This window comes from Streptomyces sp. NPDC001502 (assembly GCF_042894785.1).
GTDB lineage: Bacteria > Actinomycetota > Actinomycetes > Streptomycetales > Streptomycetaceae > Streptomyces > Streptomyces kutzneri.
In genome coordinates, this window is the sequence record NZ_JBIAVW010000006.1 from 343,365 (window position 1) to 401,035 (window position 57,671).

A 57,671-nucleotide genomic window follows, 5' to 3' on the forward strand; every position below is an offset into this window, starting at 1 on the left:
TCCACCCCGGCGGTACCCGGTCCGGCCGACTCCGCCCGGGCGGTCTCCGGTCCGGCCGACTCCGCCCCGGCGGGTGCCGGTGCGCGGCCCGCCGCGGCGGACGCCGTCCTGCGCGCCGTCTCCGCGCACTGGGAGGCCGTTCTCGGCAGCGCCGTCGGCCCGGACACCGACTTCTTCACCGCCGGCGGCGACTCCCTGTCCGCGCTGGCGATCCTCGCCCGCCTCGAACGCGACCAGGGCGCGGCCCTGACCATCGCCGACCTGTTCACCACCCCGACGATCCGCGCCCTGGCCGCCCGCGTGGCCACCGCCACCGCCACCGCCCCCGCCCCCGCCCCCGCCCCGGCGGTACCGCCCGGGCCCGACTCCGCCGCCGACCCCGGCCGGCTGCCGCTGTCGCCGGCCCAGGAGGGCATCTGGTTCGAGCAGGAGGCCACCGGCAGCACCGACCGGTACGTCATCGGACGCGGCTACTTCGTCGACGGCCCCTTCGACCTGGCCCGGCTGCGGAACGCACTGCGCCTGCTGGGCCGCCGCCAGGCCGCCCTGCGGACCGTCGTACACAACGACGCCGACGGCCGGCGGCAGAGCCTGACCGCCGACCCGGGCGCGGCGCTGCGCCACATCGACCTCACCGGCGTTCCGGCCGGCGAACGCCAGGCCCTGGCCCGCGCCCTGGCCGCCGAGCACCGCACGGCGGAGCCGGACGCCGACGGCACCCGGCTGCTGCGCACCCTGGTGCTCACCCTGGACACCCGGAGCACACTGCTCCACTTCGCCGTCCACCATGCCATCGCCGACGACTGGTCGCTGGACCTCTTCACCTCCGAGCTGTCCGCCCTGTACGCGGACCCGGCCGCGGACCTGCCACCCCTGGACCCGGGCTACCCCGAGCACCTGCGCGGCGCCCTCGCGCCCCGACCCGAACGGCTCACCGCCGCGACCCGGTTCTGGCAGGGCGCGCTCGACGGCGGCGCCGCCGCACTCGACCTGGTCACCGACCGCCCCCGCCCCGCCGTCCTCAGCGGATCCGGCGACCGGGTGCGGCTGCGGATCGGCGCCGCGCGGCACGCCCGCCACGCCGGGGCCGCCCGCCGGCACGGCGTCAGCCCGTACATGTTCTGCCTGGCCGGCGTGTACACGGTCCTGGCCGCCCACACCGAACGCGACACCCTCACCCTGGGCGCCCTGGCCGCCGGGCGGAACCGGGCCGGGGCACAGGACCTCGTGGGCTGCTTCGTCAACCTGCTGCCCGTCCGCGTCGAGGCGGACGCGGACACCACGGCCGGTGCCCTGCTCGCCCGCGTCCGCGCCGCCTGCACCGAGGCCCTGCACCACGAGGCCGTCCCCTTCCAGGCCGTGGGCCGGGAACTCGCCCCGGCCACCCCCGGCCGGGCGGCCGTCCCCTTCCAGGCCGTGGTCAACCACCGGCAGCGCCGCCCGCACCCGCTGGAGCTGCCCGGCGCGCGGACCGCACCCTGGGACGCCGGCGACCGCGACACCGCCACCTTCGAGCTTTCCTTCACCTTCCAGGAGGAGGGCGACGGCCTCGGCATCGAGGTCGAGTTCAGCACCGACCTCTACGACCGTGCCACCGCACAGCGGCTGGCCGGCCAGCTCGCCGCCGTGCTCGACCGCCTCGCGGACGGCGACCCGCCGCTGCGCGACGTCACCCTGTACGAACCGGGGGAGTACGAGCGGCTGAGCCGTACCCCGGAGCCGGGCCCCCGGGCGGCGGAGACCACCCTGCCCGCCCTCGTCGCCCGGCAGGTCGCCGCCCGCCCGCACAAGACCGCCGTCGTCGGCGCCGACACCAGCCTCACCTACGCCGAACTCGACCGGCTCTCCGACACCGTGGCCGCCCACCTCGCCACCCGCGGGATCCGGCCCGGCGACCGCGTCGCCGTGTGCCTGGAGCGCTCCCCGCTCCTCGTCACGACCCTCCTCGGCGTGCTCAAGGCCGGGGCCGCGTACGTGCCGCTCGACCCGGCGTACCCGGCGCAGCGGCTGCGCCACTGCATCGCCGACGCCGATGCCGGCGCGCTGGTCTGCGCCAAGGACACCGCCGACACGCTGTTCGGGCCGGGTACGGACGGCTCCGGCCCGCCCGTCCTGGACATCGAGGCCCTCACCGCCCCCGGCGAGCGGACCCCGCCCGCCCCGCACCCCGGCGATCCCGCCGCCCCCGCGTACGTCATCTACACCTCCGGCAGCACCGGGCGCCCGCGCGGCGTCGCCGTCCCCCACCGCGCGGTCGCCAACACCCTCCTCGCCTGCCTCGACCGGCACCCCTTCACCGCGGACGACGTCTGGCTCCAGCTGACCTCGCCCGGCTTCGACGTGGCCGCCTTCGAGCAGTTCATGCCGCTCGTCTGCGGCGCCACCCTGGTCTACGCGGACGACGCCACCCGCGCCGACGGCCCGGCCCTCACCCGCACCCTGCGCACCGCCGGGGTCACCGTGATGGTGACCGTGCCCTCCCTGCTGCGCGCCCTGGACCGTCCCGACCTGGCCGGCGTACGCGTGCTGCTCGTCGCCGGCGAACCCGCGGACGTCCACGACACCCGTCACTTCGCCGCGGACCGGGTCGTCGTCAACGGCTACGGCCCGACCGAGGCGGCGATCCTGGCCACCACCCACCGGGCCGACCCCGCGGACCACCGGGCCCGCGTCCCCGTGGGCACCGCCCTGTCCGGCACCGCGGCGCACGTCGTGGACCGCCACGGACGGCTCGCGGCCACCGGCGTCCCCGGCGAACTGTGGCTCTCCGGCGCCGGACTCGGCGACGGCTACCTGGGCGACCCCGAACGGACGGCCGCGTCGTTCACCACCCGTCCCGCACTCGCCGGCGCCGGCCGCAGCTACCGCACCGGGGACCGGGTGCGCCGGCTGTCCGACGGATCGATCGACTACCTCGGCCGGCTCGACCACCAGATCAAGCTGCGCGGCTTCCGCATCGAGCCCGGCGAGATCGAGGCCGCGCTCGCGGAACACCCCGGTGTCCGGGAAGCCGTCGCCGTCCTCCTCGGCACCGGAACCGACGCCGAACTCGCCGTCGGCTACGTCGGCACGGCCGCCCCCCGGGACGCCCGCGCCCACCTGGCCCGGCTGCTCCCGGCCCACATGGTGCCCCGGCTGGCCATACCCGTCACCGCCATCCCCACCGGCAGCCACGGCAAGGCCGACCGCCCGGCGCTCGCCGCCCACCTGGCCGCCCGCCGGCAGCGGCCAAACCCGGCCGACGGCGCCGCCGACGGCCCCGTGAACGGGACCGAGCGGCGGCTGCTCGCCCTGTGGGAGGACGTACTGGGCGGGCCGGTGGGCTCCCCGGACGAGGACTTCTTCGCACAGGGCGGCCACTCCCTGCGCGTCATCCGGCTCCTGGGCCGCATCGAGCGGGAGCACGGCGTCCGGATCGCCGTGGCCGACTTCCTCGCCGCGCCGACCGTACGGGAGGTGGCCCGCCTGCTGGAGGGGTCCGCCCCGGCCGACGCGCCCGCGCGGAGCCTGTCCGGCGGCCGGCCGGCCGGTCCGGCGGCGCGGCCCGTGGGACCGGACGACGCGCGGCTCGACCCCGGCACCGTCTTCCCCGAGCGCCCCGGCCCCTTCGACCCGCACGACACCGTCCTGCTCACCGGCGCCACCGGATACGTGGGCTCCCACGTCCTGGCCGCGTTGCTGGACCGCACCACGGGCCCGGTCCTGTGCCTGGTCCGGGCCGCGGACACCGGCGCCGCCCGCCGGCGGCTGTCCGCCGCCCTGCGCCGCCACGGACTGCGCCCCGACGCCTCGGACCCGCGGATCGTGCCCGTCCCCGGCGACCTGACCCGGCCCGGCCTGGGTCTCGACGGCGCCCACCGGGAGCACGTCCTGCGCGCGACGACCGTCCTGCACCTCGGCGCCGAGGTCCACCACGTGTCCGGCTTCCACCACCTGGCGGCCGCCAACGTGGGCGGCACCGCCGAACTCCTGCGCATCTGCGCCCAGGGCCGCCCGGCCCGCCTCCACCACGTCTCCACCCTCGGCGTGTTCCGCGACGGACCCGGCGGCGCCCGCCCGCGCACCATCACCGAGGCCACCCCGGCCACCGAGGAACGCCACCCCCGCGGCCGCGGCTACGCGGCCGCCAAGTGGGCCGCGGAGCACCTCGTCGCCCAGGCCCTCGAACGCGGCGCCGACGCCCGGATCTACCGGCTCGGCCGGGCCGGCGGCAGCACGACCGGCGCCGTCAGCGAGGACGACTTCCTCAGCCGGCTCCTCGTCACCTCCACCGCCCTCGGCTGTCACCCCGACGACCCGCGGCTCGCCACCGACGCACTGCCCGTGGACACCATGGCCCGGGCCCTGGTCGCCCTCGCCCTCGCCGACGGAGCCGCGGGCACCGTCCACCACCTGCACCACCCCCGGCGGACGCCACTGGCCGAACTGCTCGCCGTACACGACCGCCGCACGGGCCGGACCACCCCCGCGGTCCCGCTGGACACCTGGCTCGGCCGCCTGGCCGACGCCGAGGCCGGCGGCACCGCGCTGCCCGCCCTCGCCTACCGCGAGTACTTCCGGGACCTGCGCGACCACCCGGACGGCCGCCTCCCCGACCACCGCAACGATGCCACCCTCGCCGCCCTGCGGGCCCACGGCATCTCCCCGCCCGCCCTGGACGACGACCTCGTCGGCCGCTGGTGGCAGAACCTCGACCGGAGCACCCGCGCATGACCGACCCGACGACCGACCCGACGACCGACCCGCAGACCGCCCCGAACACCGACCTGCACTACCCCATGGACCGGCAGTGCCCGTTCGCCCCGCCGCGCGAAGCCACCGACATCCGCAACGCGGGCACCGTGCCCCGCGTCACGCTGTGGAACGGGGTCCGGCCCTGGCTGTTCACCCGCTTCGACGACGCCCGCACCGTCCTCGCCGACCCCCGGTTCAGCGCCGACAAGAGCCGCCCCGGCTACCCGCTGTCCAGCGCCGTCGCCCTCGCCGAGACCGCCGTCGAACCGACCCTGCTCGTCATGGACAACCCGCAGCACGACGCCGTACGGCGCCTGGTGCTCGGCGAGTTCACCGTGAAACGCGCCGAGGGATGGCGCCCGGCCGTGCACGCCGTCGTCGACGGCTGTCTGGACCGCATGCTCCGCGGCACCGAGGCCGACCTCGTGGCCGACCTGGCCCTTCCCGTCGCGCTCACCGTCATCTGCGAGTTCCTCGGCGTCCCCTTCGAGGACCGCGAGCTCTTCCGCGGCCTGACCCACACCATGAACGTCGTCGCCGGCACCACCGAGAGCGCCGCCGCCGCCCGACAGGCCCTCCAGGACTACCTGGAGGAGCTCGTCGCAGCGGGCGAACGGGAACCGCGGGACGGATTCATCGGCCGCATGGCCGCCCGGCACCTGCCCGACGGGACCATGACCCCGCGCCAACTCGCCGCGATGGCGCTCCTGCTGCTCACCGCCGGCCACGACACCACCGCCAACATGATCTCCCTCGGGGTGCTGACCCTGCTGCGCCACCCCGGCCACTTCGCGGCCCTCGGCGCGGACGACGACCCCGAACTCCTCGCCGGCACCGTCGAGGAGATGCTGCGCCACCTCACCGTGGTCCAGCGCGGCATCCGCCGGATCGCCGTCGAGGACGTGACGGTCGGCGACCGGCTCGTCCGGGCCGGTGAGGGCGTCGTCGCCGCGATCAACGTCGCCAACCGGGACCCCGAACGCTTCCCCGCCGGCGAGGAGTTCGACCCCGCCTCCCGCGCCCACGGCCACCTCGCCTTCGGCTACGGGCCCCACCAGTGCATGGGCCAGGCGCTGGCCCGGGTGGAGCTCCAGGAGGTCTACGCCGCGGTGGCCCGCCGGATCCCGACCCTGCGCACCGCCGTGCCCGTCGAGGAGATCCGCTTCAAGTCCGACATGGCCGTGTACGGGGTGCACGCCCTGCCCGTGACCTGGTGACCCCACCACCGCACACGGGCCGCCGCCCCGCCCTGTCCCGGCCTGATCGGCAAGACACCCCGTGGGCCCCCGTCCCGGACGGCAGCCCCGTCCCGCCCGGCCGCCGTCCCTCCCCTGCCCCGAAGGAGCCGACCCCGTGAAGGTCACCCTCGATCCCGAGCGCTGTGTCGGCGCCGGCCACTGCGTCCTGTCCGCCGGCACGGTCTTCGACCAGGACGAGGCCGACGGCGTCGTCCTGCTGCTGGTCCCGGAACCGGCCGAGGACCTCGCCGACGCCGTCCTGGAAGCCGCCGATCTGTGCCCCGCCCAGGCGATCCTCGTCACCGGGGCCGACGGGCGGACCGTATGACCGCCGCCCTCCTGGACGCCCTCCGCGCCGCCCTCGACGGCGACGGCGCCCTGGTCACCGACCCGGACGCCACCACCGGTCACGCCCATGACATGATGCCGCTCGCCCCGTACGGCCGGCCGCTCGCCGTGGTCCTGCCCGCCTCCGCCGAGCAGGTGCAGGCATGCGTACGGGCCTGCGCGGCGGCCGGCGTCCCCCTCGTTCCCCGGGGCGCCGGAACGGGCCTGACCGGCGCCGCCAACGCCGTCGACGGCTGCGTCGTCCTGGCCACGACGCGGATGAACCGGATCCTCGAACTCGACCCGGACAACAGGCTCGCCGTCGTGGAGCCCGGCGTGGTCAACCAGGACCTGAAGACGGCCGCCGCCGCCCACGGCCTGTACTACCCGCCCGACCCCTCCAGCCTCGACACGTGCACCCTCGGCGGCAACCTGGCCACCAACGCCGGCGGCCTGTGCTGCGGCAAGTACGGGGTCACCGGCGACTACGTCCTCGGCCTGGAGGCGGTCCTCGCCGACGGCTCCCTCCTGCGCACCGGCCGCCGCACCGTCAAGGGCGTCGCGGGCTACGACCTCACCCGCCTCCTCGTCGGCAGCGAGGGCACCCTCGGCGTCATCACGCGGGCCACCCTCGCCCTGCGCCCGCTGCCCGCCGCACCCGGCACCGTCATCGCGGCCTTCGACTCGGTGGCCCAGGCCGGCGCCAGCGTCAACCGGATCGTCCGGGCCGGCCTCGTGCCCTCGCTCATGGAGATCATGGACGCGACCTCGCTGCGCGCCTCCTCCGCCTACCTGGGCACCGAGCTCGTCGGCGAAGGGGACCAGGCCCTGCTGCTGTGCCAGTCCGACGCGCCCGGAGCCGCCCGCGAGGCCGAACTCGACCACATGGAACGGGTGTTCCGGCAGGCGGGCGCGGTGTACACGCACGCCACGCAGGACGCGGCGGAGGGCGCCCTGCTGCTGCGCGCCCGCCGGGTGAGCCTCGCCGCCCTCGAAGCCCGGGGCGCCTGCATGACCGAGGACGTCGCGGTGCCCCGTACCCGCATCGCCGAGCTGATCGAGGGCTGCACGCGGATCGGCGCCGGCGCGGGGCTCACCGTCGCGGTCGTCGGCCACGCGGGCGACGGCAACATGCACCCCACGGTCCTCTACGACGACGCCGACACCGAGCAGTACGCCCGCGCCCGGACGGCGTTCGACGCGATCCTGGCCCTCGCCCTGTCCCTGGGCGGCACCATCACCGGCGAGCACGGAGTCGGCAAGCTCAAGCAGGACTGGCTGGAACGCGAACTGGGACCCGTGGCGCTGCGCGTGCACCGCGCTCTCAAGGACGCCCTCGACCCGGCGGGCCTGTTCAACCCCGGCGCCGTCCTCGCCCGCCGGCCGGCCGGGACCCACCGTGCCGGTTGAGACCCTGCGGACCGTGGCCGGGCTCGCCCCGCCCCTGCGCACCCTGTTCCTCACCACCCTGCTCTTCCGCACCGGCACCATGGCCTACCCCTTCCTCACCCCCCACCTGCTGGGCGGCGGCGGCCTGGACGCGGCCGGGGCGGGCCTGGTCGTCACCGCTTTCGGGGTCGGCGCCCTCGCCGCGGACCTGGCCGCCGGCCGGCTCCTCGGCCGGCTGCACCCGTACGCGCTGATGCGGGGCGGCTTCCTGCTGGGCGCCGCCGCGGTCACGGTGGTGCCGCTGCTGCACGGCCTGCCCGCGCTCACCGCGGGGGTGCTGGTCTGGGGGTTCGCGTACGAGATCGTCACCCCAGCGGCCTACGCGGCCACGATCGCCGGGTCACGGCCCGAGCAGCGCAAGGTCGCGTTCTCCTGCTACCGGCTCGCCATCAACCTCGGCCTGTCCGCGGGCCCGCTCCTGGGGGCCCTGCTCTACGCGTTCGACCCGTACTCCGTGTTCTGGGCCAACGCCGCGTGCGTCCTGGCGGCCGCGGCGTTCCTGCACCTGCGCCGCGCACACCGGCCGGCCGGTGCGGGACCGTACGCGGAGCCACACACGGGCGGGGGCGGTCCGGGGAAGGAGGCCGCCGCGCGCGGCACCGTCCGCCCCACGGCGGCCGAACGCATCCGGTTCTGGACCGTGTTCGGCCTCTCGCTGCCCATCCAGCTGGCCTACGCGCTGCCCTCGGTCTTCGTCGGCGCCTACGTCATCGTGGGCCTCGGCCTGCCCGGCTACTGGGCCGGCGTCGTCTTCACGGTCAACGCCGTCGGGATCGTCCTGTTCGAGGTCCCGCTCAACATCCGCATGGCACGCGTCGGACACCTGGCGACACTGCTGAGCGGCTACGCCCTCGCGGGCGCCGGTTTCCTGCTCATGGCCCTGGCCGACACCGGTCCGGAGCTGGTGCTCGCCACCCTCGTGTGGACGGCCGGGGAGATCGTCGTCTTCCCCGGACTGCTCGACTACGTGAGCCGGCTCTCCGGCCCGGCCGCCGACCGCACCATGGGCCTGTTCTCCGGCGGCGTCAACCTGGCCTTCATCGCGGCCCCGCAACTCGCCCTGCACCTCTCGGCCCCCGGCCACCCGGGCACCCCGTGGGCGGCCGCCGGAGCGGCGGTCTGCGCCGCCTGCCTGCTGCTGCTCGCCGCCCGCACCCACCCGTACACCTGGCACAAGGAGGAACCGTGCACAAGCGTGACCTGACCCCCTTCATCGGCGTCGAGTACACCGGACTCACCCACACCGAACTCACCCGCCCCGAGGTCTTCGCCGACGTCGTCGAATCCCTGCACCAACGCGACCTCGTCGTCGTCCGCGGCATCGATCTCACCCCCCAGCAGCAGATCGGCCTCGCCGCCCGCATCGGCCGGCCCGTTCCCTTCCTGCTGGCCGACTGGCGCCACCCCGAGTTCGCCGAGATCCTCGTCTCGTCCAACGAGCGCAAGGCCGGCCGGCCGATCGGGATCGAGCGGGTCGGTCACTTCTGGCACCAGGACTCCTCCTTCGACGCCGACCCCTGCGCCTACACCGTGCTGCACGGCGTCCGTGTGCCCGAGGGGCACGGGCACACCGTCTTCGCGAGCGCCGCCGACGTCTACGACCGGCTGCCCGACGAGTGGCGCGACCTGCTGTGGGACCGCATCGGGCTGCACACCCTCACCAAGCAGCAGCGCATCGCCCCCGAGCACGTGGGCCTGTCCATCGCCGAGGTGCGCGCCCTCGTCGCCCGCCAGTACCCGGCCGTCGAACACCCCGTCGTCCGCCGCGACCCGCACACCGGCCGCCGCTTCCTGTACGCCGCCCGCGCCTACATGGACCGGGTCGTCGGCCTCGACGCCAACGAGAACGAGGAGTTCTTCGACCTCGTGGACACCCTCCTGGCCGACCCCGACCGGACGTACACCCACCAGTGGACCCCGCACGACCTGCTGCTGTGGAAGACCGCCACCACCTACCACGTCGCCACCGACCTGCCGCCCGGCGTCTCCCGGACCGTCCACCGCGTCAGCGTCGCCGCCGCGTGAGCAGGCCCGCGAAGAAGGGATCCGCAATGCCCTCCACCTCGGCCTCCGCCGCCGACCGCCGGGGCGCCGCGCCCGTCGGCGTGATCGTCGACGGCTACTCGGTCGGCAAGTACCTGCCCGCGGCCTTCCGCAGGCTCGGCGCGGACGTCGTGCACCTCCAGAGCACGCCCGAGTTCCTGGACTGCGTACCCCCGCCGGACCTGCGCCCGTACCTGGCCAACGTGGTCCAGGACGCGGCCGACCCCGCCCGCACGGTGCGGGAACTGGCCTCCTACCACCCCTGCGGGGTGCTGCCCGGCCAGGAGACCGGGGTCCCGCCGGCCGACCGGACCGCCGAACTGCTGGGCCTGCCCGGCAACCCGTCGGCCACCTCCGCGCTGCGCCGCGACAAGTACCGCATGATCGAGGCGTTGCGCGCCGCCGGCATCCGCTGCGCCGACCAGCTGAAGTCCGGCGACGTCGAGGAGGTGCTCGCCTGGGCACGGACCACCGGCTACCCGGTCGTCGTCAAACCGCTCAGCTCGGCCTCCACGGACAAGGTCTCGATCTGCGCCGGCCCGGACGAAGTCCGCGCCGCCGCCGCCGAGATCCTCGGCAGCCAGGACATCTTCGGCCGGCACAACGACGAGCTGCTCGCCCAGTCCTTCCTGGACGGCACCGAGTACATCGTGGACGTCATCAGGGGCCCCGGCGGCGCACGGCACGTGTGCGGCGTCTGGCGCTACGACAAGACCCTCGTCGGGACCCGGCCGGTCTACGACCGGGACGTCCTGATCGACCCCGGCGCGCCGGTGGTCGAACCCCTCGTCACCTACCTGGACACCGTCCTCGACGCCCTGGACATCCGGTTCGGCGCCGCCCACGCGGAGATCATGACGACCGCCGCCGGGCCGGTCCTCGTCGAGGTGGGTGCACGGCTCGACGGCATCATGGACCCGGGCCACCACGACACGTGCCTCGACGGGAACCAGGCCGACCTGCTCGCACTCGCCTGCGTACGCCCCGAGGAGTACCGGCGGGGGCACCCCGGCGACACCCTGTACCGAAAGCACCACGAGGGGATCGTCGTCCACGTACGGACCACCCGCGGCGGTCTCGTCGAGGCCGTGGACGAGGACGCCCTGGCCCGGATCCGCGCCCTGGACACCGTGCACCTGGCGGTGCCCCGGCTGGCCCCGGGCGACCGGATGCGGCCCACCACCGACCTGCTGTCCAGCCCGCTGCGGGTCTTCCTGACCGGGGACAGCCCGGAGCGGCTCCTCGCCGACCACCGCCGCATCCGGCTGCTGGCCGACGACGTGTTCCGCCTCGCCCCGAACTGACCGCGCCCGCACACGCCGAGGAGCCCCATGGGTGTCGCCATCAGAGCCGATCTGGCCACCGTCCCCGACTACAACATTCCCGGCACGGCGCCCGACGCCGTCCTGCTCAACTCCAACGAGGGGCCGCTGCCGCCACCGCCCGCCGTGGTCGAGGCCATCACCCGCGCCGCCGTCGAGGGCCACCGCTACCCGCAGTGGTTCTCCGACACCCTGGTCGCCCGGCTGGCCGCCGACCTGGCGGTCCCGGGGGAGCGGATCGTGGTGGGCTGCGGGTCGGTGAGCCTGTGCCGCGACCTGATCCAGGCCTTCTGCGGCCCCGGCGACGAAGTCCTGTGCGCCTGGCGGTCCTTCGACGCGTATCCGGTCTTCGCCAGGGTCGCCGGAGTACGCGCCCGCACCGTCCCCCTGGACGCCGGCCACCGGCACGACCTGGAGGCGATGCTCGCGGCGGTCACCCCCGCCACCCGCGTCGTCTTCGTCTGCAACCCCAACAACCCCACCGGGACGGCGGTCCGGGGCCGCGAGCTGCGCGCGTTCCTCGACCGCCTCCCCGACCGGATCCTGGTCGTACTGGACGAGGCGTACCGGGAGTTCGTCGACGATCCCGACGTGCCGGACGGCGTCGAGCTCGCCCGGAACCGCCCGAACGTGGCGGTGCTGCGCACCTTCTCGAAGGCGTACGGGCTCGCCGGCGTGCGCATCGGGTACTGCGTGGCGGCGCCGGCCGTGGTGTCCGCCGTCCACAAGGTGTCCGTCCCCTTCGCGGTCAGCCGGCTCGCCCAGGCCGCGGCCCTCGCCGCACTCGACCGCCCCGAGGAGGTGCGCTCGCGCTCCGCGGCGATCGTCCGCGAACGGCAGCGGCTGCAGACCCGGTTGACGCGCCACGGCCACCCGGTGACCCCCTCGCAGGCCAACTTCGTCTGGCTGCCCCTGGGGGAGGAGGCCGCCGATTTCGCCGACTTCTGCGCCCGCCACGGAGTGCTCGTGCGGACCTTCCCCGGGGACGGCGTCCGCGTCACCGTCGGTCTGCCGGAGGAGAACGACGCCTTCCTCTCGGCAGCCGACCGCTACCGGTCCGGCGCCCGCAAGGCTCGGCCATGAACGCCAGGTGGGGCCACGGCGCGGGGGCGGCCGGCGGGGGCGAGCGGGCCGGGGCCGGGAGGGACCTCAGCCCGTGACGGCCTTGGCCCAGTTGCGGTTGACGGTCTCGCGCGCCTTCTCCCGCTGCTCCTCCGTCGGAAACGTCGGCGTGCCCTCGACCGTCGGCAGATTCTCCGCGGCAGCCTTGTCGAGGGTGCCGTCCTCCTTCATGGCGTCCATGAGGACGGGGCGTGCATAGGCGCCGAGCCGGAGGTTCTGGCCCTCCGGGCTGAAGACGTACTCCTGCCACAGACGGGCCGCCGCGGGGTGCGGGGCATCCTTGTTCACCCCGTTGGCGTAGTACTCGGCGAAGCTGCCGTCGAAGGGGATGGCGGTCCGCCAGTCGACGTCCACGCCCTTCTCGCGGAACTGGTCGGCGTATCCGAGGTTGAGGAAGTCCCAGTCGATGCTGATCGGGGTCTGGCCCTTCGCGATCGTGTCCGGTGAGGACTGGACCGGGATGAAGTTGCCGTTCTTGCTGAGCTCGGCGAAGAAGTCGATTCCCGGCTGGATGTTGTCGAAGGACCCCCCGTTCGCCAGGGCCGCCGCGTACACGCCGGCGAAGGCGGACCCGGACTTGGTGGGGTCGCCGTTGAGCGAGACCTGGCCCTTGTACTCGGGCTTGCGCAGATCGGCGAAGGTCGACGGGCAGGTCTTCACCCGCTTGGCGTCACAGCCGATCGAGACGTAGCCGCCGTAGTTGTTGTACCAGCGGGCGTGCTTGTCCTTCTGCTCCTCGGGGATCTGGTCGAACGGGGCGACCTCGTACGGAGCGAGCAGGCCCTGCCGGGCCGCCGACTGGGCGAACGAGCCCCCCACGTCGATCACGTCGGGGGCGCTGCCGTCGCGCCGGTGCTCCTTCAGGGCGTCGATCTCGTCCTGGCTGGTGCCTTCCGGGTTCTCCACCCTGACCTTGATCCCGTACTTCTTCTCGAAGCCGTCGATCAGCGCGCCGTAATTGGCCCAGTCGCGGGGAAGGGCGATCGCATTGAGCGAGCCCTCCTTCTTCGCCGCCGCGGTCAGTGCCGCCATACCGCCGGCGTCCGCTGCGGAGGTGGCCACCGCGGGTTCCCTCGGTGCGGCGACGGGCTTGTCCCCGCAGGCGCCGAGGGGCGCCGCCGCGAGGGCCAGGAGGGCGGCGACGAAGGCTGTCCGGAGACGGGGTGCGGGCACAAAGGCTCCATAACGGGCGGTCGCGTACCGATCGAGGCCAGCGTACGGTCGGCAGCCCCGGCGGCGCAGTCCCGGGCCGTGGTGTCCGCCGTCTTCCCTGCGGCTGCCGTAGCGGCGCGTCCTCAGAACCCCTCGTCGTCCCACGCGGCCAGGAGCGCCTCCCCGAGGTCCGGCGAGGCCGCTGCCTCCCCCTCGTGGAGCGCCTGCTCGCTCCAGATGATCTTGCCGCGATCGGTGTAGCGGGTGCCCCAGCGCTCGGCGAACTGCGCGACGAGGAACAGGCCGCGGCCACCCTCGTCGGTGTCCGCGGCCCGGCGCAGGTGCGGGGAGGTGCTGGACCCGTCGGAGACCTCGCAGACCAGGCAGCGGTCGTACAGCAGCCTCACCCGGATGGGCTCGGTGCCGTAGCGGACGGCGTTGGTCATCAGCTCGCTGAGGATGAGTTCCGTGGTGAACGAGATGTCCTCCAGGCCCCACTCCGCCAGTCGCCGGGCGCAGGCGTTGCGCACCGGGGACACGGCCGCGGGGTCGGGGGCCACGTCCCATTCGGCGATCCGCGCCGGATCCAGCAGGCGGGTGCGGGCCACCAGCAGCGCGACGTCGTCGCTGGGCCTGGAGGGCAGCATCGCGTCGATCACCGCGGTGCAGGTCTCCTCCGGGGTGCGGGCGGGCCCGGACAGGGCGGCGCGCAGCGCTGCCAGGCCGGCGTCCGGATCATGGTCGCGGCTCTCGATCAGCCCGTCGGTGAAGAGCGCCAGCCGGGAGCCCTCGGGCAGGGTGAGCGCCATGGTCTCCATGGGCAGACCCGCGCCCAGGCCCAGCGGCGGGGAGACCGGCACCTCGGGGAAGGACACGGTCCCGTCGGGGCCGACGAGAGCGGGCCCGGGGTGCCCGGCGGAGGCGGCGGTCACCTGCCCCGAGACGGGATCGTAGATGGCGCACAGGCAGGTGGCTCCGGTGATCCCCTGCCACTCCTGGCCGTCGGTGTCGATGTGCGTGACCAGCTCGTCCAGGTGGCTCAGGAGCTCGTCCGGGGGCAGGTCGAGGGTGGAGAAGTTGTACACAGCGGTGCGCAGGCGGCCCATGGTGGCGGCGGCGTGGAGACCGTGGCCGACGACGTCGCCGACCACCAGGGCCACCCGGGTGCCCGGCAGCGGGATGACATCGAACCAGTCACCACCCACCCCGGCCTGGGCGGCCAGGTAGCGGTGCGCGACCTCGACGGCGGACTGCTCCGGCACGCCCCGGGGCAGCAGGCTGCGCTGCAGGGTCACGGCCATGTCGTGCTCGCGCGTGTAGCGGCGGGCATTGTCGACGGACAGCGCCGCCCGGGCGGTCAGCTCTTCGACGAAGGACACGTCCTCCACGTCGAACGGCGGGGAGTCCTGCCCCCGCCAGTAGCCGACCATGCCCAGCACCACGCCCCGGGCGCGCAGGGGTACGACGATCAGGGAGTGGATGCCGCGGTCCAGGATCTCCGGGGCGTTGGCCTGGTGCTGGGCCCGCCAGCGGTGGGTGGCGCGCAGGTCCGCCTCCAGGACCGCACGGCCTTCGGCCAGCCCGGCGGCCATGGGTCCGGTGGGCCCGAACCGGATCAGCTCGCCGACGGGCGAGAGCGGGTGGTCGTCCCGAAGACCGACGACGGCGGTGCGGCGCATCTCGGTGATCACTTCGGGCGGCTCCTCGCCGCGCAGCACCGGGTCCAGCAGGTCGACCGTGACCACATCGGCGAACCGCGGGACCGCCACCTCCGCCAGTTCCTCCGCGGTGCGCTCCACGTTCAGCGTCGTGCCGACCTGCACCCCCGCGTCGTACAGCAGCTTCAGCCGCTCGCGAGCCACCTCGGCCCGGCCGGCGAGTGCCCGCAGCTCGGTGGTGTCGCGCAGCGTGACGACGGTCCCGGCCTTCCCGAAGGGGGCGGTGGGCCGGATGTTCACCGCCAGCAGCCGATCGGCCGCCATGTGCAGCTCGTCGGTCGCGGAACGGCCCGACGCGATCGGACCGGCGATCGCCTCCTCCAGACCCAGGTCCGTGACGGGGAGCCCCTCCGCGTCCGCCGGCAGATCCAGCAGCCGCCGCGCCTCGTCATTGGCCAGCAGCAGCCGTCCCCCGCCGCCGATGATCAGTACGCCCTCGCGCACCGCGTGCAGCACCGCGTCGTGGTGCTCGTACATGCTGGTCATCTCGGCCGGTCCCAGGCCGTGGGTCCGGCGCAGCAGCCGGCGGCTCACCAGAGCCGTCCCGCCCGCCGACAGGGCGAGCACGCCGGCCGCGGTGCCGAGGACGACCGGCAGCTGCCCGTTCACCATGCTCTGGACGTTCTGGACCGTGACCGGGGAGGAGACGATGGCGATGACCTTCCCGTCGGCGTCCTTGACGGGGACCACCGAGACCACGGACTTGCCCAGGGACCCGGTGAACGTCTCGGTGAAGGACTTGCCGGCCGCCGCCTCGGCGAAGGGGCCGACGACGCGCTTGCCGATCTGCCGCGGGTCACTGTGGGCGAGGGTGACCCCGTCGAGCGTGTACACGTTGATGCCGTCGACCCCGGCGATCTCCGCGGCCTCCCGGGCGCTCGGCTGGAGCACCGCGCTGGGATCGGGGCCGCGCACGGCGGCGACGATCCCCGGAGACTCCGCGAACGTTCCGGCGGCGGCGAGGGTACGGTGCCGGGCGTCCAGCATGGCGGAGCTCTGGGCCTGCACGACGAGCGCCACGACCGCGGCGGCGACGAGAAGGATCACGACGGCCAGCTGGAGGAGGAACACCTCGCCGGCCACGCTGCGCACGCTCAGCAGGGACGAAAGACGCTGCGGCCGCTGCGCCCTTCCCTTGGGGGATGGGGCGTGATCCTGGCGCTCTTGGCGGTGCCCTGAACGAGGAGGCCGAGGGCGAGCGGAGGAGCTCATGGCCGAACCGAGCGGCCGGCGCCGGAGTGCTCCCGGATTTTGCTCATATTCCATCTTCCAACCTCTGCGGGCCGTCGGCAGCGGGGCGGACCGGGGGACGGCGGGCCGGGGGACGGCCGACCGCGAGACGGCCTTACGCAGGGTCACCGGTCGGCCGTGGCCGGCGGCCGTCCGTGTGCACCTGTCCGGACCAGCCGGTAACGTCGGTTACGTGCGTTCCGCCCATACCGCCGCTGCGTCGCCCGGTGGCCGGCCGTCGATCGGCAGAGGAACGGGATCACATGGCAGAGCACAGCTACCGCGACGGGATGGCAGTCGCCGGGGCCGGTCTGGCCCTCCTGGCGGCACTCGGCCCGACCTCGGCGGGCGCCGCCCCACGGAACGCCGATACCGGCCCCGCCAGGGTCGTCGCGTCACGCTTCGTGGCGGGTCCTTGCCCAAGGACGCCTGAGCCGATCGAGGCGCTGGCCACCGCCCGGTGCGGATTCCTGGAGGTCCCGGAGAACCGGGCCCGTCCCGGCGGCCGGACCATCAGGCTGGCCGTCGCGGTCATCCCGGCCGCCTCGGCGAAGCCCGCCCAGGACCCCGTGGTGTTCATGTCGGGCGGCCCCGGTGGCGAGACCTTCGACGACATCCCGTTCCTCGTCTCCTCCGGCCTGAACCGGGACCGCGACCTGATCGTCATGGCCCAGCGCGGCAATCTCTACGACGAGCCCAACCTCGCCTGCCCGGAGCTGGACCACTTCTACGCCGCGTCCGTCGGCCTCCCCTCCTACGCACCGCGGACGGAGCAGCTCATGCTCGACGCGGTGAAGCAGTGCCGGGCCCGCCTGACGGCCGACGGAACCGACCTCAGTGCCTACAACAGCACGGAGAACGCCGCCGACTTCGCCGACCTGCGCACCGCGCTCGGCATCAAGCAGTGGAACGTCTACGGCCACTCCTACGGCAGCAACCTGGCCCTGACCTACCTGCGCCTGCACCCCCAGGGGATCCGCGCGGTGGCGTTCGACTCCATCGCCCCTGCGCAGGACGTCTCCCTGCCCTTCGCCTGGGCCGGAGCCCGCGAAGGCCTCGAAAACCTCTACAAAGCCTGCGCGGCGGAGCCGGCTTGCAAGAGCCGCTACCCGGACCTCCAGCGCACCCTGAACGAGCAGGTGCGCAAACTGCAAGCCCATCCGCTGACGCTGAACGTCAAGCCGCCGCAGGGCGGCGACCCCGTGAAGGTCGTCCTCGACGGCGGCGCGCTGGTGAACCTGCTGGTGGCCAAGGCGATCCCGTTCGCCGAGGTCCCGGCGGCGATCGACGAACTCGCCCGCGGACGACCGGAGCGCTTCGCCCGGGCCCGCGCCGCCGGCTCGGTCCCGGTCGTCGGCCAGAGCGCCCACGGTCTGACGAACTCGGTGGTGTGCAGCGAGTGGGTGCCGGACCACTCGGCGTCCGACGTGCTGAACGCGGGCCGCCGGGCCTTCCCCGACTGGCCGGACCCGGTCCTGGCCCAGGCACCTCAACTGGCCTTCCAGGACCAGGTGTGCCGGGTATGGAACGTCCCGGACCGCACCGCCGCCATGCGAGTGGCCCCCGTCAGCACGGCGGCGACCCTCTTCATCAACGGGACGGGCGACATGAAGACCGGGGCGAGCTGGGCGCGGAAGACCGCCCGTACGCTGCCCCACTCGACCACCGTGCAGATCCCCGGCATCGGCCACTGGGTGGTCCCGCAGTCGCCCTGCGCCCAGAAGGTGCTGGCGTCCTTCCTCACCCGCCCGACCGCGCCCGACACCGGGTGCGTGGCGGGCCTCGGGTGGAAGCCGTTCACGATCACCCCGAAGTGACCGGGAGGGCAGATGCCACGCCCACACGTACGACGGTTGCGCCCCAGGTCGGCCGCGGCGGCGACCGGAATCCTCGTCGCCGGGGGGACGACCGCTACGAGCCGGGCCCCTGCCCGAAGACGCCGGAGCCGATCCCCGAACCGGAGGGGGCATCCGATCGGACTGCGAGACCAGGAACGTCCCGGCCGCCCCCGGCTCGGTCCGGGACGTCACCCGCGGCGGCCCCCGACACCGCCTGCCTCAACGACGTCAAGCCCCCGAAGTTCGAGATCGCCCCGTGAAAGAAGGTGGTGTCCGTGAATCGGACGGTGTCGTTGCGCACCGCCGGGGGCGCCGTGATCGCCGTGGTGATGCTGTCCGGTGCCGCACACCCGCAGGCGTACGCGACCGGCGACGACCGCGAGAGGCGCAGCGCGGAGGTGCTCCAGGAGTTGGTGCCTTCTCCCGACGGCCCCGGCTGTGCGGCAGCCGTCGGCGAACGGGGAAGTGTGGTCTGGGAGGCGGGGAGAGGGAAGGCCGATCTGACGACCGGGCGCACCATCACCCCGAAGACGGTCTTCGACATGGCGTCCAACTCCAAGCAATTCACCGCGGACGCCGTCCTTCTGCTGGCAGGACGGCACCGACTCGCGCTGGACGACCCCCTGTCCGCCTACCTCGACGACCCGCCGGCCTGGACGCGGGACGTCACGCTGGGCGACCTGATGCGTCACACCAGCGGCATCCCCGACTACCAGGACCTGCTGGAGGCCAAGGGCATCGAGCTGACGGATCCGGCCGGCCAGAAGGAAGCGATCGCGGCCATCCTCGCCTCGCGGCCGGAAGACCCGCCGGGCAAGCGCTTCTCCTACTCCAACTCCAACTACGTCCTCCTGGCCCACGTCGTCGAGCGGGTCACCGGCAAGCCGTTCCCGGCCTTCCTCCAGCAGGAGTTCTTCACCCCACTGCACCTGCGCATGGCGTTGTCCCCGGCGGTGGACGTTCCCGGCAAGGCGAAGTCGTACGACGAGAAGGACGGCTCCTTCAGTCCCAATTCCTCGCCCTGGAAGCAGTACGGAGACGGTTCCGTCCACACCACCCCGGGAGAGTTCGTCCGCTGGGCCGACAACTACCGCACCGGTCGCATAGGCGGAACGCCACTGCTCACCGGAGTCACCGAGGGAGCGGTGAGTGTGGGCGACGTCCTGCGTCAGCGCGGCATCGAGGAAGGCCGGTACGGGGCCGGAATCCTCCTCCTCCCGGACAAGAGCCTGGTGCATCGCGGCGACTGGGAGGGATTCCACAGCACCTTCAAGGTGAGCCCGGACCGCAACACTGCCGTCACCGTCGTGTGCAACGTGGATTCACCCGACAACTTCCGTGCGGCGAATCAACTGATGGACATATGGGCCAAATGAACGGCGGCTCCTGTCCACCGACCTGCCCGACGGGGGCCCTGGCGGTTGCCGCCGGCGACGACCGGGGAAGGGCTGGGGGAGCTGACCGGAGAAGCGAACCGTTGTAGGCTCCGAGCACTGCCCTTGACCTGCGTAAAGCAGGCAGGGAGCCGACAATCCGGGAGTTTCTCCATGCTTCGTACCATGTTCAAGTCCAAGATCCACCGGGCTACCGTCACCCAGGCCGACCTGCACTACGTCGGCTCCGTGACCGTCGACGCCGACCTGCTGGACGCGGCCGATCTGCTGCCCGGGGAGCTCGTCCACATCGTGGACATCACCAACGGGGCGCGGCTGGAGACCTACGTCATCGAGGGGGAGCGCGGGTCCGGGGTCATCGGGATCAACGGCGCCGCCGCGCACCTGGTGCACCCCGGGGACCTGGTCATCCTCATCAGCTACGCGCAGGTCGAGGACGCCGAGGCCCGGGTGTTCGAGCCCCGCGTGGTGCACGTGGACGGCGACAACCGGATCGTCGAGCTGGGTGCGGATCCCTCCGCCCCGGTGCCGGGTACGGACCAGCGGCGCAGCCCGCACGCCGTGGCCGTCTGAGGGGAGTCGGGGATCATGCCGATCGAGTTCCAGGACGACCGTGAGGCCGGACGGCTGCTCGCCGTCGAGGACGAGGCGGTGGTCGGCCACATCGCGTACTTCGTGCTCGCCGACGCGCCCCACGCCCTGGTCGCGGTGCACACCATCGTCGAGCAGGGGCATGAGGGCCGCGGTATCGCAGGCGGGCTGGTGAAGACCTTCTACGGGATCGCCGCCGCCGAAGGGGTGCCCGTGGTGCCGCTCTGCCCCTACGCGGCGAGCTGGGCCGCCAAACACCCCGACGAGGCGCCCCAGCCGGCCGCCGAGGTCGTCCTGGCGGCCAAGGCGCAGCTCGCCGCGGACCCCGACCTCTGGTGACCGATCTGCTCCTGCTGCACACCTCGCCCGTGCACGTCCCGGTCTTCGACGCCCTGCGCGACCGGAACCATCCGGGGGCCGTACTACGGCACCTGGTGGTCCCGCAGCTGCTGGACCGGGCCCGCGCCGAAGGGCCGGAGTCGGTGGCTCCGGCCCTTCGGGGGCTGCTGCTCGCGCACGCGGGGCCGCCCGTGCTGGTCACCTGCTCGACCATCGGGGCGACCGCGGAGTCGCTGGCTGCGGAGCTCGGCGCCCCGGTGCTCCGGGTGGACCGGCCGATGGCGGCCGCCGCGGTACGGGCGGGGGCGCGGATCGCGGTACTGGCCGCCCTGGAGTCCACCCTCGCCCCGACCGGGGAGCTGCTGGCCGAGGAGGCCGGTGACCGGCCCGTGTCGATCGACATGCACCTGGTCGCCGGTGCCTGGGAGCGCTTCGAGGCCGGGGACACCGCCGGCTACCTCGCCCGCGTCGCCGCGGCCGCCGACTCCGTCGCCGGCGCGGACGTCATCGTGCTGGCCCAGGCCTCCATGGCCGGGGCCGCGGACCTGGCCACGGGCCCGGTCCCGGTGCTTTCAAGCCCGGCTCCGGGCCTGGCCGCCGGCCTGGCGCTGCGCTAGGGGAGGCATATCAGACGGAATCGCGGGAAGGTGGGCCATATGGTGCGAAAGCGAGATGCAGAAGAGACGCAGCCGCCCGTGCCCGGGCCGGGCCCCTTCCCCGATCCCGAGCCCATTCCGCGGCCCGTGCCGCCCGTGCCCGCCCCGGTGCCCGAGCCGGACCCGGTCCCCGCACCGCCGGGGCCCGCGCCGATCCCGCAGCCCGGGCCCCTGAGCTAGGCCGCTGAGCCAGGCCGCGTCGCCTACGACGTGCGGACCTCGGAGCGGTCGCCGCTCCAGAGGGTGTGGAACGAGCCCTCGCGGTCCGTCCGCCGGTAGGTGTGCGCCCCGAAGAAGTCCCGCTGCCCCTGAGTGAGGGCCGCGGGCAGCCGCTCCGCGCGCAGCGCGTCGTAGTAGGCGAGTGATGCCGCGAAGGCCGGAACCGGGATGCCCTGGCGCACCGCCGCCACCAGGACGGACCGCCAGCCGTCCTGGGCGGCCGCGATCTCCTCGGCGAAGTGCGCGTCCGCCAGCAGGCTCGGCAGCTCCGGCCGCGCGTCGTACGCCGCCCGGATCCGGTCCAGGAACGCGGCCCGGATGATGCAGCCGCCGCGCCACAGCGAGGCCACGGCGCCCAGGTCCACGTTCCAGCCGTACTCCTCGCTGCCGGCCCGGATCTGGTGGAAGCCCTGGGTGTACGAGACGATCTTCGATGCGTACAGCGCCTGCTCCACCTCGGCGGCGAAGGCCTCCGCGGCCTCGGGCGCGAGCGCGGCGGCCCTCGGGCCCGCGAGCCCGCGCGCGGCCGTCCGCAGGTCCGTGTGGCCGGAGACCGCGCGGGCGAAGACCGCCTCGGCGATCCCCGACACCGGTACCCCGAGGTCGAGGGCGATCTGCACGGTCCAGCGGCCGGTGCCCTTCTGCTCGGCGGCGTCGGCCACGACGTCGACGAACGCCCGCCCGGTCGCGGCGTCCGTGTGCGCGAGCACCTCCGCGGTGATCTCGATCAGGTACGAATCCAGGCGCCCCCGGTTCCACGCCCGGAAGGTCTCCGCGATCTTCGCGGGGGAGTAGCCCGCCACCTCGCGCAGCAGGTGGTAGGCCTCCGCGATGAGCTGCATGTCGGCGTACTCGATGCCGTTGTGCACCATCTTGACGAAGTGTCCGGCGCCGTCGGGCCCCACGTGTGAGGTGCACGGCGTGCCGTCGGCGGCCTTCGCGGAGATCTTCTCCAGCAGCGGTCCGAGCGAGGCGTACGACGTGGTCGAGCCGCCCGGCATGATGCTCGGGCCCAGCAGCGCTCCCTCCTCGCCGCCGGAGATGCCCACACCCACGAAGTGGAGGCCCTGCTCGCGCAGTTCCCGCTCGCGGCGCCGGGTGTCCTCGAAGTGCGCGTTGCCGCCGTCGATGATGACGTCGCCCTCCTCCAGGAGCGGCGCGAACTCGCGGATCACGGCATCGGTCGGCTCCCCGGCCTTCACCATGATGACGATGCGCCGGGGGCGCTCCAGCGCGTCGACGAACTCCTTCGCCGACCCGGCCGCCACGAAGGCGCCCTCGTGCCCGAACTCCTCGACCAGCGCCGTGGTCTTGGCGGCCGTCCGGTTGTGGACGGCCACGGTGAATCCGTTGCGGGCGAAGTTGCGGGCGAGGTTGCTGCCCATGACAGCGAGTCCGGTGACGCCGATCTGGGCTGTGCTGGTGCTCATCGGTGCGCTCCTGCTTGCTTCGGTGTGCCTTCGGTGGGCGGGGAGCACCGAAGCTACCCCCACGCGGACCCCGGTGGATCTTTTACTCACCGAGATACAGTCAAGTTCCTTTGGCATGCGCCCCGTTGCGCCTCTTGTCATGCTGTGATCGCGACGTTAAGTTGTGCGGTTCCTGATGTCTTCGATGGGGGCTCCCATGGGTGTACGGGGCCGGCACCGCCGGTATCAGCCGAGCAGCATCAACCGGGCCTCCCTGGCCGTCACCGCCGGCGGCGCCGGGATCGCGCTCCCGCTCATCGGGGCCGGAGTCGCCCACGCGGCCTCCGTGGACACCTGGAACAAGGTCGCGTCCTGCGAGTCGACGAACAACTGGCGCATCAACACCGGCAACGGCTACTACGGCGGCCTCCAGTTCAGCCAGAGCACCTGGCGGGCCTTCGGCGGCACCGTCTACGCCCCACGCGCCGACCTGGCCACCAAGGACCAGCAGATAGCCGTCGCGGAGAAGGTGCTCAAGGGGCAGGGGCCCGGCGCCTGGCCCAACTGCGGGAAGCAGGCCGGACTCACGCGCAGCGGCCCGGCGCCCGCCGTCACCCCGCAGACACGGACGCAGACACAGACGCAGGGACAGGCCCCCGTGGCGCGGACGGCCCCGGAGCAGGGCGGCGGACCGCGCCCGACGGGGACCTCCGTCCTGCCGAACCCGTACGTCGTCGCGCCCGGCGACTCGCTCTCCGCGATCGCCACCGACCAGCACGTCGAGGGCGGCTGGCAGGCGCTGTACGAGACCAACCGGACCACCATCGGCGGCAACCCGAACCTGATCTTCCCGGGCCAGCGGCTCACCCTGCGGGTCACCACGGCGCCGGCCCTGCCGCCGCCGCCCAGGCAGGACCCCGAGAAGCCGCCGCGGACCGCCGACCCCGTGACGCCCGGGGAGCCGGCCGCCGAGAAGCCTGCCGAGAAGCCCGCGCCCAAGCCGGTCGAGAAGCCGGTGGAGAAACCCGTCGAAAAGCCCGTCGAAAAGCCGGCGCCGGAGCCCGCCTCAGCGCAGCAGAAGCCGGAAGCGGGCGGATTCTCCGCCCCCGTCGACGCGGCCCTCGGCACCGCGTACCGCGTCGCGGGATCCTCCTGGTCCAGCGGCTACCACACGGGCGTCGACTTCCCGGTGGCGACCGGCACCACCGTCAAGTCGGTGGGACCCGGCCAGGTCGTCTCCGCCGGCTGGGCCGGGGCCTACGGCTACCAGGTCGTCATCCGGCACACCGACGGCCGGTACTCCCAGTACGCCCACCTCTCCGCCCTCGGCGTCAAGGCCGGTCAGGAGGTCTCCGGAGGCCAGCGCATCGGCCGCTCCGGCTCGACCGGCAACACCACGGGCCCGCACCTGCACTTCGAGATGCGCACGGGGCCCGGCTACGGATCCGACATCGACCCGCTCAAGTACCTCCGGGGCCACGGGGTCCGTATCTGACCCGCGCACGCGCGAGGGCACGGCGGTGAGCAGGATCAGGCCGGCCGCCGCGAGCGCGGCGCTGGCCACCGCCGCCGTCGCGCCCGCGGCCCCGTACCGGAAGCTCTCGCCGAACAGCGTGATGCCGACCGTCGCCGCCACCACCGGGTTGACCACCGTCACCGTGGCCAGCGGCGCGGTCAGCCCGGCGCCCCGGTAGGCCGCCTGCGACAGCAGCAGCCCGCCGGCCGCCAGCACCGCGATCGTCGCGAGGTCGGGCCACAGGCCGGACAGCGCGTCCGGCTCGAAGTCCTCGGCCACCGACTTGGTGAACACCGAGGCCATGCCGAAGGCCGTACCGGCGGCCGCGGCCAGCAGCACACTGTGCAGCACCGCCCGGTGCATGCGGTGCGCCGCCAGGAACAGGGCCAGCACCAGCGCCCCGGTCAGCATCAGCAGCATGCGCCGCTCGTCCTGCGCCAGCGACTGTTCCGCCCGCCCGTCCCCGCCGGTCAGCGCCAGCAGCCCGGCCAGGCCGACCGTGGCCAGCACCGCCCCGCGCCAGGCGGCCGCGCCGGCCCGCCGCCGTACGAAGACGGCGGCCATCGGCAGGGCGAAGACGATGGTCAGGGCGCCCAGCGGCTGGACCAGGCTCAGCGGTCCGTACGCGAGGGCCACCACGTGCAGCAGCGCACCAAGGCCGTTCAGCCCCACCGCCACCCACCAGACACCCCGGCGCATCGGAGCGTACGGGCGGTCCGGCGTGGTCGCCGCGACCCGTTCCTGGACGATCGCGCCACCCGCGTACGCCAGGGCGGACACGAGGCAGAGCAGGACCGACAGCGCCAGAGCACTCATAAGGTCCACAATGCCCGACCCACCTGCGCTATTCCTCCGTCCACAGGTGGTGATCAGTCATACTCCCGACGTAGTACGGGAGTACGCAGCGTGCCCCCTCCAGCAGCGGAAAGCGACGTCGACGGTGCCCCGGCGTCACCGTTTCGCCGCGCACGGTGACGCTCCGCTCCCGGTGTGTGAGAGCGGCGGGGAGCGGGTTTGGCTCCGGGCGTGTGGGATCCGTACAGTTGCCCTTTTGAGGACCTCCGCAGCAGGCGGATGCGGACGAGTGATCAAGGAACGGCAGCGGCAATGACGGTGACCGAAGACATCCAGGACTACGGCCACGACGACGGGCACTCCTACGGGCCCGGCATCGACCCCGACCGGCTGGCCCTCTGCCTCAGCGTGCTCGACGAGCTGGACAAGCTCGACGTCGACCACCCCGACGCGATCACCGTACGCCGCGCCACCGCCGGCCTCTACCGGACGGTCAAGCAGCGCCGCCGCCAGGAACGCCGCGCCGCCAAGACCGCCAACGACAAGGCCGTCACCGAGGCCACCGCCACCGGTTCCGCCGAGCGCATCGACGACGAGACCGAGGGCATCCTGCCCTCCTCGGTCACGGAGGCCGGCCGGATCGCCGGGATACTCCAGCGCCCCCGCTCCTGCTACATCTGCAAGACGCGGTACGTCGAGGTCGACTACTTCTACCACCAGCTCTGCCCGGCGTGCGCCGCCGAGAACCGGACCAGGCGGGAGGCCCGCGCGGACCTGTTCGGCAAGCGCGCGCTGCTCACCGGCGGCCGCGCCAAGATCGGCATGTACATCGCGCTGCGGCTGCTGCGCGACGGCGCCCACACCACGATCACCACGCGCTTCCCCAAGGACGCCATCCGCCGCTTCAAGGCGATGGAGGACTCCGCGGACTGGATGCACCGCCTGGAGGTCGTCGGCATCGACCTGCGCGACCCGGCCCAGGCCGTGGCCCTCGCCGACCAGGTGGCCGCGGCCGGCCCGCTCGACATCCTGATCAACAACGCGACGCAGACCGTGCGCCGCCTGCCCAGCGCCTACGCGGCGCTGGTCGAGGGGGAGACCGCCCCGCTGCCCGCCGGCGAGCTCCCCGCCCACCACGTCATCGGCGCCTTCAACTCCGGCGCCGTCGACGGCCTGGCGGCACTGCCCGTCGGAGTGAGCGGGCTGGAGGCGCAGAAGGTCGCCGACCTCGCCCTGGTCGCGGGCAACGCCAGCCTGGAGCGGCACCTCGCCGGCACCGCCATCGACGCGGGCGGCCTGCTGCCCGACGTCGTCGAGAGCAACACCTGGGTGCAGACCATCGACCAGATCTCCCCGGTGGAGCTGCTTGAGACCCAGCTGTGCAACTACACGTCGCCGTTCATCCTGATCAGCGCCCTTCGGCCGGCCATGGCGGAGGCCGCCCGGCAGGCCGCCAACGGGCGGGCGTACGTCGTCAACGTCTCGGCGATGGAGGGAGTCTTCAGCCGTGGCTACAAGGGCGCGGGGCACCCGAACACCAACGCCGCCAAGGCCGCGATGAACATGGTGACGCGGACCAGCGGCCAGGAGATGTTCCAGAGCGACCGCATCCTGATGACCTCGGTCGACACCGGCTGGATCACCGACGAGCGCCCCCACTTCGACAAGCTGCGCCTGGCCGAGGAGGGCTTCCACGCCCCGCTCGACCTGGTCGACGGCGCGGCCCGGGTCTACGACCCGATCGTCCGCGGCGAGGCCGGCGAGGACCTGTTCGGCGTCTTCCTCAAGGACTACGCCCCGGCGAACTGGTAACCCCGAAGCACCGTCCCCGTCCTACCAGGCCCTGCTCGACCCCCTCGGCGCACCGAGGGGGTCGAGGGCGTTTCCGGGGGACCCGACCCGGCAGGACCCGGCCGAGACCAGTTCCAGCAGCGGCTGCCAGTCCTCCAGCACGCCCGCGTCCAGGCCGGCCACGGCCGCGGAGTCCCGGGCCTGGCACAGGGTGGCCACCGCCTCGGCCTCGGCGTCGTCGGCCTCGCGGTCGCCTTCGCGGTCGCGTTCGCCTTCGCGGTGTCCGCCGTCCGCACCGGCCGGCCGGAGCGGCGACTGCAGCCGTACCAGCCGGGCCACCCGCTCGCCCAGCAGCGGGCGGATCGACTCCGCCGCCACCCCGACGGTAACCGTCCCGTCACTCAGACGGAGCAAATGTCCGAGGCGGTGCACCAAGCCCGCGATCTGCAGTTCCTTGTCGAAGGGGTGCGAGCGGCGCAGCAGGGCCGCGGTCCGCAGGCCCCGGTCGTCGGGGTCGGCGCGCAAGAGCTCCATCAGCTCAAGCACGCTTGTGACGTAAGGGACTTGAGCCTCGGGCACTTCGGACCCCGCCACCACCGACCCCCTCCGTCACACCCCGCGCGTCCGGGATCGAGCAGATCACCCGTCACGTACCCGCAGACCCACGACTTGCTGAACTAGGAGCGAAAGTAAGAGGGCGCAGCGGATTTTGCCTTCCTATCGAGCGGAGGTCCGCTCATATGTGTACTCTGGGGCATCAAGACGGCCCCCATCCGGGCCGCGCTCCACTAAGGCGCCACCGCGTCCGGAAACCTTTCATCCCTTGCCCGGCGCGCGGTCCGCTTACCGGGTTACGCGACACGAAGGAGTGCGCGGTGACTGAGAAGACAAAGCCCGAACCGACGGTGATGGAGCGGACGGGAACGCGGGCGAAGCCCCGGACCGACGAGCTCGGAAGCCTTGAGGTCTGGGCCCGATCCGCCCCGATCCGGCTGGCCGGGTACGAGGACGACCTGGCGGAAGCGCACATCCTGCCCGGTATCGACTAGTCCGCACAGCGGTGCCAAGCGCCCCCGCGTGCCCACGCGCACCGGGGGCGCTGCCCTGCCCGAAGCATTTCCCGCCCGCCCGCGGCTCCCCGCGCGGTCCCGGTGGGGTTCCCCTCCCGGCTACGCCCTGAGCGTCTTCGCCGACGGCGATCACCGCTTCCGCCGCCCCGCACGCCCCGGCAGGCTGGCGGGCATGAAGCTGCTGATGCTGGGTGGTACCGAATTCGTCGGACGCGCGATCACCGAGGACGCCCTGACCCGGGGCTGGGAGGTGACCGTCTTCCACCGCGGACACCACGCGCCCCCGCCGGGCACCTCCGCCCTCCACGGGGACCGCACCGCCCCCGAGGGTCTGGCCACCCTCGCTTCCGGCGAGTGGGACCTGGTCGTCGACACCTGGGGCGGCGCCCCCACGGCGGTACGCGACAGCGCCCGCCTGCTGCGCGACCGGGCCGGGCGGTACGCGTACGTCTCCACCCGCTCGGTGTACGCATACCCCGCCCCGGCCGGCCTCGCCGAGGACGGCCCCCTGGTCGGGGGCTCGCCGGACGCCGGGCCGACCGCCTACGCCGAGGACAAGCGGGGCGGCGAACTCGCCGCCCTGGACGCCTTCGCGGACCGCGCCCTGCTGGTGCGCGCCGGGCTGATCCTCGGCCCGTACGAGAACGTCGGCCGGCTGCCGTGGTGGCTGAACCGCACCGCCCGCGGCGGCCCGGTGCTCGCCCCGGGACCGCGGGAGCTCCCGATCCAGTACATCGACGTACGCGACCTCGCGCACTGGACCCTGGACGCCGCCGAGGCGGGGCGCGGGGGCCCGTACAACCTGGTCTGCCCGTCCGGGCACGCCACGATGGGCGGACTCCTCGACGCCTGCGCGGCCACCACCGGGGGCGGCGCCGAGCTGCGCTGGACCGACCCGGACCGGCTCCTGGAGGCGGGCGTGGCGCCCTGGACCGAGCTCCCGGTCTGGGTCCCCGAGGGCGAGGCCTACGACCACATGCACCGCGGGGACGTCTCCAAGGCGCTGGCGGCCGGCCTGACCTGCCGGCCGGTCGAGGAGACCGTGGCCGACACCTGGGCCTGGCTGCGCACGCTCGGCGGAGCCGCCCCGCAGCGCCCCGACGTGCCGGCCAAGGGCATCTCCGCGGAGCGAGAGGCCGGGCTACTCGGGCTCTGAGCGGTGCGCGTCCGCGAGGCGGGTCGGCGGGAGGTACTCGCGCACGAGCGTGCGGTGCCACCAGGCCCCCGTCTCGCGCAGCTCCCGCCAGGTGGTGAACCGGTAGCGGTACAGCAGGGCGCGGACATGGACGGGCGGGGCGTGCGGGAACGGGTTGTCGCGCAGCAGCCGCAGCGTGTCCCGGTCGCCCGCCAGCAGCCGCTCCACGAACGGCCCGAACCAGTCCCGCGCGTAGTCGGGGGAGATCGCGGCGAACCACATCAGCCAGTCCAGCCGCAGGTGGTACGGGGCGAACTGGCGCGGAATCCGGCGCGGTTCACCCGGCTTGCCCTTGAAGCCGTACTCGCGCCAGTCCCCGTCCGCACGCGGCACCCGGTCCGCGGTGCCCTCCACCGCCACCTCCATGCGGACCCGGCCGACCGAGCCGAAGGCCCCGTAGGTGTTGACCAGGTGCAGGGCGTCGAAGGAGCGGTTCATCACCTGGCGGCGCGAGACCATGTTGAGCACCGGGTGCCGGCTGAGGAACAGGACGAGTACGGTCACCGCGCACACAAGGACCACGAACCACACGGGACCCGTGCGCGAGGCGGCCGCCGGGGGAGCGCCCGCGAGCCCGGTGAAGTCCACGGCCGAGACGGCCAGGGTGATCGTCAGCCAGTTCAGCCAGGCGAAATTGCCCGAGAGCACCAGCCACAGCTGCGTCGCGATGATGATCCCGGCGGCGTACGAGGCCACCGGCTGCGGGGTGAACAGCAACACCGGGACGATCAGTTGGGTCACGTGGTTGGCCGCGCACTCCACCCGGTGCAGCGGCTTCGGCAGATGGTGGAAGAACCAGCTCAGCGGCCCGGCCATCGGCTGCGTCTCGTGGTGGAAGTACAGGCAGGTCAGCTTGCGCCAGCAGGGGTCCCCGCGCAACTTGATCAGTCCGGCCCCGAATTCCACGCGGAAGAGCACCCAGCGCAGCAGCCACAGCACCAGCACGGGCGGCCCGGCCCGCGCATTGCCGAGGAACACGGCGAGGAAGCCCACCTCCAGCAGCAGCGACTCCCAGCCGAAGGAGTACCAGGTCTGCCCCACGTTCACGATCGAGAGGTAGAGCAGCCAAAGCACGGCCCACATCGCCATGGCCGCGCCCAGCGGCACCTCGTCCCCGGCCCCGGCGGCCAGCGCCGCCGCCAGCGCCGCGCCGCCCCAGGCGCAGCCCGCGAAGAGCCGGTCGGAGTAGCGCAGTTGGAAGAGGCTCGGGGCGCGCCGGAAGGGCACGTACCGTACGTAGCGCGGTACGGGCGTCATGCCGTGCGCCCCGATCAGGGCCCGGAACTGCAGGGCGGCCCCGAGGAAGGCGACGAGGTAGACCCCGGCCAGGGCCCGCTGGAAGACCAGCCGGGCGAGCCAGTATCCGGGCGCCGTGAACCAGTCCATCGCCTCCAGTATCGGACCGGTCAGCCGGTGGCGGCCAGCTTGCGCAGGTGGTGGCCGAGCAGGCGGGCGTAGGACAGCTGGAGGAAGGGGACCACCGGGCCGGCCAGGCGGGTGTACCAGGTGTTCGGGCGGCTGAAGGCGGTGACCGTGAACCACACCGTGCCGTCCGGGTCCATGTCCACGATGAAGGACTCCTCCCCGCACTCGGGGTGCCCGGCGAGGGTTCCGTAGGCGAAGCCGATGCGGGCGGGCTCGTACGCGGTCCAGATCACCTCGCACGGAGCGTCGATCCGCAGCGGCCCGAGGCCGATCCCGACGGTCACCCGGCTGCCGGGCCGGACCGCGCCGTCATCGGCCCGCACGCGCATGCCCGAGGTCCGGTGGGCGTGGAAGGTGGTGACCGCGGTTCCGGCGGCCTCGAAGACGGCCCGGCCGTGTCCGAGGCGGGTGCGGTGGCGCAGGTGGTTGTATCCGGCGGGCAGCGGCCGGTGAGCCGTCGCGCCCCGGTCGGGGTAGTTGACGGTGTCCCGGCCGGCGCTGATGAGGCGGGTCATGGCGAGGTCTCCACTCGGTCGGTGGTGAGGCGTGGTCGGTGGTCCGGGCGGTCGGTGGTGCGGGCGTCGGAGGGCAGGGCGTCGGTGGTGCGCGCGTCGGTGGTGCGGCCATCGGAGGGCAGGGCGTCGGTGGTCCGGGCGTCGGCGGTCTGGGCGTCGGCGGCCAGTCGGCGCCAGGCGAGCACCGAGCACAGGGCGAACCCGAGGGCGTTGCCGAGGCCGTGGGTGGCGGCCATCCAGGTCAGGGTGGGGTGGATGATCCCGGTGGCCTCGCCGGCCGCCCACCACAGGGCGAGCAGCATGGTGGCCACGAGCACGGCCGCCGAGGTGGCGAGCAGGGTCCGTGTGGTCCGGTCCGCGCCGCCGGGCCGGATCTCCCGCCAGGTGAGCAGGGCCACGGCCCACATCCCGCCGGTCAGGACCACCGCGCCCAGCAGCTCGGCCCAGTCGTCGACGAAGTAGCCGAGGAGTACGAGGAGGGTGCCCGCCGGGACGCTGTACGCCGCCCAGCGCGCGAGGCCGCCGGTTCCTGCGCGGCCCCCCACGGCGCGGCACACCAGCCCGGCGACCAGGGCGGCGGTGAACCCGGCGAAGTGGAAGTGGGGCACGGTCAGCGCCAGGATGTCGAGATCGAAACCGAAGAGCCGGTACCCGGCGCGCTCGGCGACCAGAGCGGTGGCGGCGATCGACGGCGAGACCAGCGCGGTGGCGACGGCGACCGCGGGCGGGGTCAGCGAGCGGGCGCGCAGCAGCGGGACCGGGGCCCGGGCGGCGAGCGCCAGGCAGGCCGCCGCGTACAGTACGGCGAGCGCGGTGGCGGGCATTCCGCGCGGCAGCCACAGGCACACGGCCCCGGGTGCGGCCGCGACCGGCCAGAGGCGGGCCGTGCGCAGGAGCCGGGCCGGGTCGATGAGCCGCAGGCCGGCCGGGACCACGTAGAGCATGCCCAGGGTGACGATCACGTTCACCAGTACCGTCACCCTGGACTCCCCCAATGCCGCGGTTCAACGCCTTGAACGCGTTCAACTCATGGTGGTGAGCCTACGGCGTTCCTTGAACATGTTCAAGGAGCGCTCCGGTTGCGACTCCCGCGCGGATGCGGCAGACAAGAGGGAGCAACCGGGGCGAAAAGGGAGATTCAAGTGAACGGATCGTCACTTCCGACACCGCGTCAGGCGTCGCGTCGTCATGCACCTGCCGGAGCCGCCCTCTTCGCCCTCCTCGGCCTTCTCGCCGCGGCGTGCGGCAGCAGCCCGGAGCAGCCGGCGGGCGCCCCCGGAGCCGAGAGCCAGGAGGTCTACCTCCAGCCCGTGGCCTCCGCCGGCCCCGATCCCTTCACCGCCTCCTCGGCCACCGCCGAGTCCGCCCCCGTACAGCCCCCGCTGCCCAACCCGACCGGCCAGGGCATCCGCACCGTCAACGCGGCCACCCCCGGTCTGTACGGAGGCACCCAGCGGCTCGGCAGCTGCGACGTGGAACAGCAGGTCCGTTTCCTGACCGCCGACAAGGCCAAGGCCCAGGCCTTCGCCGAGGCGTCGAACATCGAAGAGGGGAAGATCCCCGACTTCCTGCGCGGCCTGACGCCCGTCGTCCTGCGCGCCGACACCCGGGTCACCAACCACGCCTTCCGCGACGGCGCCGCCGACGGCTTCCAGTCCGTCCTCCAGGCCGGCACCGCCGTGCTCGTGGACGAGCACGGCATGCCCCGGGTCCGCTGCGGCTGCGGAAACCCGCTGGCCTCCCCGCGCACCGCCAAGGGATCGCCGGTGCACAAGGGCGACCCGTGGAGCGGCTACCAGGCCAACCAGGCCGTCGTCATCGAACCCACCACCCACGTGATCAACAACCTGGTGATCGTCAACATCGCCGACAACACCTGGATCGAACGCAAGCGGGGAGACGACGGCGCGCAGGACCGGCCCCCGAAGGCGATGCCCCCGTACGACCCGTCCGCCGGCATCCCGGACGGGCCCCTCACCCCGCCGGGGTCCACGTCCGGCGACCCCTGCCCGCCGAACCAGGCCTCTCCGGCCTCTCCGGCCTCTCCGGCCTCTCCGGCCTCTCCGGCCTCTCCGGCCTCTCCGGCCTCTCCGGCCTCTCCGGCCTCTCCGGCCTCACCGAGCGCCCCGACCTCGCCCACCGCTCCGACGCCGGGGGCGACGGACTGCCCGCAGGACCCGCAGAACTCACCCGGCGGGACCCTGCCGCGGAAGCCGGGCACGCCGTCGAACCCGTCCACCCGGCCGCAGCAACCGGAGCAGCCGCAGCAGCGGCCGCCGTCCGGCACTCCCTCGGACCCCCTGGCCGGCCTGCCGCCACTGGACCCCGGTGAGCTGGGGCTGCTTCCCCTGGACCCCGACGGATCGGGCCTGCCGCCCGCAGACCCCGCCGACCCCGCGGCCCCCGTCGATCCGTACAACCCGGACATCCCCTCCGACCTGTACGCCCCTTACAACCCGTCCGATCCCAACGCGGTCCCGGACCCGGACCTGCAGCCGCAGCCGTCGGACGGGGGCTATCCGCTGGAGAGCGCCTGACCGGCCCGTGTGTCATGGTGGATCGGTGCCGACCACCGTATCGCTGCCGGACGACTGGCCCGCACACCCGGACCGGTCGCTCTCGCTGAACCGCATGGGCAGTTTCGACTGGGACCTGATCACCGGTCTCATGCACATGGACGAAGCCGCCCTCGACGTCTTCGACACGACTCCCGACGAGTACGACGGCCGGCCGGAGTCGCTCGACCCGCGCGTCCCCGCCACCGAGGGCGCCCGGCTCGACGCCCTCGTCTCCTCCGCCCTCAAGAGCGGCGAGGACAGCTACGGCGCGTACTTCCGCATCCGCTGCCACGACGGACGGCTGCGCTGGACGCACACCCAGGGCCGCGTCATGCGCGGCCCGGACGGCCGCCCGTACCGGATCATCGGCATCGTCCGGGACGCCACCGACGAGCTCAGCCACTCGGCGGAGCGGCTCGGCCTGGACGAGGAACGGCGCCGCCAGACGTCCGTGGTCGAGTCCACCACCGCCGCCCTCGCGCACGCCCGGACCGTGCAGGACGTCATCGACGTCATCGGCGACGCCCACGGCCTGGAACGGCTCGGCTCGATGGGCATGGTGATGGGCCTCGTCGAAGCCGGCCGGATCCACCTGGTCGCCGAGGGCCCGGAGGACAGCTTCGTCCCCGGCACCCGCTACACCCGCATCGACGAGCAGTACCCGATGAGCGAGGTCGTCCGCTCGCTGGAGCCCCGCTTCCTCGACTCGGCGCAGGAGTTCGCCCGGGACTACCCCGGGCTCTGGGCGAAGATCTCGTACATGCGGATCTCGGCCGCCGCCTACCTGCCGCTCATCGCCCAGGCCCGCCCGATCGGCGCGATCGGACTGCTCTACCAGGACAAGGACGGCTTCACCCAGGAGGAGCGCAACCTGCTCGTCGCCCTGGGCAGCAGCATCGCGCAGAGCCTCCAGCGCGCCATGCTGCTGGAGCAGGAGCACGACCTGGCCGAGGGCCTCCAGCAGGCCATGCTGCCGCGGCGGATCCCGTCGGTCGCCGGCGGGGAGATCGCCGTACGCTACCGGTCCGCCCGGATGGGCCAGGACATCGGCGGCGACTGGTACGACGTCATCCCGCTGCCCGGCGGCCGGGTCGGCGCCGTCATCGGCGACGTCCAGGGCCATGACACGCACGCGGCGGCCGTCATGGGCCAGCTCCGGATCGTGCTGCGCGCGTACGCCGCCGAAGGGCACTCGCCCGGCACGGTCATGGCCCGGGCCTCCGTCTTCCTGCACGAGCTGGACACCGACCGGTTCGCGACCTGCACGTACGTGGAGGCCGACCTCGCGACCGGCGTCCTCCAGGTGGTCCGGGCGGGCCACATCGACCCGCTGCTGCGCACCCGCGACGGGGACTGCCACCGGCTCCCGGTGGCGGGCGGCATGCCGCTCGGCCTCTCGGCGGAGTTCGGCCGCCTGGAGTACCCGGTGACCACGGTGGAACTGGACCCCGGAGAAACGGTCCTGCTGTGCACCGACGGCCTGGTGGAACAGCCCGGCGCCGACCTCGACGACGGAATCCAGCTCCTGACCTCCCACATCCGCCGCGGACCGGCGGACCTGCAGCTCCTGGCGGACCTGCTGTGCGAGATCGTCGACGAACGGGGCGGGGACGACGACATGGCGCTGCTCCTGCTGCGCCGCCACGTGGTGGCCGCCCAGGAGGGCGGCGGCCGCCTCCAGCAGCACGTGGCACCGGGCGACCCGGAGGCCCTGGTGGCGGCCCGGCACATGATCGGGGCGGCGGTGCGGTCGTGGGGCGCGCGGGAACGGGCCGACGAGATCGAACTGGTCGCGGACGAGCTGATCGTCAATGCCCTGATGCACACGGACGGCCCGGCGATCGTGACCCTACGGGTCCTGGCGGCCCCCCAGCGCCGGCTCCGGGTGGAGGTGGAGGACCGCTCCAGCGCACTGCCGCGCCGCCGCGAGGCGGGGGAGTCGGGCGTCTCGGGCCGGGGCCTGATGCTGGTGGACCGCCTGGCGGACGTCTGGGGCGTGGAGCCGCGGGGCGGCGGCAAATGCGTCTGGTGCGAATTCGTGATGGGCTGACCCCCACCCGGTCCCGCCCCGGGCCGCCGCTTCGTCACCCCGGCTGTCGGTGCCGTCCGGCAGGATCATCGGCATGTCCGAACCCACCCGCGCCATCACCGAGTACTGGGACGCCGCCGCGGCCGCGTTCGACGACGAACCGGATCACGGCCTGCGGCAGGAGCACACCCGTGCCGCGTGGGCCCGGCTGCTGAGGTCCTGGCTGCCCGCCGGGCCGGCCGACGTCCTCGACGTCGGCTGCGGTACGGGGTCGCTGTCCCTGCTGCTGGCCGAGGCCGGGCACCGGGTGACCGGTGTGGACCTCGCGCCCCGGATGGTGGAGCGGGCCGAGGCCAAACTGGCGGCCGCGGGCCTCGCGGTACGGTTCCTCGTCGGCGACGCCGCGGATCCGCCGACCGGGCACGAGCGGTACGACGTCCTGCTCTGCCGGCACCTGCTGTGGACCCTGCCCGATCCCGGGGCCGCGCTCCGTGCCTGGGTCGCGCGGCTCGGCCCGGGAGGGCGGCTGGTACTGGTCGAGGGGCGGTGGCGGGAAGCCGGCGAGAGCGGCGTGCCCTATGTCGCCGGAGCCGGATCGCTCCCCTGGAACGGCGGGGTCACCGCCGGGGATCTGGCCGCCGCGGTCCGGCCCCTGGTGTCGGGCTTGTGGATCGAACCGCTCGGCGACGACACCGAGTTGTGGGGCGGACCCGTCACCGACGAGCGGTACGCACTGATCGCCCGGATCTGACCCGGGCGGCGCACGACAAGGCCACCGCCGGCGCGCGGGCCCACCGGGAAAGTCCGTTGCGGGCCCGCCGCGGCTCCGTGAGGATCGGGGGCGATGACCAACGCCATAGATGAAGTACGCCGATTCCTGAAGAAGGACGATCTGCCCGGAGCGGTACGGTCCCTGCGGCCGCACGCCGAGACGGCATCGATCACCGAACTCGCCAAGGCCGCACGGGCCCTGGCCGACGCCGCCGGGTTCAAGGACCTGGCCGGCGCCGCCAAGGCCGCCGCCAAACGGCCCGGCGAACCCCAGGCCCTCTACGACTTCGGCTACGCCTGCGTCGAGCACGGCATCGCCTTCCTCGCCGTCGCACCGCTGCGCGAGGCACTGCGGATGCTCCCCGACTCGCGGCCGCTCCTCGCCGAGCTGGTGTCCGCCCTGGAGGACGAGCACCGGCACACCGAGGCCGCCGCCCTGCTCTCCGGCCGCGGCCAGGGGCTGCCCGCCTGGCCCGAGACGTACCTCCTCGTGCACCACACCCTGCTGGCCGGGGACCTGGACACCGCCGAGCGCATCGGCCGGGCCCTCCCCGCCCCCGAGGACCCGCAGTGGTCCGGCGCCCACGACCGCCAGAGGCACCGGCTGCACCGCACCGGCCAGGCCCGCCGGGCCCAGAGCGCGGCCGGCCACACCGGTCCGCTCGGCCCCGCCGACCTGCGCGGCTGGCACTACGGCCTCACCGGCGGCCTCCTGGGCGTCCTCTCCCCGTACGGCTGGGACGCCGGGATGACCGGCCGGTACGCCTACCTCGGGGACACCCACGAGCAGTGCCGCCACGGCCTGGCCCGCCTCGCGCTGGCCCTGGAGGCCGCCGGGCGCCGCCCCACCACCGTCTCGCTGCTGCCCGGCCGGTCGGAGCGGATCCTCGGGCTCGCCGCCGCACGGGTGCTGGGGCTGCCCGCCGTACCGTACGAGCCCGCCCGTACGGACACCCTCGTCGTCGCCTACGACCTGAACGCGACCGACCCTGACCTCCTGCGCACCCTGCACGCCCGCGCCGACGGCCAGATCCTGTCCGAGCACGCCACCTGCTGGACCGATCCGCCCGCGGTGAGCGCGGACTTCAGCGCACTGCTGTGCCAGTTCGTCTCCCCGCCCTGGAAGGACGACCAGCGGCCCGAGGAGGAGATCGCCCGGGACATCGCGCAGGCCGCCGCCGGCCCGGACGAGGGCGACGGCGCGACCCCGCCCGACCCGGACGAGGCCTTCCGGGCCTTCGTGACCGCCGTCCGCGACGGCTGGCTCACGGCACCCCGCGACCGCGTCGCCTCGCCGGGCCCGGTGCCCAGCTCGCGCTTCGCCTGAGGCGGCGGCAGGCTGGGACCATGCCGGAGCTGCCCGAGGTCGAGGCCCTGCGGGAGTACCTCGACGAGCACCTCACCGGGCGGGTGGTCGAGCGCGTCCTCCCGCTCGCCGTGAGCGTGCTCAAGACCTACGACCCGCCGCTGACCGCCCTCGAAGGGCAGCCGGCCGGCACACCCGCCCGGTACGGCAAGTTCCTGGCCCTGCCGGTCGGCGGGCTCCACCTCGTCACGCACCTGGCCCGGGCCGGCTGGCTCCGCTGGCAGGACACCCTGCCCGCGCAGCCGCCGCGCCCCGGCAAGGGGCCGCTCGCACTGCGCGTCTCCCTCGTCGGCGGGGGCGGTTTCGACCTCACCGAGGCCGGAACACAGAAGCGCCTCGCCGTGTACGTGGTCCACGACCCGCAGGAGGTGCCCGGCATCGCCCGACTCGGCCCCGATCCGCTCGCCGAGGGCTTCGACCGGGACGCCTTCGCCACGCTGCTCGCGGGGGAGCGGCGCCAGATCAAGGGCGTGCTGCGGGACCAGAGCGTGATCGCGGGAATCGGCAACGCCTACAGCGACGAGATCCTGCACGTGGCCAGGGTCTCGCCGTTCAAGCTCGCCGCCTCCTTCACCGAGGAGCAGCTCACCCAGCTCTACGAGGCCGTGCGGAGCACCCTGGGCGAGGCCGTCGGCAGGGCCCACGGGGTGGCCGCGGGAAAGCTCAAGGCCGAGAAGAAGAGCGGCCTGCGGGTGCACGGCCGGGCCGGTGAGCCGTGCCCGGTCTGCGGGGACACCGTACGCTCCGTCTCCTTCGCCGACTCGTCCCTGGAGTACTGCCCCACCTGCCAGACCGGTGGCAAGCCGCTCGCGGACCGGCGGCTCTCCCGCCTCCTCAAATAGGCGGTCGCTGCGTAGACTCCGGCACCATGGCCGAGGAGCAGCAGCAGTCGCCGCCCCGGCGCGAGATCGTCACCGGGGTCCCCCGGGGCGCCCGCCGCCGACCGCCCGCGCACACCCCCGCCCGCTCGGAGATCTCCGAGCAGACCACCCTCGGGGCCACCTACGTCCGGGCCCTCATGCGCAGCCAACTGCGCGCGGCTCTGGGGGCGTTGGCGGCGCTCGTGTCGCTGATCGGGACCCTGCCGCTGGTGTTCGCCCTGTCGCGCGACGCGTCGGGGCCGCTGGTCTGGGTGGCGCTCGGCCTGCTGGTGTATCCGGTGATGTGGCTCATCGCCCGGTGGTACGTCACCCGGGCGGAGCGCAACGAGGCGGATTTCACCGGCCTGGTGATGGATCCGGCCGACCGCGGCCAGTGATCTGAGGCGGGGCTCGGATGCCCTCGTGTGGTTGAAGCGGTAACCGTGGTGAAGCGCTGGCACCCAAGCCTTCGGCGGCGCATGATGGACATAGTGCTCTCACCCGCATGGACGCAAGAGAGTGACGGCCTTCTCGGCTTCCGCTCCCGTCCCTGCACATGGGGTGGTTGAAGACGAATCGAGTCGTTCATCACTCGGACTCAGGTGGACGCATCACGGAAGGACGGACATCGTGGCCGTTCTCAAACTCTCGTTGTTCTCGAACAACTTCCCCGATTTCTTCATCATCGATCGCAACGGCTTCGGTGACATTGCCAAGATCGAAACCGAAGATGACCGGCGTGACGCCACGTTCCAGTGGACCGGCCCCAGCCTGGCGACTTTCGGCGGAACGGGCATGCTGGTAAGGGCAGTTGCCCCGCCGGGATTCTGTCTGCGCATCGCGACGTTCGACGACTTCCGCATTCACAGCAAGTTCTTCACCGGGATCATAGACCCCCAGGTCAAGGCGGAGGTCATCGAGGAATCGACCTACTTCATCGAAGCGGCGGAGATCGACCCGAACCAGGCTTCGTTCCGGTCCGTGAAGTTCCCGGACCGATTCATCCGGCACAGGAACTTCGAACTGTTCGCCGAGCCGCTGGTGACCATTTCCGACCTTCAGTCCGCATGCTTCAGGATCGCCCCGCCACTCCATCCGGAGGAGTTCTAGACGGACCCGGCGCGGAATCGGGAGCGCACGGCGGCAGGACCCGCCGGGAGAAGCCGGGAACCCCGGGATCGTGGCGCAGGTGCTCCCAGGCCGGCCAGAGCGGCGAAAACATCGCCGAAGTGGAACTCGGTCCCCTCGCCACGGCCTTCCGGCGTCGGGGTGGGGGAGACGGAAGGCGCTCCCGGCTTCGGCCGGGGCGGGGGGTACAGCGCCGGCAGCGAGCCGATGGCGCCGTCGCCGCGCCGAAGCTCCGTCAGGAGCCGGCCCAGGAGGAGGTCCTGGGATTCGGCGACCTCGGCGTGGGCGTCCGCCGCGAGGGAGGCGAGGTCAGCGTCCCGTGCCCGCGGCTTCGTCAGAACAGGTGCATCGCCAAATGTCCCAGCGGTAGACCGAGTTGCCAGGCCGGGGTCCATACCCGCGCGTTCTCGTCCAGTTCCGGCGGGAAGTCCGTGTGGTCGGGCCGTCCGGGGTCGAGGTTGGTGGCGAACAGCTCGGTGCCGTCCAGCCAGCGCCACGCCGCCCGGGCCAGTTCCAGGTCGGGGTCCCCGCCGTCGCCGCGCTCCCGGGCCTCCTCGCCGAGCGCGAGGAACCGGGTGTGCACCCAGTCGCGCCACGGGTGTCCGTACGCCGTGAGCGACAGCCACTCGTCGAGCTGCGAGACCACCCGGATGCCGGAGAGCTCACCGGCCGCGTCCGAGAGGTAGATCGTCAGGGCGAGCGTGTCCCGTCCGGCCCTGAACTCCAGGGTGCTGACCGGGATGAGCCGGCCCGTACGCAGCAGTTCGTCCGCGATGTACTCGGCATACAGCCAGGCCATGGGCACCGCGAGCCCGCCGTCACTGGTGCCGTTACTACCCTCGGGCTGCACCGTTCCACCTTCTCCCGCGCTTCGAGCGTCCCGTCGTCAGTCCTGAGCCTTCACCGAGCGGCTCGCGGAGCGGGGGATGTTTACTCAACTTGCACGCTCTGATGCCGAAATCGACGCGTTTTATGTCCGATCCGCATCTATTCACGGCGTTACACGATCTTTCGCCGTGCCGCAGGCTCAGGCGCCGAGGCCGTACCCGTACCCCTGGAGGCCCTTCTTCAGGGCGCGAAGGGCGTAGTACGTCCGGGACTTGACGGTTCCGGCCGGGATGCCGAGCTCGGCGGCGGCCTCGGCCACCGAGCGGTCACGGAAGTAGACCTGCATCAGCACCTCGCGGTGCTCCGGCATCAGGGACCCCACGGCCCGCCGGACGTCGATCGCCGTGACCGAGCCGGCCACCGCGTCCTGGGGCTCGGGTGCGTGTTCCAGCCCCTCCGGATCCACCTCCAGCGGCCGTGAGAGCCGGGCCCGCCGGGCGTCGATCGCGAGGCGCCGGGCCACCGTGAACAGCCAGGGCCGCATGGAGTCGTGCCCGCTGGACAGGGCCTCCGGGTGCTGCCAGACCCGTACGAGGGTCTCCTGTACGAGGTCCTCCGCGCGCTGGGCGTCCCCCGCCGTGAGGCCGACCAGGAATCCGAACAGGGCCCGCCCGTGGTCGCGCTGGAGTTCGGCGAGTGCCTCGGGGTCCGTACGCGGGAGGGTGGGGGAGAGCGGCACGAGGGGCTCCTTCCGGGGTGCGTGGGGGGCCGTGGAGGCGGCGACCCGTCCACCCTGACCTGCACGGAGCCCACCTGGAACCGTCCGGCCCCGGCGTTGCGCCCAAGCACCCGGGTCGTCCGCCGGGCGGCCGTGCGGGTCGGTGAACGGTCGAACGGCGCGGCGAACGGCATGCGGCCGCCGCCCGGGTCTGGCGCCGCCCGGGTCTGCCGTCGCCCGTGTCCGCCGCCGCCCGTGTCCGCCGTTCGGGTGGGCGTGTGTCCGCGAGACGGATCCGTTCCTTGACTTACGGCGTGTAGTTATATGGATTGCATGTGATCACATGTCAGATAATCGTATTAACGAGAGCGGGGCCCATGACCACGCGAATCCGTCCGCCGGTGCTCGCCCTCCTGTCGGCCGTGCTGCTGTCGGCCGCCGCCGGATGCTCGGCCGCCGGGAGCTCCGCACCGGCCCGCCTCGGGGACTCCGGCGGACCGGCCGCCCCCTCCACCGCCGCCGGATCGCCCGCCGCCCAGGGCTTCACCCTGGTCGCGAGCGGCGACGTACTGCCGCACACCTCCGTCATCCAGCGCGCGGCGAACGACGCGGACGGCGACGGATACGACTTCAGGCCGATGTTCTCCGGGGTCAAGCCCGTGGTGTCCGCGGCCGACCTCGCCCTCTGCCACATGGAGACCATCTACGGGGAGGAGGGCGGCCCCTTCTCCGGCTATCCGGCCTTCAAATCGCCGCCGGAGGTCGCCGACGGGCTGAAGGACGCCGGGTACGACGGCTGCTCCACGGCCTCGAACCACACCCTCGACGACGGGGGCGCCGGTCTGCGCCGCACGCTCGACCGCTTCGACAAGGTCGGCCTGAGGCACGCCGGCTCGGCCCGTACGGCCGCCGAGGCGGCCACGGTGACCACGTACACGGCGGGCTCCGCCAAGGTGGCGCACCTCGCGTACACCTACGACACCAACGGCTACCCGCTGCCCGACGGCCAGCCGTGGGCGGTCAACCTGATGAAACAGGACAAGATCATCGCGGATGCGCGGGCGGCCCGGAAGGCGGGCGCCGACGTGGTGCTGGTGAGCGTGCACTGGGGCACGGAATGGGAGACCGAGCCGGACGGGACCCAGCTCTCGCTCGGCAAGGCGCTGACCGCCTCGCAGACCGGCGGCCGCCCCGACATCGACATGATCCTCGGCACGCACGCGCACATCCCGCAGCCCTACGAGAAGGTCAACGGGACCTGGATCGTCTACGGCATGGGCGACCAGGTCGCGGGCGAGATGTTCAACTACACGGGTGCGCGCGACATGCGGGGCAACTACGGCTCGATCGGCCGGTTCACCTTCGCCCCGCCGGCCGCCGCCGGGCAGCGCTGGCAGGTCACCAAGGCCGAGTTCGTGCCGCAGATGATGGACCTGTCCGCGGGCCGGGTCGTCCACCTGCCCGACGCGCTCGCCAAGGACCCCGGCCGCGAGGACTACGAGAGCGCCCGCGACGCCATCAGCGAGGCCGTCCTCAGCCGTGGCGCAGCCAAGGACGGCCTGACCATGGGCAGGTAGGACCGGGGACGGGGCCCGGGACCCGGGCCCCTACGGAACCACGGTGACGGGCCAGCGGCCCGCCTTGACCAGGCGGATCGCCACCGACCCCACGATGCGGTGGCCCGCCTGCTCGGAGGCGCCGACCACCACCGCGTCCGCCATCAGCTCGTCCGCCGCGCTCACCAGGCCGGCGTACGGGTCGCCGCGGAAGGTGTGGAACTGCCAGCGCACCTCGTAGATGCCCTTGAGCCGCTCCGCCGACGCGCGGATCTCGGCCACCAGGCCCTCCGCGATCTCCCCGGTGGTGTCCGCCACCGGCGCGCCCAGCGCGGCGCCGGCCGCAATCACCGGCTGGACGTAGACCAGAGCCAGCAGGGCGTTCTGCCGCCGGGCCAGCCCCGCCGCGTAGGCCGCGGCCCGCAGCGAGGACTCCGATCCGTCCACCCCGGCCAGGATCACCTTCGGGCCGTCGGTACCGCGTTCGAATTCCGTGTTCACGTGCTCCGTCACCCTGCCGAGGATAGGCCGTGCGCCGCAACGCCCGGGGCGCGGCCCGGGCACGGTCTGCGCAGGGCCTGCGCAGACCCGTGGACACGGCCCGGAAGCGCCCCTCCCGCTCGGCGCGCGCACCGGCGCCGCCCTCCCTACAGTGCGAACCATGAGTGCCACCAGCGCCACCGCGGAGGAGAAGCACGGAACCCGGAACCGCTTCCTGAACCGGGTGCCCGACGGGTTCGGCGCGTTCTTCGGAACGCTCGGCCTGCTCTGCGCCCTGCTCGCGCTCTCGCCCACGCTGCGGCGGCTCCTGCGGCACATCGTGCGGTTCCTCGACCTGATCGTCGTGCCGGTCAGCGCGAACCTCGCCTACGCCGTCTTCCTCTTCCTCCTTGCCGCGGCCCTCGGCACCCGCAAGAAGGTCGCCTGGTGGATCGTCATCACCTATTTGGCCCTGCTGATCGTCGACGACGTGCTGGAGATGGCCGTCGGCGAGTACTGGATCGGCATCCCGTCCATGATCATCGCCGTTGCCGCACTGGCCGTGCTGATCGCCGCCCGCGACGAGTTCTACGCCGCGTCCCGCCCCGGAGCCCTGTGGCACGCCCTGTTCGTGCTCGGTCTCGGCCTGCTCGCCGCCGTACTCGCGGGCTGGGCGCTGGTCGCCCTCTTCCCCGGCACCCTGCCCAAGGGCCAGTGGCTGGACTGGGCCGCCAAGGAGGTCTTCGGCGGCCTCTTCTCGGCCCGGGAGTTCGACGGCCACCCACCCCGCCCGCTCTCCTTCCTGCTCGGCCTCTTCGGCGCCGTCGCCCTGCTGAACGCGGCCATGACCCTCTTCCGCTCCCAGCGTCTGACCGCCGCCCTGCACGGCGACGAGGAGCCCCGCATCCGCGCCCTCCTCGGCGCCTACGGACGGGGCGACTCCCTCGGCTACTTCGCCACCCGGCGCGACAAGGCCGTCGTCTTCGCCCCCAACGGCAAGGCCGGAGTCACCTACCGCGTCGAGGCCGGCGTCTGCCTCGCCAGCGGGGACCCGGTCGGCGACCCCGCCTCCTGGAGCGCCGCCATCGACGCCTGGCTGGCCGTGGCCCGGCGCTACGGCTGGCAGCCCGCCGTCATGGGTGCCTCCGAGGACGGAGCCACCGCCTACGGTCGCTCAGGACTCGGCGCACTGCAGCTCGGCGACGAGGCCATCCTGCACGTGGCCCACTTCGACCTCGACGGCCGCGACATGCGCGTCACCCGGCAGGCCGTCAACCGGGTCCGGCGGACCGGGGCCACCACCGTCATCCGCCGCCACTCCGCCCTCTCCCAGGACGAGATGCAGAGGATCGTGGAGAGCGCCGACCGATGGCGCGACACCGAGACCGAGCGCGGCTTCTCCATGGCCCTGGACCGGCTCGGCGACCGCGCCGACGGGGACTGCCTGCTGGTGGAGGCCTTCGACGACCAGGGCGAGCTGATCGCCCTGCTCTCCTTCGTCCCCTGGGGCAGGGACGGCATCTCCCTCGACCTCATGCGCCGCGACCGCACGGCCCCCAACGGGGTCATGGAGTTCATGGTCGCCCAGCTCTGCGCCGCGGCCCCCGGCCTCGGCGTGCACCGGATCTCCCTCAACTTCGCCGTTTTCCGCTCCGCCTTCGAGGAGGGCGGCCGGATCGGCGCCGGCCCCGTCCTCAAGCTGTGGCGCAGGCTGCTCCTCTTCTTCTCCCGCTGGTGGCAGCTGGAGGCGCTCTACCGCTCGAACGTCAAGTACAACCCCGAGTGGTACCCGCGCTTCCTCTGCTACCAGGACGCCGGCTCGCTCGCCCGGGTCAGCCTCGCCTCCGGCATCGCCGAGGGCTTCGTCTCCGTACCCAGCCTGCGCACCCTGTGGGGCAACGGCCACCCCAAGGGCCTCACCGCCCCCGTCACCACCGAGGGACTGCCCTCCATCGACTCCCTCGGCCTGGACGCGGTCGAGCAGGAGGACGCGCGGGCCCCGGCCGAGCGGCTGCCCGAACAGGTGCGCGTCCGCCACGCGAAGCTGGACCGCATCCGGGCGGCCGGCACCGACCCCTACCCGGTGGGGATCCGCCCGCGCACCCACACGGTCGCGGAACTGAAGGCCACCCACGAGGGTTCTCCCGGCCACCCCGCCCTCCCGCCCGGCGCCCGGACCGGCGAACAGGCCACCCTCGCCGGACGCGTGATGCTCGTACGCGACCTCGGCGGCGTGGTCTTCGCGGTCCTGCGGGACTGGTCCGGGGACATACAGCTGATGCTCACCCGCGACGAGACCGGGGCCGAGGTACTGGACTCCTTCACCTCGCAGGTCGACTTCGGCGACCACGTGCTCGTCAGCGGCGAGACCGGCGCCAGCAAGGCCGGCGAGCCGTCCCTCGTGGTCCGGTCCTGGCAGCTCACCGGCAAGTGCCTGCGCCCCCTCCCCGACAAGCGCAAGGGTCTCGCCGACCCCGAAGCCCGCGTCCGGCGCCGCTACCTCGACCTCGTCGCGAGCCCCGAGGCCCGGGACGTCGTACGGGCCCGCTCCAGCGCGGTCCAGGCCCTGCGCCAGGGACTGCTCGACCGCGGCTACCTGGAGGTCGAGACACCGATGCTCCAGCAGATCCACGGCGGCGCCAACGCCCGGCCCTTCCGCACCCACATCAACGCCTACGACCTCGACCTGTACCTGCGCATCGCGCCCGAGCTCTACCTCAAGCGGCTCTGCGTCGGCGGAATGGAGAAGGTCTTCGAGATGGGCCGCACCTTCCGCAACGAGGGCGTCTCCTACAAGCACAACCCCGAGTTCACGATGCTGGAGGCCTACCAGGCCTTCGCCGACTACGACGTGATGCTCGACCTCACACGCGAACTGATCCAGGGTGCCGCCACCGCCGCCTTCGGCTCGCCCATCGCCCACAAGGCGGGACCGGACGGGAAGCTCGTGGTCCACGACATCTCCGGAACCTGGCCGGTCAAGACCATGTACGGGGCCATCAGCGAGGCCCTCGGCGACGAGGTCGACGCCGACACCGAGGAAGGGGTGCTGCGCCGGCTGTGCGACCGGGCGTCGGTCCCGCACGCCCCCGAGGACACCCGCGGCGACGTGGTGCTGGAGATGTACGAGCGCCTCGTGGAGGAGCGCACCAAGCTGCCCACCTTCTACAAGGACTTCCCCACCGACGTCTCCCCGCTCACCCGCCAGCACCGCCGGGACCCCAGGCTCGCCGAACGCTGGGACCTGGTCGCCTTCGGCACCGAACTGGGCACCGCCTACTCGGAGCTGACCGACCCGGTGGAACAGCGCCGCCGCCTCACCGCCCAGTCCCTGCTCGCGGCGGGCGGCGACCCGGAGGCGATGGAACTCGACAACGACTTCCTCGACGCCCTGGAATACGCGATGCCGCCCACGGGGGGCCTCGGCATCGGCGTGGACCGCCTCGTCATGTTCCTCACGGGCCTGACGATCCGCGAGACCCTCCCCTTCCCCCTGGTCCGCCGCGGCTGACCGGGCCGGGCGCCGGCGGCGTCGGCCGACCGGGTGAGGGGAAGTGGGTGCGTCCGCGCCTCTCGACAACTTCGGCGATGTCGTTGATACGTAGTAATAATGAAAAATGACGAGCCGACAGTAGGGCGGCGCACGGTCCTGCGTACCGCCGTCTTCCTCGGGGTCGCCGCGGCCTCCGGGCTGCTCAGCGTGGGTGGTGAGCGCGGTACCGGTACCCCGGGGCCCGGACCGGGCGGGTCCGGAGCACAGGCCGGGCCGGGGGCGCGGCCCGCGGCGGGTGCGCCGGGGCTGCGGGCGCAGGCGCTGCCTGAGAAGTCGTACCGGCTGCGGCCGATGACCGCCGACGCCCCGGTGCGCGCGGCGGCCGTGAAGCCGGCCGTGAGGACCCGGCCCATCCTGGAACTTCCCGCCGCCGAAGCCGCGTCGGCCGGCATGGTGCTCACCTTCGACGACGGTCCGGACCCCCGCTACACCCCCGCCATCCTCGACACCCTCGCCCGGTACGGCGTGCGCGCCGTGTTCTTCGTCTGCGGGGAGATGGCCGCCGAGAACCGGAACCTGCTGCGCCGGATGGTCGACGAGGGTCACGTCATCGGCAACCACACCTGGACCCACCCGCTCATCCCCAGCCTCAGCCGCCCCGCCCTCGCCTCCGAGATCGGCCGCACGAGCGAGGTCGTACAGCAGACCGTGGGCGAGGCGCCGCTGTGGTTCCGGGCCCCCTACGGAGCCTGGAACCGGGCCGCCTTCGAGATCGGGGCCGAGCTCGGCATGGAGCCGCTCGCCTGGACCGTGGACACCCTGGACTGGAAGGAACCGGGGACCCCGACGATCATCTCCCGGGTCCTGGGCGGCGCGGCCCCCGGCGTGATCGTCCTCTCGCACGACGCCGGCGGCGACCGGTCGCAGAGCGTCCAGGCGATCTCCTCCTACCTTCCCCAACTGCTCGCACGGGGCTACCGGATGACCCTCCCGGTGCTGCCGCCCCGCTGAACCGGGAGCCGGCCGCGGCGGATACCCGCGGGCTCAGCGGGCCTCCAGCATGCGGGCGAAGACGACCACGTTGCCGTCGTAGCCGCGGGCCTTCGAGTATCCGCCGCCGCAGGTGATCACCCGGAGTTCCGGGTGCCCGGTGTCCCCGTACACACGGGCTCCGGGGAAGGCCTCCTTGGAGAACACCTCCACCCCGTAGACCTCGAACACCGCCGTGCGGCCGTCGTACCGCTCCACCTCGATGTGGTTGCCCGGCTTGACCGAGCCGAGGCCGTAGAAGACCGCGGGTCCCTGTGCGTTGTCCACGTGCCCGACGATCACCGCGGAGCCCCGCTGGCCCGGCGAGATGCCGTTGAGGTACCAGCCGGCGAGATTGCGGTCCTGCGGCGGCGGCGCGTCGATCCAGCCCTCCGCGTCCAGCCCGACCGTCATCACCGGCGCGTCCACGTTGATCGTGGGAATCCGGATGCGCTGGACCGACGAGTGCTCCAGCACCTCCATGTCCGCCGGGGGCGTGGGTGGATCCGCCGGCAACTGGCCGGACGTCACCGCGACGGCCGAGGCCGCGGTGGGCTGCGGCGGCCCGTCGCCGACATTCACACCGTTGCGCACCATGGCGAGGCCGGTGAGCATGACCAGGGCGAGTACGCCCCACGGTGAGCGTTTGCGTGACTGCCCGGGCTCGTCCTCGCCCATCGTTCTCCCTTCCCGACGCGGGGGTCCCGACCCGCGTTCCTGTCCCGCCCCTGTACGCCCTACTTCACGCACGCTAAGGCCGAGTCGGCAGGACGGCGAGGGGGGAAGGGCGAACGGGTGGCCGCCACCCGGAGGGGGCCGGAAGGGGTGCGCCCATCCAGGTAATCGTCACATAAATGCCTGACGGGTCGTGACCTGCGGATCCGTCAGTTGCATTTCCCGCCCTTCGGCGTGTCGCTCAACCGGGCGGCCCAAAGCCGGAAATGCGGAGGTTGCGGGACGACCTGAGGGTTCGACGTGGGAGGCGTTCTCGTCGATCATCCGGGGCCGACGCTCCGGGGCGCTTCCCGCTGGAGGTTCCACCATGCGTGTATTGCGCGCTCTTACCGTGACGGCGGCAGCCTGCGCCGTGATCGGCCTCAGTGCCCCGTTCGCCTCCGCGAACCAGGACCCCGGGGGCCGGGGTGGGAATGGGGGTGGGAACGGCCCCAGCAACATCTCCGTCAACCCGTACTCCGTGCACCAGGGTTCCACGATGCAGGTGAGCGCGGCGGGCTGCGGTCACGGCGGTACCGTCACGTCGCACGGCAACTTTCCGCCGGCCAACCTGTCCGCGGGGTCCATCGGCTTCGCGACCGTCCGGATCTTCAACCACGCCTCGCCGGGGCACCACACGCTGTCGGTCAAGTGCAACGACAGCAACCTGGTCGCCACGCACCGCTTCACGATCCTGGAGGGCAACCCCTCGCAGGGTGGCATCGGCGGATCCTTCGGCCCGTCCACCGCCGAGACCGCCATCGGTGCGGGCCTCGTGGGCGCCGCGGCGCTCGGCGCAGGCGCCCACGTGCTGCGCCGTCGCCGACCGCTGCGCAGCGGACGGGCCTGACCGGGCCCCCCGGACGCGGATCCCCCGCCACCGCCGATCGCCCCGAGTCCTCGTCAGGACTCGGGGCGATCGGCGGTGGCGGGGGATGTCCGGCGGGTTCAGTGGCTACGGCCGGACCCCCTGCGGCGCAGGGCGAACACGGTGCCACCCGCGGCGGCGAGGAACAGGCCGGCGCCGGCGCCGAGCTCCACGGGATCCATGCCGGCCACGCTGCCGCCCAGACCGCCGCGGACACCGAGGGCGGAGGACGGGGTCGGGAGGAGGGTCGCGCCGGTGCCGGTCCGTGTGGAGCTCGTGGTGGGTCCGGTGGTGCCGCCGGCGATGGTCAGGTCGGCCGAGCCCGTCTCGCCGTTGCAGGTGAAGGAGACGGAGTAGACGGCTCCGCGCCGGGCGTCCCGGTCCACGGTGACCCGTACGGTCTGGCCGCGCGCGATGCTCACGGTGTCGAAGACCCCGGAGGAGGCGGTGGCGTAGGCGGCGTTGCAGCGGCTGACCGCGAGGACCGTCTGCCCCCCGGGGGCGACGGTCGAAGGCGTGAGGGTGAAGCCGAACGAGGTGATGGGCTGGGCCTCGGCAGCGGTCGCGGCGGGCGCGCCGAGGACGCCGAGCGCGAGTACGGCGCCCGTGGCGCCGGCGCTCAGCAGGGCGGTGGCGGAGGTACGTATCGCACCCATGGTTGATTCTCCGGATCCCCGAGGAGCAGCCGCGGAACGGTTTTCCGCACGTGGGGGGTCGTGCGCCTCGATGTCCGACACGCTAGGTCGGGGTGCGGTGACCCGCGATCAGGAACGGGCGAATGGGGCATGGCCGTGGGCCGAACCGGGGACGGGAGGCCCGTCCCCGGTTTGCGGACGGCCCGATCCGAGCGCAATCTCCTAGCCGCCGAGGTCCAGGTGGGGGAACTGGGCGAGGAACGGCTCGGCCGTGGCGGAGATGCCCCGCCCGAACGGCGCGTCGAAGTCCCAGATCAGGAACAGCAGAAACGCGATGAGGGCACTGAACAGGCCCGCCAGCAGCATCTCCCGGAACGACCGCCTGATCTGCAAGGTGAAGATCAGGCCCACGGTCACCAGGGCGCCGACGATCAGCCCGAACCACACCACCCCCGGCATGGTGGCCCCGGCACTCGAACCGCGTGCGCTGCGGGCGTCGTCGACCACCGCGACCTGGTCCACCAGCGGCTGATAGGCCTGCCCCTCGTGGTCGGTCTGCGGCTCGTAGTCGGTGACGTCCCGGCGGATACGTTCCAGCAGCTCCCCGCCGTGCTCGGTGAGCTCGCCGTGGTCGGCCATCCGCTTCCACTCCGTGTCCACGACGTAGGTCACGTACGCGTCGACATCGGACCGGATCCTCTTGCGCACCTCGGCCGGGTAGACCTCGGAGCGGACACTGATCTCGTGCAGGGCCTGGGCCTCCTGGCGCACGTATTCCTGGGCGGCCCCGCGGCCTTCCCAGACGCCGGCGATCGCCAGGCCCAGCACGATCGCGTAGATCACCCCGATCATCATCGTCATGTACTCGATGACGTCCGGGGTCTCGTTCGGATCGTCGTCGTCGCCGATCCTCCTGTGGTTGAAGAAGGCGATGGACAGCACCACGGCACAGGCCGCGGCCATCGCGAGGGACAGGACGAGCCATTCCGACAAGATGACTCCCAATCGGTTACTGGTGGGGCGGAAGAAGCCCTAGCGCGGGCGCAGCGCGACGATCGCGAGCACTGCGGGAGCGGCGGTCATCAAGGTGAAAGTCACCGGCGAGATGTGGTGCTCGACGGGTTTGCGGGCCGCCGCGTGATACGCGGGTCGGGCCACCGGTTTCCGCGGTACGGGTTTCACCTCGGGGGCGGGTGGTGGGGGTGGGGCAGGTGGTGCGGGTGGTGGCGGTGCGGGGGCCCGGACCACACGGGGCGGCGGGGGTGCCGGCTTCGGCGGGGGCGGTGCGGGCAGGACCGACTTCGGTACGGGCTCCGGCGCGGGAGGCGGCGGTGGTTTCGGCGGCGCGGGTTTCGGGGGCGGTGGGGGCTCGGGCGGTGGCGGCGGGGGAGTCGGCTCGGGTGGCGGCGTGGGTTCCGGCGGCTTCGGCGGCGGCTTCGGCGGGCAGGGGGGAGGGGGCGGCGGCGGTGGGCAGTGGGGGTGGCCGTGATGGCCCCCGCCGTGCCCGCCTCCACGGCGTTTCCCGTGGTCGGAGCCCTGGTCGTCACCGTGATGTCCGCCACGCGGGCCGCGTCCGCGGTCGCTGCCGCCGGCCACCGCGGCCACCACGGCGGCGGCCGGGCCGTCGCCGGAGTCGGTCGTCGCGTAGGCGCGGCTATCAGCCACGGCCGGCGTGACGGACAAGGCCGCCCACAGCAGGACCGGGACTGCCAGCAGGCGCCTGGCACAGGCTCTGTTCACCCCGGGAGCATGGGCCCGCGCGCGCCCGGGCACGCGAGGCTCGGCTCCCGGTTCGCCTGAACGGGTGGACTGCCGACCAGAGAGGTTTGAGCCACTCGTGGGTCGGTAGTGTGGTGACTCCGATCGACCCTCGGCCAATTCCCATAAGGGACTTGTCGGTATCGGTCATTCCCTCGTCCGGTGTGGCGGCGCCTTTGGTGTGTGACGAAGAACGGATCGCCAATTTCCGCTTTTGCTCGCCCTGTTGGGAAATGATCAGTACATTCGGCTCGGACAGGAGTCCGACCTCACACGGACGACCGCAGGACCAACGCTTGGAGACCCCGATGGAGCGCCCCGCCTGGGCCCCGCCAGGCATCGACATATCGGTGCCGAGCGTGTCCCGCATCTATGATTACTACCTGGGCGGGTCCCACAATTTCGAGGTCGACCGCCAGACGGCTCGCCGCGCCATGGAATTCATGCCGGGACTGCCCAAGATCATGCAGGCCAACCGGGCATTCATGCGCCGCGCCGTCCGGCACGCCGTCGCCGAGGGCGTCACGCAGTTCCTCGACATCGGCTCCGGCATCCCCACCTTCGGCAACGTCCACGAGATCGCCCAGGCCGCCACCCCGCAGGCGCGCGTCGTCTACGTCGACCACGACCCGGTGGCCGTCGCGCACAGCCGGGCCGTCCTCGCGGGGGACGACCACAGCGACATCGTCGCCGCCGACCTGCGCAAGCCCAAGGAGATCCTGGCCGCCCCCGAGGTCGGCCGGCTGCTCGACCTCGGCCGCCCGGTCGCCCTCCTGCTCGTGGCTGTCCTGCACTTCCTGGAAGACACGGACGACCCGTACGCCGCCGTCGCCGAGCTGCGCGACGCGCTGGCCCCCGGCAGCCTCCTGATCCTCACGCACGCCTCGTACGAGGGGATCCCGCTCACCCAGGAAGCCGCCGCCGGCACCGTGGGCGTCTACCGGGACATGCGCAACCCCCTCGTCATGCGTACCCGGGAACAGATCGGCGGCTTCTTCGAATGGTTCGAGATGCTGGAGCCGGGCCTCGTGTCCATGCCCGACTGGCGGCCGGACCGGCCCGACGACGGCGACGACGGCGAGACACCGGAAGACCCCTACGCCTTCTCGGGCTTCGGCGGCGTGGGACGCAAGGCGTGAGACTTCCGGCACAGACGGCGGGGGCGCCGAAAGTAGCCGCGGCACCGACCGCGGCACCGGCCACCGGGTCCGCGGCGGCCCCGCACGGCGGCATCGAGGACCGGATCGCCCGCTTCGCCACGATCTGGGGCCGGGCGATCTTCCCGGTCACGGCGACCTCGCTGACCCGCACCGAGTTCGAACGGCACCTCGTACCCCTCACCCGGACGCTCACCGAGGCCCTGCACGCCCGGCCCTTCGACGCCTCGGTCGCCCAGCAGGTGGGGGCGGAACTCGTCGCCGTGCACTGCACCGACCCCGAGGCCCTGGCCGGCACCCTCGGCGTGATCGAGTCGTACCTGGTGCTCTACTGCGGCCCGGACGGACCCGAGGGCTCCGGCGTCGAGGGCACCGAGGAGTACCGCTCCCGCTGCGCCCGGCTCCAGCACGCCATCGCGGCGGGATACGCCCGCGCGCTGCGCGAGCGCACCCTCAGGGAGCAGGAGGCCATCGCGCGCTCCGCGCTGACCGCGCGCACGGACGCGCAGCAGGCCCTGCACGCGAGCGAGGAACGCTTCCGGGCGGTCTTCGAGGGCGCGGCCGTGGGCATCGGCATCGCCGACCTCGACGGGAACGTCCTGGAGGTCAACGACGCCCTGCTGCAGATGTTCGGCGGCCTGGAGGGGCACGTCCGCAGCCGCAACGTCAGCGAGTGGGGACACCCCGACGACACCCCGCACGTCTGGCGGATGTACGGCGAGCTGGTGCGCGGCGAGCGTGAGAGCTACCGCGTGGAGAAGCCGTACTACCGGCACGACGGCACCGTGCTCTGGACCAATCTGACGGTGTCGCTGCTGCGCGACGCCGACGGGAAACCGCAGTACCAGCTGGCGCTGATGGAGGACACCACCGAACGCCGGCTGCTGAACCTGCGCCTGCGCTACGAGGCCACCCACGACGCCCTGACCGGCCTGCCCAACCGGACGCTGTTCTTCGAGCGGCTGGAGAAGGCCCTCGGCGGGGCCGGAGGCGACCGCTACGGCCTGTGCTACCTCGACCTCGACGGTTTCAAGGCGGTCAACGACAGCCTCGGGCACTCGGCGGGGGACCGGCTGCTGGTCGAGGTCGCCGACCGGCTGCAGAGCTGCGCGACCGGCCCCGGCGAGGTGGTCGCCCGGCTCGGCGGTGACGAATTCGTCGCCCTGACCACCGGCTCCGACACCGAGGAGAAGGTGACCGACCTCGCGGTCCGCATACTGACCGCCCTGTCCACACCGATCCGGCTGGAGGGCCGGGAGCTGACGGTCCGCGGCAGCATCGGCATCGTCGAGGGCCGGGCCAAGGAACGCACCCCGGCGGAGGTGCTGCGCAGCGCCGACATCACGATGTACCGGGCCAAGGCGGCCGGCGGCAACCGCTTCGAATTCGCCGACGCCGAGGCCGACGCCCGCGCGATCACCCGCCACGGCCTGACCAACGCCCTGCCCGCGGCGCTGGAACGCGGCGAGTTCTTCATCGAGTACCAGCCGCTGGTCCACATGCGCGACGGCAGCGTGCACGGGGCCGAGGCGCTGGTGCGCTGGTCGCACCCGCAGTACGGGGTCCTCGGCCCGGACCGGTTCATCCCGCTCGCCGAACGGACCGGGCTGATCGTGCCGCTCGGGCGCTGGGTGCTGGAGGAAGCCGTCCGTCAGGCTCGCATCTGGCAGCGCCAGCACGGAGGCGCGGCTCTGCGGATCAACGTCAACCTCTCACCGACCCAGCTCCACCACCCGGGCCTGGTCGCCGACACCGTGGCGGTGCTGGAGAAGTCCGGCCTCGCCCCGGGCGCGCTGTGCCTGGAGGTCACCGAATCGGCCCTGATAGGGGCCGACGACGAACTCCTGGAACCGCTGCGCCGGCTCGCCGCCCTCGGCGTGGACATCGCCCTCGACGACTTCGGCACCGGCTACTCGAACCTGGCCAACCTGCGGCGGCTGCCGGTCAGCGTCCTGAAGCTCGACCGCTCCTTCACCCAGGGAATGCAGCAGCAGCCCGCCAACCCGGTCGACGTCAAGATCGTGGAGGGGATCGTCGCCCTGGCGCACAGCCTCGAACTCGCCGTCACCGTCGAGGGAGTGGAGACCGGAGCCCAGGCCGCCCAGCTGCGCGCCCTCGGCTGCGACACCGCTCAGGGCTGGTACTACGCCCGGCCCGGGGCCCCGGACCGCATCCACACCCTCTCCCTCTCGGACGCGGTGCCCACGCCCTCCTGACGTCCGCCGCCGGGAGCGCCGGGCGGCGCGGCTGCCCGGCGCCGGAGCCGGAATTCCCGGGCCGCGAGCCCCGGCCGCAGGCCGGCCGGCGGCGGCCCGGGGTCGGCCGGGGGCCGCCTCAGGCTCCGGCGCGCGGCTCGCTCCGGCTCATGCCGACCTCCGTCCCGCGACCGGGGGTCCGCACGGCCTCCACGACCCGCTCGTACCGCTCCGCCGTGTCGGCCAGGACGTCGGCGACCACGGGCAGCCGCTCCGCCTCGTACGCGTCGAGCACCTCCTCACCGCCGGGCCCGGTGAGTGCCACGGCCAGCGTCCGTGCGAGGGCGGTGGCGTCCTGGATGCCGGTGTTCATGCCGAGCCCGCCGGCTATGGGCTGCACGTGCGCGGCATCCCCGGCGAGGAAGACCCGCCCCTCCCGCAGCCGCGTGGCCATCCGGATGTTGACCCGCCAGGCCGAGATCCACGTGGCGTCGGCAAGCCGGATGCCCGGAACCCGGGCATGCCGGTCGAAGAGCCGCTGGAAGCTCTCCAGGGAGGGCGGCAGCGGCTCACCCTGCTCGTCCCGCTCGGGCGAGGCCTGCAACTGGAAGCTGTCCGTCCCCGGCATCGGGCAGAGGAGCATTCCATTGCCGTCCGAGGTGAACCACTGGTGCCAGACGTCCCGGCTGAGCCCGGGCGCCCGGACATCCCCGATGACCATCGCGGGTTCCTCCTGGCCGTTCCCCTCGAAGGGGATGCCGAGCAGCTTGCGCGTGGTGCCGCGCCCGCCGTCGCACCCGGCGAGATAGCGGGCTGCGATCACGGTGCCGTCCGCCAGCTCCGCGCGCACCCCGGATGCGTCCTGGGTGATCGCGGTGAGCTCCGATCCGTACTCGACCTGCACTCCGAGCCCGGCGAGCCGGTCGCGCAGGGCCGCTTCGATCTGCCACTGCCCGATCAGCAGGCCGGCGTCGGTGGGGGTGTCGTTGACGTGCTGTCCGTCGAAGTACTTGCGCAGGACCACGCTCCTGCTGCCGGTGGCGGCCAGGGTGTCGAGCACGCCGAGCTCCTGGAAGACGTCGAGGCTGCCCGGCAGCAGCCCCTTGCCCCGGGACTCGTGGTGCGGTTCGGTGCGCCGGTCGATGACCCGCACGGCGAATCCGCGCAGTGCCAGGTCGCAGGCGAGCGTCAGTCCGGTGGGACCCGAGCCGGTGATCAGTACGTCGGTCATGGGATGTCCTCTCCTCGTCGATGTCTCAAGGAAAGCGGCTCCCGCCAGAAAAAGCAACCCGGTTACAAAAATAACCCGGTCACGCATCCGTGGTACGCTGTGCGCATGGAGAACACGACGGGTCTGCGCGAGAACAAGAAGCTCCGTACGCGGCACCGACTGGCGGCGACGGCGCTGGAGCTCTTCCTGGAACGGGGCTTCGATGCCGTGTCGGTGGCGGACGTCGCGGCCGCGGCCGAGGTCTCCAAGCCCACCCTCTTCCGGTACTTCCCGAGCAAGGAGGACCTCCTGCTCGACCGGTTCGCCGACCACCAGGACGAGGTGGCGCGCATCGTGCGCGAGCGGCCCGCCGGCCGCACGCCGGTGGGCGCCGTGCACGCGCACTTCCTGGCGGCGCTGGCCGAGCGGGACCCGATCACCGGGCTGTGCGACCACCCGAACGTGATGGCCTTCCAGGGGCTCGTCTACAGCACCGCCAGCCTCAAGAGCCGGCTGAGCCGCTACACCGACCGCGAGGTGGAGTTGCTCGCCGCCGGGCTGGAGGCGGAGTCGGTGGCGCCGCTCGCCGCCCGCCTGGCCGCGATGCATCTGGTGGCGGTCCGGCACGAGTTGGGCCGGGTGAACTGGCGGCGGATCGAATCCGGGCAGAGCGCCGACGAGGCCCACGCGGCCGCGGTGGCCGATGCCGATCAGGCCTTCGGGATGCTCGCCGAAGGCCTCGACAAGGCCCTGCCGGCAGGCCCCGCCCAGGCGTCCGCCCAAGCCCAGGCCCAAGCCCAAGCCCAGGCCCTGAAATGACCGTCCGCCCCGCCCGGCCCGCCCCGCCCGGGGCCCCGCCGCGGCGGAGTCAGCCGGTCAGTACGCGCTTCAGCTCGCGGGCCGCGCGCGGCGGAGCCACGTCGGTGCGGTGGGCCAGGGCGATCGTGCGACGCAGCGGGGAGCCGGCCAGCGGGGTCACCCGCAGGCCCGGACCGGCGCGGTCCGCCACCATCGCCGGGACCACCGCGATACCGAGCCCCGCCCGGACGAAGCCCAGGACCGCGTCCATCTCGCCGCCCTCCACGGTGAAGACCGGCTCGAAGCCCTCCGCCCGGCAGGCCGTCACCGTGAGCTCCCGCAGGTCGTAGCCGTGCCGGAACATCACCATCGGCTCGTCCCGCAACCCCGGGATGGTCAGCTCGCCGCCCCCGCCGGGCGCCGGCCGTTCCG

45 protein-coding genes and 2 pseudogenes (1 of these 47 only partly in view) are annotated in these 57,671 nt (G+C 73.2%); 31 read left to right on the forward strand and 16 right to left on the reverse strand.

Features of this window, described 5'->3' with window-relative positions; translation table 11 throughout:
- The 8 genes from ACFY0D_RS13130 to hisC all read left to right on the forward strand — a co-directional run.
- On the forward strand, window positions 1-4,713 hold a 4,713-nt coding region (locus tag ACFY0D_RS13130), incomplete at its 5' end, for an amino acid adenylation domain-containing protein (RefSeq protein WP_390798415.1).
- Entirely contained in the window at window positions 4,710-5,951 is a 1,242-nt protein-coding gene (locus tag ACFY0D_RS13135) for a cytochrome P450 (RefSeq protein ID WP_390798416.1), read from the forward strand. The genes ACFY0D_RS13130 and ACFY0D_RS13135, both read left to right, overlap by 4 nt.
- A 136-nt stretch (window positions 5,952-6,087) precedes the next feature.
- Complete coding sequence (locus ACFY0D_RS13140; RefSeq protein ID WP_390798417.1) at window positions 6,088-6,300, forward strand: ferredoxin; 213 nt, start codon at window positions 6,088-6,090, stop codon at window positions 6,298-6,300.
- The gene (locus tag ACFY0D_RS13145; protein WP_390798418.1) at window positions 6,297-7,709 is read left to right on the forward strand and encodes an FAD-binding oxidoreductase; all 1,413 of its coding nucleotides are present in this window, start codon (window positions 6,297-6,299) and stop codon (window positions 7,707-7,709) included. Before ACFY0D_RS13140 ends, ACFY0D_RS13145 begins: the two co-directional genes overlap by 4 nt.
- A complete protein-coding gene (locus ACFY0D_RS13150; protein ID WP_390798419.1) occupies window positions 7,699-8,952 on the forward strand; it encodes an MFS transporter in 1,254 nt (417 codons plus the stop codon). The genes ACFY0D_RS13145 and ACFY0D_RS13150 overlap by 11 nt, the downstream gene beginning before the upstream one ends.
- A complete protein-coding gene (locus ACFY0D_RS13155; RefSeq protein ID WP_390798420.1) occupies window positions 8,934-9,773 on the forward strand; it encodes a TauD/TfdA dioxygenase family protein in 840 nt (279 codons plus the stop codon). Before ACFY0D_RS13150 ends, ACFY0D_RS13155 begins: the two co-directional genes overlap by 19 nt.
- Before the next feature lie 26 nt (window positions 9,774-9,799).
- Complete coding sequence (locus ACFY0D_RS13160; RefSeq protein WP_390798421.1) at window positions 9,800-11,095, forward strand: ATP-grasp domain-containing protein; 1,296 nt, start codon at window positions 9,800-9,802, stop codon at window positions 11,093-11,095.
- A 27-nt stretch (window positions 11,096-11,122) separates the two neighbouring features.
- Entirely contained in the window at window positions 11,123-12,196 is a 1,074-nt protein-coding gene (gene hisC / locus ACFY0D_RS13165) for a histidinol-phosphate transaminase (protein WP_390798422.1), read from the forward strand.
- Window positions 12,197-12,262: 66 nt separating this feature from the next.
- Here hisC and ACFY0D_RS13170 read toward each other — a convergent pair whose 3' ends face one another.
- Both ACFY0D_RS13170 and ACFY0D_RS13175 read right to left on the reverse strand, forming a co-directional pair.
- Window positions 12,263-13,408, reverse strand: coding sequence for an ABC transporter substrate-binding protein (locus ACFY0D_RS13170; RefSeq protein WP_390798423.1), 1,146 nt, complete (start codon window positions 13,406-13,408; stop codon window positions 12,263-12,265).
- Window positions 13,409-13,530: 122 nt separating this feature from the next.
- On the reverse strand, window positions 13,531-16,197 hold the full coding sequence (locus tag ACFY0D_RS13175) for a SpoIIE family protein phosphatase (RefSeq protein WP_390798424.1): 2,667 nt from the start codon (window positions 16,195-16,197) through the stop codon (window positions 13,531-13,533).
- Between the two features lie 401 nt (window positions 16,198-16,598).
- Here ACFY0D_RS13175 and ACFY0D_RS13180 point away from each other — a divergent pair, with 401 nt between their 5' ends.
- From ACFY0D_RS13180 to ACFY0D_RS13200, 5 genes are all read left to right on the forward strand, one after another.
- Window positions 16,599-18,152 (forward strand): alpha/beta fold hydrolase, encoded by a 1,554-nt coding sequence (locus tag ACFY0D_RS13180; RefSeq protein WP_390798425.1) that lies wholly within the window; start codon window positions 16,599-16,601, stop codon window positions 18,150-18,152.
- A gap of 296 nt (window positions 18,153-18,448) precedes the next feature.
- Window positions 18,449-19,549, forward strand: coding sequence for a serine hydrolase domain-containing protein (locus ACFY0D_RS13185; RefSeq protein ID WP_390798426.1), 1,101 nt, complete (start codon window positions 18,449-18,451; stop codon window positions 19,547-19,549).
- A gap of 171 nt (window positions 19,550-19,720) precedes the next feature.
- Entirely contained in the window at window positions 19,721-20,140 is a 420-nt protein-coding gene (gene panD, locus ACFY0D_RS13190) for an aspartate 1-decarboxylase (protein ID WP_030011425.1), read from the forward strand.
- Window positions 20,141-20,155: 15 nt separating this feature from the next.
- Window positions 20,156-20,497, forward strand: a complete 342-nt coding sequence (locus ACFY0D_RS13195) for a GNAT family N-acetyltransferase (RefSeq protein ID WP_390798427.1) — start codon at window positions 20,156-20,158, stop codon at window positions 20,495-20,497.
- Window positions 20,491-21,114, forward strand: coding sequence for an aspartate/glutamate racemase family protein (locus tag ACFY0D_RS13200; protein WP_390798515.1), 624 nt, complete (start codon window positions 20,491-20,493; stop codon window positions 21,112-21,114). The genes ACFY0D_RS13195 and ACFY0D_RS13200 overlap by 7 nt, the downstream gene beginning before the upstream one ends.
- A gap of 242 nt (window positions 21,115-21,356) precedes the next feature.
- Here the strand turns inward: ACFY0D_RS13200 and gndA are convergent, their stop codons facing one another.
- A complete protein-coding gene (gndA, locus tag ACFY0D_RS13205) occupies window positions 21,357-22,802 on the reverse strand; it encodes an NADP-dependent phosphogluconate dehydrogenase (RefSeq protein WP_390798428.1) in 1,446 nt (481 codons plus the stop codon).
- A gap of 196 nt (window positions 22,803-22,998) precedes the next feature.
- Here gndA and ACFY0D_RS13210 point away from each other — a divergent pair, with 196 nt between their 5' ends.
- Window positions 22,999-24,276 (forward strand): transglycosylase family protein, encoded by a 1,278-nt coding sequence (locus ACFY0D_RS13210; RefSeq protein ID WP_390798429.1) that lies wholly within the window; start codon window positions 22,999-23,001, stop codon window positions 24,274-24,276.
- A 99-nt stretch (window positions 24,277-24,375) separates the two neighbouring features.
- Here ACFY0D_RS13210 and ACFY0D_RS13215 read toward each other — a convergent pair.
- Window positions 24,376-25,113 (reverse strand): annotated as a pseudogene (locus tag ACFY0D_RS13215) (DMT family transporter); the annotation flags it as partial.
- A gap of 291 nt (window positions 25,114-25,404) precedes the next feature.
- Here ACFY0D_RS13215 and ACFY0D_RS13220 point away from each other — a divergent pair.
- The gene (locus ACFY0D_RS13220) at window positions 25,405-26,904 is read left to right on the forward strand and encodes an SDR family NAD(P)-dependent oxidoreductase (RefSeq protein ID WP_390798430.1); all 1,500 of its coding nucleotides are present in this window, start codon (window positions 25,405-25,407) and stop codon (window positions 26,902-26,904) included.
- A gap of 21 nt (window positions 26,905-26,925) precedes the next feature.
- Here the strand turns inward: ACFY0D_RS13220 and ACFY0D_RS13225 are convergent, their stop codons facing one another.
- Window positions 26,926-27,429, reverse strand: coding sequence for a metal-dependent phosphohydrolase (locus ACFY0D_RS13225; protein WP_390798431.1), 504 nt, complete (start codon window positions 27,427-27,429; stop codon window positions 26,926-26,928).
- Window positions 27,430-27,758: 329 nt separating this feature from the next.
- Here ACFY0D_RS13225 and ACFY0D_RS13230 point away from each other — a divergent pair, with 329 nt between their 5' ends.
- Window positions 27,759-27,932: a hypothetical protein gene (locus tag ACFY0D_RS13230; protein ID WP_162500713.1), complete on the forward strand. Its 174-nt coding sequence runs from the start codon at window positions 27,759-27,761 to the stop codon at window positions 27,930-27,932.
- A gap of 193 nt (window positions 27,933-28,125) precedes the next feature.
- On the forward strand, window positions 28,126-29,109 hold the full coding sequence (locus ACFY0D_RS13235) for an NAD-dependent epimerase/dehydratase family protein (protein WP_390798432.1): 984 nt from the start codon (window positions 28,126-28,128) through the stop codon (window positions 29,107-29,109).
- Here the strand turns inward: ACFY0D_RS13235 and ACFY0D_RS13240 are convergent.
- The 3 genes and pseudogenes from ACFY0D_RS13240 to ACFY0D_RS13250 form a co-directional block, all read right to left on the reverse strand.
- Window positions 29,095-30,534 (reverse strand): lipase maturation factor family protein, encoded by a 1,440-nt coding sequence (locus ACFY0D_RS13240; RefSeq protein WP_390798433.1) that lies wholly within the window; start codon window positions 30,532-30,534, stop codon window positions 29,095-29,097. The genes ACFY0D_RS13235 and ACFY0D_RS13240 overlap by 15 nt on opposite strands.
- Window positions 30,535-30,554: 20 nt before the next feature.
- Window positions 30,555-31,088 (reverse strand): DUF1990 family protein, encoded by a 534-nt coding sequence (locus ACFY0D_RS13245; RefSeq protein ID WP_390798434.1) that lies wholly within the window; start codon window positions 31,086-31,088, stop codon window positions 30,555-30,557.
- A gap of 155 nt (window positions 31,089-31,243) precedes the next feature.
- Window positions 31,244-32,068 (reverse strand): annotated as a pseudogene (locus ACFY0D_RS13250) (YndJ family protein); the annotation flags it as partial.
- Between the two features lie 162 nt (window positions 32,069-32,230).
- Here ACFY0D_RS13250 and ACFY0D_RS13255 point away from each other — a divergent pair.
- The 7 genes from ACFY0D_RS13255 to ACFY0D_RS13285 all read left to right on the forward strand — a co-directional run bounded on the left by ACFY0D_RS13255 (window position 32,231) and on the right by ACFY0D_RS13285 (window position 39,782).
- Entirely contained in the window at window positions 32,231-33,625 is a 1,395-nt protein-coding gene (locus ACFY0D_RS13255) for a DUF6777 domain-containing protein (protein WP_390798435.1), read from the forward strand.
- 7 nt (window positions 33,626-33,632) lie between these two features.
- The gene (locus ACFY0D_RS13260) at window positions 33,633-35,696 is read left to right on the forward strand and encodes a SpoIIE family protein phosphatase (RefSeq protein ID WP_390798436.1); all 2,064 of its coding nucleotides are present in this window, start codon (window positions 33,633-33,635) and stop codon (window positions 35,694-35,696) included.
- Between the two features lie 73 nt (window positions 35,697-35,769).
- Window positions 35,770-36,426, forward strand: a complete 657-nt coding sequence (locus ACFY0D_RS13265; RefSeq protein WP_390798437.1) for a class I SAM-dependent methyltransferase — start codon at window positions 35,770-35,772, stop codon at window positions 36,424-36,426.
- Window positions 36,427-36,519: 93 nt separating this feature from the next.
- Window positions 36,520-37,773: a hypothetical protein gene (locus tag ACFY0D_RS13270; protein WP_390798438.1), complete on the forward strand. Its 1,254-nt coding sequence runs from the start codon at window positions 36,520-36,522 to the stop codon at window positions 37,771-37,773.
- Between the two features lie 20 nt (window positions 37,774-37,793).
- Window positions 37,794-38,654: an Fpg/Nei family DNA glycosylase gene (locus tag ACFY0D_RS13275; RefSeq protein ID WP_390798439.1), complete on the forward strand. Its 861-nt coding sequence runs from the start codon at window positions 37,794-37,796 to the stop codon at window positions 38,652-38,654.
- 26 nt (window positions 38,655-38,680) lie between these two features.
- On the forward strand, window positions 38,681-39,070 hold the full coding sequence (locus ACFY0D_RS13280) for a hypothetical protein (protein WP_390798440.1): 390 nt from the start codon (window positions 38,681-38,683) through the stop codon (window positions 39,068-39,070).
- A gap of 232 nt (window positions 39,071-39,302) precedes the next feature.
- Window positions 39,303-39,782, forward strand: coding sequence for an AbfB domain-containing protein (locus ACFY0D_RS13285; RefSeq protein WP_390798441.1), 480 nt, complete (start codon window positions 39,303-39,305; stop codon window positions 39,780-39,782).
- Between the two features lie 352 nt (window positions 39,783-40,134).
- Here ACFY0D_RS13285 and ACFY0D_RS13290 read toward each other — a convergent pair whose 3' ends face one another.
- Together ACFY0D_RS13290 and ACFY0D_RS13295 are read right to left on the reverse strand one after the other, a co-directional pair.
- Window positions 40,135-40,599 carry a hypothetical protein gene (locus ACFY0D_RS13290; protein ID WP_390798516.1) on the reverse strand — a complete coding sequence of 155 codons (465 nt, stop codon included), beginning with the start codon at window positions 40,597-40,599 and terminating at the stop codon, window positions 40,135-40,137.
- Window positions 40,600-40,827: 228 nt separating this feature from the next.
- Window positions 40,828-41,367 carry a sigma-70 family RNA polymerase sigma factor gene (locus ACFY0D_RS13295; RefSeq protein ID WP_390798442.1) on the reverse strand — a complete coding sequence of 180 codons (540 nt, stop codon included), beginning with the start codon at window positions 41,365-41,367 and terminating at the stop codon, window positions 40,828-40,830.
- A 356-nt stretch (window positions 41,368-41,723) separates the two neighbouring features.
- Here ACFY0D_RS13295 and ACFY0D_RS13300 point away from each other — a divergent pair, with 356 nt between their 5' ends.
- Complete coding sequence (locus tag ACFY0D_RS13300) at window positions 41,724-42,923, forward strand: CapA family protein (RefSeq protein ID WP_390798443.1); 1,200 nt, start codon at window positions 41,724-41,726, stop codon at window positions 42,921-42,923.
- 30 nt (window positions 42,924-42,953) lie between these two features.
- Here the strand turns inward: ACFY0D_RS13300 and ACFY0D_RS13305 are convergent, their stop codons facing one another.
- Window positions 42,954-43,415: a universal stress protein gene (locus ACFY0D_RS13305; RefSeq protein ID WP_390798444.1), complete on the reverse strand. Its 462-nt coding sequence runs from the start codon at window positions 43,413-43,415 to the stop codon at window positions 42,954-42,956.
- Window positions 43,416-43,563: 148 nt separating this feature from the next.
- On the opposite strand from ACFY0D_RS13305, the gene lysX reads away from it, so the two are divergent.
- Together lysX and ACFY0D_RS13315 are read left to right on the forward strand one after the other, a co-directional pair.
- Window positions 43,564-46,893 (forward strand): bifunctional lysylphosphatidylglycerol synthetase/lysine--tRNA ligase LysX, encoded by a 3,330-nt coding sequence (lysX, locus tag ACFY0D_RS13310; RefSeq protein ID WP_390798445.1) that lies wholly within the window; start codon window positions 43,564-43,566, stop codon window positions 46,891-46,893.
- 99 nt (window positions 46,894-46,992) lie between these two features.
- Entirely contained in the window at window positions 46,993-47,886 is an 894-nt protein-coding gene (locus tag ACFY0D_RS13315; RefSeq protein WP_390798446.1) for a polysaccharide deacetylase family protein, read from the forward strand.
- A gap of 33 nt (window positions 47,887-47,919) precedes the next feature.
- Here the strand turns inward: ACFY0D_RS13315 and ACFY0D_RS13320 are convergent, their stop codons facing one another.
- Window positions 47,920-48,582: a class F sortase gene (locus ACFY0D_RS13320; protein WP_390798447.1), complete on the reverse strand. Its 663-nt coding sequence runs from the start codon at window positions 48,580-48,582 to the stop codon at window positions 47,920-47,922.
- 364 nt (window positions 48,583-48,946) lie between these two features.
- Here ACFY0D_RS13320 and ACFY0D_RS13325 point away from each other — a divergent pair, with 364 nt between their 5' ends.
- On the forward strand, window positions 48,947-49,468 hold the full coding sequence (locus ACFY0D_RS13325; RefSeq protein ID WP_390798448.1) for a hypothetical protein: 522 nt from the start codon (window positions 48,947-48,949) through the stop codon (window positions 49,466-49,468).
- Window positions 49,469-49,566: 98 nt separating this feature from the next.
- Here ACFY0D_RS13325 and ACFY0D_RS13330 read toward each other — a convergent pair whose 3' ends face one another.
- Entirely contained in the window at window positions 49,567-50,142 is a 576-nt protein-coding gene (locus ACFY0D_RS13330) for a hypothetical protein (protein WP_351158079.1), read from the reverse strand.
- Between the two features lie 201 nt (window positions 50,143-50,343).
- Window positions 50,344-51,114: a DUF4239 domain-containing protein gene (locus ACFY0D_RS13335; protein WP_301364580.1), complete on the reverse strand. Its 771-nt coding sequence runs from the start codon at window positions 51,112-51,114 to the stop codon at window positions 50,344-50,346.
- A gap of 1,073 nt (window positions 51,115-52,187) precedes the next feature.
- On the opposite strand from ACFY0D_RS13335, the gene ACFY0D_RS13340 reads away from it, so the two are divergent.
- Window positions 52,188-53,018 carry an SAM-dependent methyltransferase gene (locus ACFY0D_RS13340; protein WP_390798517.1) on the forward strand — a complete coding sequence of 277 codons (831 nt, stop codon included), beginning with the start codon at window positions 52,188-52,190 and terminating at the stop codon, window positions 53,016-53,018.
- Complete coding sequence (locus tag ACFY0D_RS13345; protein WP_390798449.1) at window positions 53,015-55,252, forward strand: putative bifunctional diguanylate cyclase/phosphodiesterase; 2,238 nt, start codon at window positions 53,015-53,017, stop codon at window positions 55,250-55,252. Before ACFY0D_RS13340 ends, ACFY0D_RS13345 begins: the two co-directional genes overlap by 4 nt.
- Before the next feature lie 118 nt (window positions 55,253-55,370).
- Here the strand turns inward: ACFY0D_RS13345 and ACFY0D_RS13350 are convergent, their stop codons facing one another.
- Window positions 55,371-56,462, reverse strand: coding sequence for an FAD-dependent monooxygenase (locus ACFY0D_RS13350; RefSeq protein ID WP_390798450.1), 1,092 nt, complete (start codon window positions 56,460-56,462; stop codon window positions 55,371-55,373).
- Window positions 56,463-56,567: 105 nt separating this feature from the next.
- Here ACFY0D_RS13350 and ACFY0D_RS13355 point away from each other — a divergent pair, with 105 nt between their 5' ends.
- A complete protein-coding gene (locus tag ACFY0D_RS13355; protein ID WP_390798451.1) occupies window positions 56,568-57,260 on the forward strand; it encodes a TetR/AcrR family transcriptional regulator in 693 nt (230 codons plus the stop codon).
- A gap of 49 nt (window positions 57,261-57,309) precedes the next feature.
- Here the strand turns inward: ACFY0D_RS13355 and ACFY0D_RS13360 are convergent, their stop codons facing one another.
- A protein-coding gene (locus ACFY0D_RS13360; protein ID WP_390798452.1) for a LysR family transcriptional regulator crosses the window boundary here: on the reverse strand, window positions 57,310-57,671 show its 3' portion. It continues 517 nt past the right edge of the window; 362 of the gene's 879 nt are visible here — the last part of the coding sequence; its start codon lies off the right edge, out of view — the gene reads right to left on this strand; it ends in the stop codon at window positions 57,310-57,312.

Coding starts and splice junctions, on each gene's coding strand:
- gndA (WP_390798428.1), bottom strand. CDS start 22,802: ATGAGCACCAGCACAGCCCAGATCGGCGTCACCGGACTCGCTGTCATG.
- ACFY0D_RS13320 (WP_390798447.1), bottom strand. CDS start 48,582: ATGGGCGAGGACGAGCCCGGGCAGTCACGCAAACGCTCACCGTGGGGC.
- ACFY0D_RS13235 (WP_390798432.1), top strand. CDS start 28,126: ATGAAGCTGCTGATGCTGGGTGGTACCGAATTCGTCGGACGCGCGATC.
- ACFY0D_RS13180 (WP_390798425.1), top strand. CDS start 16,599: ATGGCAGAGCACAGCTACCGCGACGGGATGGCAGTCGCCGGGGCCGGT.
- ACFY0D_RS13290 (WP_390798516.1), bottom strand. CDS start 40,599: ATGGCCTGGCTGTATGCCGAGTACATCGCGGACGAACTGCTGCGTACG.
- ACFY0D_RS13330 (WP_351158079.1), bottom strand. CDS start 50,142: ATGGGTGCGATACGTACCTCCGCCACCGCCCTGCTGAGCGCCGGCGCC.
- ACFY0D_RS13340 (WP_390798517.1), top strand. CDS start 52,188: ATGGAGCGCCCCGCCTGGGCCCCGCCAGGCATCGACATATCGGTGCCG.
- ACFY0D_RS13210 (WP_390798429.1), top strand. CDS start 22,999: ATGGGTGTACGGGGCCGGCACCGCCGGTATCAGCCGAGCAGCATCAAC.
- ACFY0D_RS13270 (WP_390798438.1), top strand. CDS start 36,520: ATGACCAACGCCATAGATGAAGTACGCCGATTCCTGAAGAAGGACGAT.
- lysX (WP_390798445.1), top strand. CDS start 43,564: ATGAGTGCCACCAGCGCCACCGCGGAGGAGAAGCACGGAACCCGGAAC.
- ACFY0D_RS13145 (WP_390798418.1), top strand. CDS start 6,297: ATGACCGCCGCCCTCCTGGACGCCCTCCGCGCCGCCCTCGACGGCGAC.
- ACFY0D_RS13325 (WP_390798448.1), top strand. CDS start 48,947: ATGCGTGTATTGCGCGCTCTTACCGTGACGGCGGCAGCCTGCGCCGTG.
- hisC (WP_390798422.1), top strand. CDS start 11,123: ATGGGTGTCGCCATCAGAGCCGATCTGGCCACCGTCCCCGACTACAAC.
- ACFY0D_RS13245 (WP_390798434.1), bottom strand. CDS start 31,088: ATGACCCGCCTCATCAGCGCCGGCCGGGACACCGTCAACTACCCCGAC.
- ACFY0D_RS13275 (WP_390798439.1), top strand. CDS start 37,794: ATGCCGGAGCTGCCCGAGGTCGAGGCCCTGCGGGAGTACCTCGACGAG.
- ACFY0D_RS13355 (WP_390798451.1), top strand. CDS start 56,568: ATGGAGAACACGACGGGTCTGCGCGAGAACAAGAAGCTCCGTACGCGG.
- ACFY0D_RS13300 (WP_390798443.1), top strand. CDS start 41,724: ATGACCACGCGAATCCGTCCGCCGGTGCTCGCCCTCCTGTCGGCCGTG.
- ACFY0D_RS13220 (WP_390798430.1), top strand. CDS start 25,405: ATGACGGTGACCGAAGACATCCAGGACTACGGCCACGACGACGGGCAC.
- ACFY0D_RS13350 (WP_390798450.1), bottom strand. CDS start 56,462: ATGACCGACGTACTGATCACCGGCTCGGGTCCCACCGGACTGACGCTC.
- ACFY0D_RS13315 (WP_390798446.1), top strand. CDS start 46,993: ATGAAAAATGACGAGCCGACAGTAGGGCGGCGCACGGTCCTGCGTACC.
- ACFY0D_RS13240 (WP_390798433.1), bottom strand. CDS start 30,534: ATGGACTGGTTCACGGCGCCCGGATACTGGCTCGCCCGGCTGGTCTTC.
- ACFY0D_RS13265 (WP_390798437.1), top strand. CDS start 35,770: ATGTCCGAACCCACCCGCGCCATCACCGAGTACTGGGACGCCGCCGCG.
- ACFY0D_RS13160 (WP_390798421.1), top strand. CDS start 9,800: ATGCCCTCCACCTCGGCCTCCGCCGCCGACCGCCGGGGCGCCGCGCCC.
- ACFY0D_RS13280 (WP_390798440.1), top strand. CDS start 38,681: ATGGCCGAGGAGCAGCAGCAGTCGCCGCCCCGGCGCGAGATCGTCACC.
- panD (WP_030011425.1), top strand. CDS start 19,721: ATGCTTCGTACCATGTTCAAGTCCAAGATCCACCGGGCTACCGTCACC.
- ACFY0D_RS13135 (WP_390798416.1), top strand. CDS start 4,710: ATGACCGACCCGACGACCGACCCGACGACCGACCCGCAGACCGCCCCG.
- ACFY0D_RS13195 (WP_390798427.1), top strand. CDS start 20,156: ATGCCGATCGAGTTCCAGGACGACCGTGAGGCCGGACGGCTGCTCGCC.